The following is a 57,671-nucleotide window of genomic DNA, read 5'->3' as shown; positions in this document are numbered from 1 at the left end:
TTGCTTTTTCAATCTCACTCTCTAGATGCTTAGGTTGCACCCAGACATCAGTTGCGTTGCTGGTGTTTTGAAAGAGGCTTAATCTATTACCGTGAACCTCAATTTTTACAACGCTCTCAATTGGAATAGTTTTCTTGCTTGCTAGAGTAAACTGAAGCTTATTAGTTCGATTAATCAGTACATCGTTTCCAATAAGCTCAAAAAGTTCTCTGTTTCGATTCCTGAAGTGCAAGATAAAATAATTGGACGCTAATGCAATCAATAGAATTAAAGATAGATTTTGCATTAAAAAAGAGAGCGATTCTTCCATAATTTCCTCTAGTAGCTAACACTAAGCTATGGGGCGATAACACATGGGCTTAAATTATGAACGAAGAGACGCAGCCCATGTATTAGCGTCCCAGCGAGCAGCGCGAGCGCCTTTAGTGGCTTGTTATGCCCTTTACCCGTTGGGTATTTTAACCAGCAAATCCGTGACGCCTAAATCTACACTAAGTTGTGACAACAGTGTAGACACCTGTCCACGATGATGAGTTTGATGGTTAAAGAAATGCAGCAGTAGATGTGCGAAGCATTTTGAATACAAGACGCCCCTCATATTTTGATAGTTTAGGTTACTTGCTAAAATGCCCTCGGAAAGCTGATTAACAAAATTCAAGATTGTGTTGTCCAGACTTACTCTTTCTTGTTTAAGCAGGGCGAGCTCTGAGAACAGAAGTGAGTCTAGTTTTTCAGGCTTAGGCTTCGATGCTAACGAATCTAATGCAGTAAAAGTTTTAGAATGAGTGGCAAAACGTTTAAGCCAAATTATATCTGCCACCAAAATATGATTGAGTGTACCAATGATAGAATCAAAGAAAGCCCCTCTATCCTCGGCAAGTTCCTCTGAGCTTAAATTCGACGCAGCAGAATAAATAGATGCGTTCATCCATTTATTGTATTCAGCCATTAATATGAAATTGCTTTTCGTAGACATTCGTTTTCCAAGAGGGCATAATAACTTTTCAATAACGGGCGCAGGCACGTAGGGCATAATGGCGAAGCCGCCCCGCGTGTATGCGTCCCTGCGAACGAAGTGAGCGAGTTTATTGAGTTGTATGACGGTGCTAAAATAACCCAAGACCAATAACCGCGGCACTTTAATCGAGAATTTTCTTTTTAAAAAAAAGAGTATAGCTAACCGTTAGCCAGTCATAGTTTACAGAAACAAGTTCCCAGTCTTTATTACCCATATCACCGCAGAGTTCTTCTAATTCTGTGAGCTTTGTGGAGCGCAGCTTGAATACTCCACCTACAGTTTTTACTTCGTATTTAAAACTATCCATATTTGAAAGCGACTCTTGTCATACTTTCCAATAACGGACGCAGGCATGTGGGGCATAATGGCGCAGCCGCCCCGCGTGTATGCGTCCCAGCGAACGCAGTGAGTGTGTTGATTGGCTTGTTAGCTGACATTGTTAATCGAAGAGAGTGTCGCCTTTTTAAGTCCACTTTAGTCATGAGTCCTTTTCTCTAGGTTTATCAGTATCTGGGATTACGAATAGGTAAAAGATAAAAACCAACCACATTGCTCCAAACACACCAACAGTTGTTACAACTAAGCGGAGAAATACTTCCATGGCTGAGCCACTAACATCTCTGGTTAGTATTGCATATAAAACCAAAAGCATAATTATTAAAGAAGATATTACGGCGTACTTTAAAGCCCTTCTTGGCAAAGACTTTTGAGTCATGGTCTACCTACTGACAGCTAACGGCCCGCATAACGGGCAAAAATACGTAGGCTACAATACCAAGCGAAGCGCAGGGAGCCTACGTGTTACTGTCCCAGCGAGCAGCGCGAGCGCCTTTAGTGTTTTGTTATGTTTCGTCACTGATATAGCCAATAAAGACAAATTTTTCATAGCTAGAACTTTCTCCATAAGCACGGTTTACCTTGACCCGTGCCCCAATATTTATTCCGACATTTTTGGGAAGCCGAACTCTAACTGGAGCTTCTCTGTTCTCTAATTTTCAAACAGGTAAAGGGTATGACCTTCGTCATGTAGTGATGCGTGATGATGTGTTGACACACCGACTAATGTTTCGGTTTTATTGGGTTGATTTGATAAGTACCAACCTATGACCACTACCCAAAAGATAATAATGAAAGCAAAAGGTGCATACTTGAAAACCCACTCCTTAAGCTGTTCTCGTTCAAGAATTCCGTTTCGATTTATGTTCATTTTGATGGGTTGTCCAGAAACATAACTTTTAAATAAGGGGCGATAACGCGTAGGGCACAATAGCGAAGCGGCCCTGCGTGTTAGCGTCCCAGTGGGCTTTAGCCACGACTTAATTTTTTTGTTATACACAAACCGTATGTTAACTGCCAGCATGTTGAAGAAAATAGGGTAAAAGAACCGAACAAAATAACCACCGTTTTTAACTTTTACTTGCTACCAAGGAAGAGGGCTGCTTGAGTTGAAAAGCAGAGCTTTCAAGTTACCTTCGGTATTAACCAAAAACTAAAACGAACCCCCAAAGCTGTTGTAAAAAGGTGCTGAACTTTGGCTTGGTTTTAACTAAAAAATGGGTGGTGTATAACAATTTAATGTACAGAAAAAATCCTTTATGTAAGGTGGAAACTATCCGTATATCACTTATGAGCGTTTTGAAATTATTACCCTAAAACAACCCATTAAACAAAAAATAAACGCTTTTAAGCATAAAAGCCGGAAAACATCCTTTTTATTTTCTTCATTTGTAAAAAGCTACGTTGCTGGCCATAAAAACAGCGTTTATCTACACGTTATAAATAGGCATCTGGATGAATTTTATTAACCTTCCATTCACCGTCTTCTTTAATCAAGTCTAGGCTACGCAAGTCTTCAATTTTATCGTCGTTGTATGTTCCACTTAAAAATACGGTGATTGTCGATTTTTCTGCGAACTCGTTGCGGCCAACTCGGCCTGCACTTTGAGGCGTGATGGTGACGGTGTCATATTTAAGGTTTAAGAGGTGGCGCTGAACGTTACTGTTAGTGTGGTATCTCGTTAATATACGAGACAGTTTTTCGCTTGATAGTCGAATTGCTGTATCAAGGTTGTCATCTTCATAAACACTTTTGAGAAACGCTACGGTGGTGTACTCAGGGGTACTTTCATCAAGCATGCCGTACCGCCCGATGCCTTCTTCCTTTTTACCGCAAGCGGATAAAATCAACACTGTAAAAAGCCCGAATAGGGCGTACCACATACGCGTTTTCATTTGGATTACCTTAATGTAAAGAGGTCCGTTTCTTATTGATAGTTTTATATCTCAACGAAGTCAATGTGCTCGCCGCTTCGCTAATCTATGCTTTGATTATTCACAATATTGCGCACAAAAGCAAAGTAATAGAGCGTAAAACTCAGGTGTTTGTGTTCATGAAACTTCAGGAGAAACAGAAGAGAGTAGGCATAAAAAAACGAGGCACTAGGCCTCGTTTTTAAATGATTGAAACATTTTGGTGGTTATTGAACTTCTTCTTGTTCGTCGAACGCACCAGCAAACAAAGGGCTACTTAGGTAACGTTCTGTGCCGCTTGCTAGAAGCACTACAACCACTTTGTCTTTGTTTTCTGGGCGTTCAGCAAAACGCTTAGCGGCAACAACGGCTGCACCAGAAGAAATACCTGCAAGAATACCCTCGTCGGTCATTAGCTTGCGCGCCATGTCCATACATTCTTCGTTGGTAACTTGCTCAACTTCGTCAATTAGGTCTAGGTCTAGGTTACCTGGAATAAAACCTGCGCCAATACCTTGAATTTTGTGTGGACCAGGGGTTAATTCTTCGCCCGCAAGCGCTTGGGTAATTACTGGAGAGTCTGTTGGCTCAACGGCAATAGAAGTAATTGCTTTACCTTTCGTATTTTTAAGGTAGCGACTTACACCCGTGATTGTACCACCCGTACCTACACCAGCTACGAATGCATCTACTTTACCGTCTGTATCTTCCCAAATTTCAGGGCCAGTGGTTTTTTCGTGAATAGCTGGGTTAGCCGGATTGTCGAACTGCTGAAGCAATACGTATTTGTCTGGATCTGATGCCACAATTTCTTGTGCAGCGGCAACCGCACCTTTCATGCCCTTAGGCGCTTCAGTAAGAACAAGGTTTGCGCCCAAAGCTTTTAGAAGTTTGCGACGCTCAAGGCTCATGCTACTAGGCATGGTTAGCGTTAGCTTATAACCGCGAGACGCTGCAACAAACGCCAAAGCAATACCTGTGTTACCACTGGTCGGCTCTACAATTTCTTTACCTTCGGTAAGGACACCGCGCTTTTCAGCATCCCAAATCATGTTTGCGCCAATACGGCACTTAACGCTGAAGCTTGGGTTACGCGATTCAATTTTTGCGTATACATTACCTGATGTTACGCGATTTAGCTTAACTAGTGGCGTGCGGCCAATAGATAGGGAATTGTCGTCAAATACGTTCATTATAAATCCTTACCTCGTTCCTTATTTTATAGGAAACCCCGTCTGTCGTGATCTGTACGACCTTTTTAATAGTTAATAATTCAACGCGTGTGATAGTTAATAATTCACAGCCTGAATTAGGGGATTTCGTCATACCCCTATATCATTGGTCCCAATCAGTAAAATGCAAAGTGCTTTTTAGCTATATGTTATATCTATGGGCAATCATGAGAAGGCCTTGATATTATAGTTAAAATTGCAAAGACGAAAAATTATACGGAGTACAACAATAATGGCTTTTAGTGGCACGTCTAATTATATCGCAACCAAAGACTTACAGCTGGCGGTTAACGCAGCTATTACGCTAGAGCGTCCGCTTTTAATTAAAGGCGAACCGGGCACAGGTAAAACCATGCTTGCTGAAGAATTGGCCGAGAGTTTAGGCACCGAACTAATTCAGTGGCACATTAAATCCACCACTAAAGCACAGCAAGGTTTGTACGAATACGACGCAGTATCCCGACTTCGCGACTCTCAACTTGGTGATGATCGCGTTCACGATATAAGCAACTACATCGTAAAAGGTAAATTATGGGAAGCCTTTAGCGCAGAAAAGCGCCCGGTACTACTGATTGACGAAATCGACAAAGCAGACATTGAGTTTCCTAACGATTTATTACTAGAGCTCGATAAAATGGAGTTCTTCGTATACGAAACCCAAGAACGTGTAGTCGCGAAGCAGCGTCCTATTGTTATTATTACATCGAACAATGAAAAAGAGCTGCCAGACGCTTTCTTGCGCCGCTGTTTTTTCCACTACATTCAGTTCCCGAACCCAGATGAAATGCAAGAAATCGTTAACGTGCATTTCCCTGATCTAAAGAAAAAGTTGCTTGATGAAGCATTGAAAGCTTTCTTTGAAATTCGCGATGTACCAGGGCTTAAGAAAAAGCCTTCTACCTCTGAACTTATCGACTGGCTTAAGCTCTTGGTTGCCGAAGATATTCCACCAGAAGCGCTTCACTCAAAAGACGGAAAAGCTGCTATTCCACCACTTTACGGGGCACTACTTAAAAACGAACAAGACATACATTTGTTTGAAAAACTGGTCTTTATGGCGCGTCGCTAATGCTTATTCAGTTTTTTTATACACTGCGAAAATATCAGGTTAAAACCACGCTGCGCGAGTTGCTGGATTTGCTTAGTGCGCTTGAAAAGCACGTGGTGTATGCCGATATCGAAGCGTTCTACAGTTTGTCGCGTACTATTATGGTTAAGGACGAAACTCAGTACGATAAGTTCGACAGGGCGTTTGCTGAATATTTTGAAGGTGTCGAATCTGTCGATCTATTCGGTAAAGATATCCCTGAAGAATGGCTGCGTAAAGAAATTGAGAAAAATTTAAGCCCTGAAGAGCGTGAGGCACTGCGTAAAGCCGGTGGCCTTGAAGAACTGATGGAAACGTTGAAAAAACGCTTAGAAGAACAAGAGAAGCGTCACCAAGGTGGAAATAAATGGGTGGGCACCGGTGGAACATCGCCCTTTGGCGCTTATGGCGACAACCCGGAAGGCGTGAGAATAGGGCAAAAGGGAAACAGAAAGTTTTCGGCAGTAAAAGTATGGGATAAACGCGAGTTTAAAAACCTAAGCTCTGATGTAGAACTGGGTACGCGTAACATAAAAGTGGCTCTTAGGAAGCTACGCAAGTTTGCTCGCACCGGCGCAAGTGAGCAGCTAGATGTGCCAACAACCATAGGTGAGACAGCTAAAAAAGGCGGTTTGCTCGATATCCACATGGCACCAGAGCGTCACAATGCGGTAAAAGTGTTGATGTTTTTTGATGTGGGAGGCTCTATGGACCCACACGTAAAAAGTACTCAAGAGCTTTTCTCTGCGGTGCAAAGCGAGTTTAAATACTTAGAGTACTTTTATTTCCACAACTGCGTGTATGAGGAGGTGTGGAAAGATAACCTTCGTCGCAATAAAGAACGCATTCCTATTTGGGATATCATTCATCGCTACGGAAAAGACTACAAGGTTATTTTCGTAGGTGACGCTACCATGGGACCGTATGAAATAACGTATCCAGGTGGCAGTGTAGAGCATTGGAATGAAGAGCCGGGCAGTGTGTGGATGCAGCGTTTATTGAACCACTTTAACAACGCTGTGTGGCTTAATCCGCAAGCTGAGAATTATTGGCCGTATTATTCGTCTATCAAAATTATTCGTGAAATAATGGAAGACAGAATGTATGGGCTAACGCTTGAAGGGTTAACGGCTGCTATTAAAGGGCTTAGCAGAAGCCGCTAAGCCCTTTGACGTGTAACGTTTTATTTCTTTGATATAACGGATGTTGAATTGAAGTCGGAAAACTATGCCGTAGCTCTTGTGGTGTTGGCGGGCGGAAAGAGCGCTCGCTACAAGGGTAATAAGCTTTTATCGGAACACCCAATTTCTGCGCTTTCTCTTGTACAACACAGTGTGGGGGAGGTAGTTAGTGCGCGCAATGACTTAGCGTTAACCAGTGAATTACCCATTACCGTTGTTACGGGTAAATGGCATGATTCCGTAAATACGCAGCTAAAGCACTCTCTATGTAAGGTTTCTGAACTACCCATCAGTGTCGTTCACAACGCTAATTGGGATGAAGGCCTTGCATCAAGTATTCGCACTGGACTCACGCATCTTTTAAGCCTTTCATCACTGTCGAAATCAGTATCCCCGACAGCAAAGGGCTTGTGTACAAGACCTACTCACGTGCTATTCACGTTGGCCGATTTGCCGAGTCTTAATGCACAAGACTTCGTTCGCCTTATCAACTCTTCTTATGCGAACCCTAATCACATAGTATGCAGTGAATGGCAAAAGCAGGGAGAGAACAATAGTCGAGTAACCGTACCTGCTATCTTTCCTGAAGCGGTATTTAGTGAACTGCTAGCGCTAAGTGGCGATATGGGGGCTAAGCCGGTTATTAAGAAGTATGCGAAATTAGGTAGGGTAACGGCTGTGTCTATACCTAACGCACAATTTGATATAGACACGCCACAAGACTGGGACAAACTGAAAAGCAGGGGGTAACTGCTTTGGTTCAATTGAACATTTTAAACTCGCCCCTCGGGAAGGTCTGGCAAGCTTCTGAGTGGGCAATGATCTATGCGGATTGGTATTATGCATTCGCGATACGATGCACAGCACTGGGCCTTTGGATGTAAAGAAGGCGTGCACCTAGCATAACAGCTGCGGCACTCAATCCTACAATGAAGCCAATCCAAAACCCTGCTGCGGCCATTGGTTCTGCCGTTATCCAGTTTGTTCTACCTAAAATAACGCCTGTAGGTAGACCTATTAACCAGTAGGACACAAAGGTAATAATAAACATCGCTGTTGTGTCTTTATAGCCGCGTAATGCATTAGCCGAAATCACCTGAACCGCATCAGACAATTGGAATAACGCCGCATAAATCAATAACGCATTTGCCAAGGTATATACGGCTTCGTCGCTGGTGTACAGGCCAATGATGAATCCCTTTGCTAGCAGAGTGAAGCTAGCCGTACACGCAGCGGTGAAAAACCCGATCAAAATAGCGGTTCGAGCTGCAATTTTTGCCTGTCGTGGGTTATTTTGCCCTATGCGATAGCCAATGCGAATTGCTGCTGCCATACCAATGCTCATAGGAAACATGAACATCAGGGCCGAGAAGTTCAGTGCGACTTGGTGGGCCGCTACCGTTGTGGCACCAAAAGGGGCTAATAACAATGCAACCAGTGAAAACAGCGTCACTTCAAATAGGATAGTCATAGCAATGGGCAAGCCCATTTTGAAGGTGCGATTTATGGTTACCATGTTAGGTTTATACAATTGTCCGAACAAATTGTACTTTTGCAGGGCAGGGGCAAAACGAACATAGATAACGGTTGCTATAAGCATAGTGTAAATAACAATGGCCGTTGCAATACCACAACCCGCACCGCCCATAGCTGGTAATGGGCCTACACCATAGATAAACAGGTAGTTCCCTACAATGTTCGCCATCAGCCCGATAACCGTAATAATCATAGTGGGTTTGGTTTTACCCAAGCCTTCACAATAGTTTCTAAGCCATTGGTAAAGTGCAAATCCAGGCATAGCGAACAGCACATACAGTACGTAGTCTACGGTAATGCTAAATAGCTCGGGCGCCATAGGGAACAGCGCGACTATGCTTTCAGTAAATGGAATTAAGCCTGCTACCGCTAATCCCACAAAGAAAACCAGATAACCAGCTTGCTGACTTGCGTCGGCAATACCACTTAAATTTTTGTTTCCCTGCAGCCGTGAAATGATTGGGGGAAGTGCCAGCGCTATACCCTGTATAAAGCAAAGCAGTGGCACAGTGATGCTAAATCCAAGTGCTACCGCAGCCATGTCGGTTGCACTGTAACGCCCAGCCATAATAGTATCGCTAACGCCCATTAGCATTTGAGTAATCTGCGCAACCAACAATGGCCATGCTAGTTTTAAAATGTCTCTTCCTTCTAAAAGAAAGCGTTTTTTATTCACGGTAATGTGTCTCTATATGGGTCGCCTAGGGCGATAAAAATGCAGAAAATAAAAACGAGCTTAAAAGCCTTAACGAAGTAGCGTTTCAACAACGAACTTGTTAAAAATGTAGCGGTATAACCGGAACCGTATCGCCAACTTTTAACTCACTTATATCTTCATGTACTACCATTAGGCAGTTAGCAGAAGTGATTGAAGTCATAACGCCAGAGCTTTGTGACCTAAATGGTGTGACTTCCCATTCACCTTGATTATTTCTTACCATGGTTGCACGCTGAAAGTCTCGGCGGCCTGCACGTCGCTTAAGAGGTGTCGTAATGCTAGCGTTAACAAAGAACGGCTCGTGCGGTTGTACTTGTCCTTGCATTTTTTTGATAACAGGCACAACCAATAATTTTGCGGTAACAAATGAAGACACAGGGTTGCCAGGCAAACCGCAAAACAACGTGTTGTTTATTTTACCCAGAGCAAAGGGTTTACCCGGTTTAACTGCGACTTTCCAAAATTCGATAGTGCCCAATTCAGCGATGATATCTTTTACATAGTCGGCATCGCCCACAGATACACCACCGCTACTTACCATTACATCTACACGCTCGCTCGCCTCAATGAAGAGTTTACGCAAAGAAGCTTCGTCGTCTTCTACAATGCCGAAATCAACAAGCTCTACGTTTTCATTGCTTAAAATGCTGCTTACACCAACGCGATTAGACTCGAAAATTTGTGTCGATTTACAGGGTTCGCCAGGTGCAGCAAGTTCAGAACCAGTCGCGACTACACCAACGCGAAGTTTTCTGAATACTGCCACCTTACTGTTTCCTTGGGAGGACAGCAGCATAAGGTGTTCGGCGTGAAGGCGCGTGCCCTTGCTTATTAGTGTATCGCCACTGGCGATATCATTGGCCTTTTTACGTATATTCTCTTGCGCCGATGGAATTTTATTGATCAAAACCGCGCCATCATGACTTTCGGTATTCTCTACCATTACAACGGCGTTAGCATTGGCAGGCACCGGGGCCCCCGTCATTATTTTAAATGCTTTGCCTTTTTCAAGCGGCTCATCAGCACTCATGCCAGCTGTAATTACACCCTGTACTTCGAGTTTACCACTGTGTTTAAGATCTTCTGCATTTACGGCATAGCCATCCATTGCTGAATTATCCCATGGCGGGACATCAACGTGGGCAGTTACATCTTGGGCCAAGATGCGGTTGTTGGCGTCAAAAATGCTCACTTGCTCAACGTCGTTTATCGCTTTTGCAGCGTCTAATGCTTTAGTGAGGGCTTCTTCTAGTGAAAGCCATTTAGATGACATACCAACAACTCCATGAAATGATTTAACACGCGGATATTACAGAAAAAGCGGCCTTATACCAAAGGTTAAAGCGTGAAATAAAAGAAAGTATGCGTAAACGACGCAATTGAAGTTTCATCAACGGCTATGTCAGATGAATTAAGAAGCGAACGTTAATATCTCTTCAAAGTCGTCGAAAACCCAGTTAGGTTTATATTTTGCGATGTTCTCACCATAGTTATACCCGTAGGTAAGCCCTATACTTTTTATGTTCGCGGCTTTTGCGGCAACAATGTCATTTTTAGAATCTCCAACCATTACACACTGTGAGGGCGAAACACCAAGCTTTTCACAGGCGTGCAGAAGGGGAAGGGAAGAAGGCTTTTTTTCCGGTAAACTATCACCGCCAATGGTAAGCGAAAACAACGAGAATATTGAGAACGAAGAAAGAATAGGCTCAATAAATTCCGAAGGTTTATTAGTGATTAATGCTAGCGTGAACCCTTGTTCTTTTAGCGCGTGAAGTGTTGAGAACACGCCGTCGTACAGCACTGTACTCTTAGTATCTAGCGTTCGGTAATAGAAAAGAAATTTTTCTAAAGCGGCATCAATCTCGTTTGATGTGTAATGGTGTCTGATCTTTGCGTTGCCGCTCAATCCGCGTTCCACCAGAACACGAGCACCATTTCCAACCCAGTGTCTAATTGTCTGCTCGTTATAAGTTGGTAATTGGTAGTCGTTTAATGTTTGGTTTAACGCTGTTGCCAAATCAGGAACAGAATCTACCAAGGTTCCGTCTAAATCGAAAAAAAAGGTATTAATTTCTTGCATTACAAAATTTTGATTTGCTAACTCGTGTGACAAGCATAACACCGCAGTATCCTTACCGCGGTAGATTTATTGGTCGACTGGCGTTATAAGCTCAAAGATTTATTCAAAATCTTGGTTGCTGATCCAAAGTACTTGATAAGGCTTCATTTGTAAGAAACCACTAGAAAGGGCTATCTCGTCACGGGTGATGAGATCAATCCAATTATCTGTGCCAATAAGGTTTATGTCAGACAACAAAATTGTTTGTTCTTCGTCTGAAATATTACTAATACAGAAAATACTTTGCTTTCTATCGAGACTTTGTCGCCAGTAGCCAAATAATTGATTACCAAGCTGCAATGTAAACTGCGTTGCATTGGGGTGAAATGCGGGCTGCGCTTTACGTATGCGTATAAGCTGCGAGATTCGAGTGAGTACTTTATGATGCTGTGAAAAGGGCGAGTCTAACAGAGCCTCTAACTCGTTAAAGTCCCAACGTTTTCTGTTGATTGAACGATTTTGTCCTGTATTAGCGACTTTTTCGTAATCGTTGGATGTGCCGAGTAAACTGTGAATGTAAATTCCTGGTATACCTTCCATACCTAACATTATGGCGTGAGCACAAATAAATCGGTCCACTTGATACTTATCAGGGCCCTTGGTGGTTCCTTGCAGCGCGTCGAATAGGGTGATGTTTATCTCGTAAGGCTTTTGCTGACCGTGATCAGAAGCGCGCCACGACACCTTGCCGCCAAAGTGCTGCATTGTATGCACAAGCTCTGAAATTTCTTCATCTGACAGTAGGCCTTCCGCCGGACGCAAGCCAATACCATCGTGCGAAGCGATAAAGTTAAAGTAGGCTGTGCCGTTTTGCGCCGGTGGCATACTCATCATCCAGCTTTTCAAATACGTACAATCACCCGTTACTAATGTATTTACAAGTAACGGCGGAAGCGAAAAGTTGTAGATAGCATGGGCTTCGTTAGCATTACCAAAATAGGTTAGGTTTTCCCTGTTAGGAATATTAGTTTCGGTAATGATTATGATTGATGGATCAACATGTTCAATCAGCGTTCGGATCAAACGTATGACTTCGTGGGTTTGGAATAGATTAATGCAGTTTGTACCTACAATTTTCCAAAGAAATGCTACTGCGTCTAAGCGAAAGATTTTAGCGCCTTTATCAATATACAGCTTGATGATATCGATAAACGCTAACAACACCTTGGGGTTTCTAAAGTCAAAGTCAACTTGGTCGTGACTAAACGTGCACCATACATGCTTTGTACCGTTGGCGGTTTCCGTTTCTCGCAGCAAAGGCGACACACGAGGGCGAGTTACCGTGGAGAGGTCATCGGATGGATCTGCTGTGAAGAAAAAGTCAGATCCTGGTCCTTCACCCTTCACAAAGTTATCAAACCACACGCTTCTTGCAGAGCAGTGATTGATAACTAGGTCGGTCATCAAGCCATAATCCTCAGCAATGACTTCAATATCGTCCCATGACCCTAGTGCTTCATTCACCGTAGAGTAGTCGATAACCGAAAACCCATCGTCTGAGCTGTACGGAAAGAAGGGCAGGATGTGAACATTATTAACGGTGTTCTTGCAGTAGCGGTGCAAAAACTTATTTAACGTAACCAGCGGACGCTCCCCTTCGTCAATGACACTATCACCGTAGGTAATCATGATAATGTCATCTTCATCCCAATAATTGTGATGAGACTGAGGTGAAGCAATATCCGTTTGCTGCTGAATGCCTATAGTGTTCATTAACTCAGTCGCTAGCGTCTCATACGAGACGTCCAGCGATACATCGGCATAAATGCTTTCTAAATGGTGTTTTACTTTGTCATGGAGATGGTCCCATGCCATATTACTTACTCCATATATTCTGCAGTATCGGCTTCAACCGCTTCTAATAGTCGCTCTAAAATATCGGGTACCGCGCTGGTCACGCGGTTCCAGCTTGGTATAAACGGCGTTTCCATAGGGTTTTCTAAAAAGTTTTGCCCCGCTTTCATGATGTTACTGGCAAACATTTCTACTGCTTTCTCTTCGCTGTGAATGTCTAAGTTCAAGCCATTCATTACCGCGTCATTGTGGTAGGTTTCTATAAAGTCTAGCGCAATACGGAAATAGGTGGCTTTAATTGAGCGGAACATTTCGTTGCTAAACGTATAGCCTTGCGTAGCAAGTTTTCTGAAAATGGCTTTGGTAATGTCGATAGACATTTTAGACAAACCACCTTGGTCGTTATTAAGCGATAAATCCTGATGTTTATGGTCGTAAATATCACATATATCTGCCTGACACAGGCGGTTGTGCGAATAGTTGCGGTGCATTTCAGACAGCACACCAATTTCTAAGCCCCAGTCACTTGGAATGCGAATATCGTTTAGTACGTCGCGTCTAAACGAAAACTCACCCGCTAATGGATAGCGGAAGCTGTCCATAAACTCCAAGTATTCGTTGTCTCCCATAATGCGTTTTAATGCACGAAGTAATGGCGTAACAAGAAGTCGAGAAACACGGCCATTAATTTTGCCGTTAGCCACACGCGCATAGTAACCTTTACAAAACTCGTAGTTAAACATTGGGTTGGCTACAGGGTAGATAAGCTTTGCGAGCAAATCTTTGTTATAGGTAACAATATCGCAATCGTGTAGTGCAACAGATTCTGCTCGATTCGATGCTAGTACGTAGCCCATGCAGTACCAAACATTTCGACCTTTACCTAACTCCTTTGGCGCCAAGCCTTGAGCCTGAAGCTCTTCATCAAGTGCTTTAAGGCGAGGACCGTCGTTCCATAGCACTCTGTGATGCTGAGGAAGTTTGCCGAAGAATTTTAGTGCGTGTTTGTACTGCTCTTCATTGGCTCGGTCCAGACCGATGACAATTTCTGATAAGTAGGGCACGTCTGTTAATTCGTTGACGATATGTGGAAGTGCGTCGCCTTCTAATTCAGAAAAGAGCGACGGTAAAATAAGTGCCATAGGGCGCTTTTGTGAAAACTGTAGAAGCTCTGCTTCAAGCTCTTCGGTAGGACGACGAGCTAAGTTATGTAACGTAGTAACCACACCATTTTGATAAAAATCAGCCATGTGTCCTCCTGATCATAGGGATAGTAATTGAGTAAGCATTTCGTTCCAGCCTTCAGGGCCGGTTAGGGTGCTGGTATAAACCTCTTCTTTTTTTACTGCTGGTGGAGGATTTACCGGGGATAAAATGCGAATGGGGACGTGCGCAGCTTCAAGCATTGCAACGTCGTTCTTACCATCGCCAAGGGCAATAGTGTTAACTTTGGTGGTATGTTGCTTTTGATATTCATTGGCCAGCCACTTGAGGGCCTGGCCTTTATCGCAATTACCTGAAATATGAATGAAGCGGCCGCCTTCCAGAGGGAAAGCACCGCGATCTTTTACTACCTTTAAAAAGCGTTGTTTTTCTTCGTCAGTGCCAAGCCACAAAACCGGTTCGCCAAACTGGCGTTTGGCAGCGAGTGACGCTGATCTTTCGTCAAGCCCAGTACACTCCTGAATTTCTTGAATCGACATTTTTGAGAATTGTTTATACTTGCCGTCAAACTCGCTACCTATTTTTTCGAGTAGCTTAATCCAGTAATTTTTGTTTGAGATAAACGCCTTACACCAGTAGCCATCTATCCAAACCGTACCGCTGGGTTTTTGTTTGAAAAAGCCATGAGGGATGAAAATAGCGGCGCCATTTTCAATAATAAACGGCCCGTCTAAACCAATACTCTCGCGAAGCGGTTGTAATTCAGCAAAGGTTTTGCTGGTAGTGGGAATAACGGGAATGTCCTTTTTTTCTAATGCCGTTAAAGCCGGTTTCGCCGCCTCGAAAGAGTAGGTATGGTGGTCTAACAGCGTGCCGTCCATATCGGTGAAAACAAGCGTTTTCGTCATCGTTTTACGTCCTGTTTAGTTATCGTTCTTGTTTCATCTAGATAAAACACGGTGTCGCACTTTTCAGGCAAGTGACTTAATGCGTGTTCAGTGATGCGTTGGTAGTGTTGCACAAAGTTTGCCACTTCTTCATCAGACATCACTCCATCGCTATCTTTTAACGCTTTTTGGGCGAGTTTATGTTCTTGTTCTAACCGCCATTGATACACACAGTCGAAACTCGGTGCTTTCAGCATAATGCGGTAGTCTATTTTGTCGAACAACGTTTGATAATCGCCCGCTAGTTCAGTGTTTACAAAAGAGCGCCAAATGCCCAATGGGTCCTCTACTTCTTCAAGGTGGTTTACTGGCCGTTTAAGTTCGCTAGATGTTTGCGCAATAGCGCCCACACACCATCCTTCAAGTATGATGAAATCGGGTGAAGATTCGATTACAGGCCACTGTTCTTTGGGGAACGGGTTATCTGTGGCTTTGTTAAAGCGGGGCAGCGATGTACGCGTGCCTTTTTCTAAACTGCGAAACGTATTTAACGCTAGAGGAATGTCATGAGTACCCGGTACACCACGAGTTGCTAGAAGCGGGTGAACTTTTATTGCTAGCGCATTTCGCTGCGACTGGTCGTAGTAAAAATCGTCAATTGAGAGTGATACCACTTTTTTGTTGTGGACCGAGGTAAGGAAGGACTCGATAAAACTGGTCAGAGTTGATTTACCTGAACCCTGACTGCCATTTATGCCCACGATAAATGGTTGTGTTGCACCGTCTTGGTGCTTAAGCAGTTGCTCACATAATGGGGTGAACCATTTTTGTGCAGTTTCTGCATAGGTACTTGGCAATTGATGCGTCGTTAGAAAGCCATGTATATCCATGTTGTCACCTTAATCAATGCAGAATTCGCACGTTCTTCTTGATTAAGATAACAACATTTGTGCCAATAGGGTAACAGAGACGTGGTCTTACGACTTACTTCTTGTTAGCGACAATAACGGCCCTTTGTGGTGCAGGGTAACCTTCGATAGTGCGAGTAATATCTTCCGGATCGAGAAAATCTTTCAAAGATTGCGTTTCCATCCAAGGCGTTGCGCGCTGCTCATCTAGGGTTGTGTGGTTGATATCTACAACGCGAATATTTTCAAAGCCTAAGCGGCCTAACCAAACAGATAGGGCTGCAGTGCTCGGTAAGAACCACACATTTCGCATTTGTGCATAGCGTTCACCCGCCATCAATACTGTATTTTCATCACCATCCACAACAAGGGTTTCAAGAACCAGTTCGCCACCTTTTCTTAGCTGGTCTTTAAGTTGCTGCAGAAACGCCATTGGGTCTTTACGGTGGTAAAGTACACCCATAGAAAACACAGTGTCGAAAGCTCTCAGTGGTTGCATGTCTTCAATGCCCATCGGTAGAAAATGGATATTCTCGGAAGGCGCACTACTTTTACTAATAAATTGTTTAATGGCGTGAAACTGAATAAGAAACAGCTGGGTAGGATCTATACCTATTACGTTATTGGCACCTTCACCCAGCATGCGCCACATGTGATAACCACTACCACAACCTACGTCTAAAACGTTTCGGTCTTTCAGCGAACTAATATGAGGTGCTACGCGGTCCCATTTCCAGTCCGAACGCCACTCTGTATCAATATGAATTCCATGAAGATTAAATGGCCCTTTTCTCCAGGGCATAAACTGCTTTAGTAATCCTTCAATTTGTTTTTGGACATACTCATCTACGTCATTTTCGGTGCCAATGGAAACGCTTGAGGCTAAATCAACACAACTCGGCGACGTAGTCGGCAGCTTCGAAAGTAAACGGCACCATTTATCAAACTCACCGTGTTTAGCAGTTTGCTGCCAGGTTTCCATTTGTGCCGGCAGCGTTTGAAGCCAATGTGATAGCGGGCTGTCTATTAACGATTTGTAGCAATCGGTAAACCAAGTTTGTTCTAATTTGCTCATACTGTTCTTAATATGTGTTGGCGTTGCGGAAAGACGGACGTAGCGAGATTTGTTTAGCCTTTAATGGCAACCATAGACGTGAAGTTATAACATTTGTACCACATCACAACATCGGTAAACCCGACTTTTCTCAAGCGAGTATCATGCTCGTTAAATGTATCGGTTAGCATAACTTTTTCTAACGCGGCGCGCTTTTGGCTCACTTCTAGTTCACTATAACCGTTGTCGCGCTTAAATTGATGATGTAAATCTACCAGCAGTTCATTGCCAGTAAGGGTAGGGTGGCGTATTTTTTCTGATAGCACCAACATACCGCCGGGGTTAAGCCCGTCGTAAATGCGCTTTAATAACGCTTCGCGGTCAGCGGGTGGGATAAATTGCAAAGTGAAATTCATCACAACCAAAGAGGCATTCTTAATTTCTACACTTTGTGCAAACCCATGCTGAATAACAATTGGGTTTGGCAGTGTGAAGGTCTGTACGACGCGTTTGCAGCGTTCTACCATTGCTTCTGAAGCATCCACACCAATAATTTCACATGTATCGTAAGGTACAGCTCTTGCCACAGATAAACTTGCAGCACCTAAGCTACAACCAAGATCATAAACGACGGTATTGAGCGTAACGGCAATTTTAGCCAATTCGCCTATGGTGTGAACAATGGTTTCGTATCCAGGCACTGAGCGCTGAATCATATCGGGAAACACATCAACGACAGACTCGTCAAATTTAAAGTCATCTACTTTATTGAGTGCCTTTGCGTATATATTGTCGTGTTTCTTCACAGTGGGTCTTCAATTAACTAATTTGGGGCGCAATTTTACCGTTTGATACGTAAATGCCAATGGAAAACACCAAATTTATTATATTTTGCGTGATTTTTCTGGTTTAGGGCTTTTCGTTAATGATCTAAAGTATTAATCTATACTCATAATACAATAAAGAAGCAGTAACGCTAATGACAAGAATTCTAGTAGCAGACGATCACCCATTGTTTCGCGAAGCTTTGAGCGGCGCGTTGGAACCTTACTTTGAAAACGCACAGATAATTCAAGCAGGAAGCTTGGATGATGCGATGGCGAAGCTAAACGAATTCGACGGTGTTGAGCTGATCCTTCTTGACCTTAATATGCCTGGCGGTGAATATTTTAACGGCCTTATCACGCTGCGTGAACAATACCCGAATATCCCTATTGGTGTTGTTTCGGGCAGCGATACTGTTGAGGTTGTCGCTCAAGTAATGAGCCTAGGTGCTCAGGGCTTTATCCCCAAAGTGTCGCAAACACGAGAAATTGCTCAGGCTATTGTAGACATTATTGGTGGCAAAAAGTGGCTTCCAGAAGGTATGGAAGAAGAACTAGAGAAAGTTGACGATGAGCTTAAAGTTCTACTTCAGCGCTTCCGTGAACTTACACCTAAACAGATTCAAGTGCTTTCTTACTTACGCGCAGGCTTAATGAACAAGCAAATCGCTCACGAGATGAACGTTACGGAAGCCACAATCAAAGCACACATTAGTGCCATTCTTCGCAAGCTAGAGATCAACACGCGTACGCAAGCCGTATTGTTGATGGATAAACTCCAACTTAGCTAAACTAAGTATTTATCTAGCGCTAATAAAAAACCGGATTATTCATCCGGTTTTTTTGGCTGTAAAATAATTTCACCACTTTCCGTGACGATCCCAAGACCTTTATCAGGGACATGGTCAAACTTCTTTTGACGTTTTATTAGAAGCGTAGTTGTTGTGTCATCCTTTAAGTCATTGTTAGACGTTTCTGTGTCAATCAGTTTGGTCAAGTATATAGCCCAGTATTCAACGTGAGGCGTTGAGTAATCTTTGTAAAAGGCAATACCAATTTGATCTTGTTCTTGATAAAAAGGTAACTCTGCTAACAAGTGTTGACGGTGTGAAGTCGATGTTTTAAGTGCGTACCACACGTCATCAGCTGTTATATAACCACCAGCAAGGGCCTCCACTTGATTGCTCATCGCATCGCCATAATATTCTGGTAATGTTAAACCAGCATTGCGAATGCGAGTGTTCGGACTGCCGCCTAAAAAGTGAGACACCAAGCCTCTTTCAGCCATGTCTTTGGCTTTTGTTTCAGCCAGCATAACAAGCGTAGGATTACATTTTAGTACCGAACGTTGTTGACCTTTGTCGTTAGCAATTAATAAAGAGAGTTCTCTCGCCTGTTCGGTATTTCCGCAGGTTGTTTGGTCGGCCAAGCAAAGGCTAGAAAATACGTAGGTGAGTGATGTTAATAGAATGAATCGTTGACGAAAAAGGCCGCGAGAGCGGCCCTTTTGTTTGGGTATGAAATTAAGCAGCTTTGCCACCTCGTTTCTTAGCAGTGGTGTTGGAATTAACCTTCGCTACTAATTCATCGTGGTCGAAATCATCGACGTTGATAGTGCGAAGTCTTCCAGCTTCAGTCTTACGAAGTAGATTCGCTTCTTCTTCGTTAATAATTCCTTCTGCTAGCGCTTCGTCAGCAAGCACATCTAAACGGGTAAACGGTAGTTTAGCTTTTTTGTGCTTACAAATACGTTCGAAGATAGGCTCACTTGCTAGTACATCATCAAGAGTTTGCTCAAGATCGCCAAACAAGCTTCCTTCCTCACGGGTGAGGTACTGACCATAACCTAAACGGCTACGTGCAGTTGAAGGCGTTTGAAGCATTTGTGCAATAGCATGTTCTGTCTTGTCTGAAGGCTTACCAATACGTCGGCCAAACGGAATCACCATAACGCGAAGCGCTGCAGCGATTGCGCGGTTAGGGAAGTTAGCCAAGAAGTCATCAATTGCTGTCTCGATATCGTGCAATGTAGTTTGCATTGCCCAATGTAAAAGCGGTAAATCTTCTTTTAGACGACCTTCTTCGTCGAAGCGTTTAAGCGTTGTACTACCCATGTAAAGGCCACTTAGGATGTCACCTAAACGCGCTGATAAACGCTCGCGACGCTTAAGATCACCACCAAGCACACCCATAGAGACATCGGTTAGTAGTGCTAAGTTTGCACTGTAGCCTTGAAGTAGCTTGTAGTAACGCGCCGTTTCGTCAGTGAACGGTGCGCTGCTGAATGCGCCATTGGTTAACGAGAACCAAATACTGCGAACAGTATTAGCTACCGCAAAGCCAATATGACCGAATACCGCTTTATCAAACGCTTTCAACGCTTCTTTCTTGTCTTCGATAGACGCAGCTTCTATTTCCTTAAGCACGTAAGGGTGACAACGCATTGCACCTTGACCAAAGATCATCATGTTACGGGTTAGAATGTTTGCGCCTTCAACCGTAATTGATACTGGTACACCTTGATAGCCGCGACCAAGGTAATTGTTTGGCCCAAGCATAACGCCTTTACCGCCGTGAACATCCATCGAATCATTAATGATTTGACGCATCTTCTCGGTCAAGTGGTACTTACAGATAGCCGAGATAACAGAAGGTTTCTCACCAAGGTCTACACCCACCGTTGAGAAGCGTGTTACGCCATCCATCAAATATGCATTACCACCAATGCGCGCAAGCATTTCTTCAACACCTTCCATATGACCTACAGGCATACGGAACTGGCGACGAATACGTGCATATGCACCCGTTGCAAGAGATACTGATTTAGCACCACCAGCAGCAGATGAAGGAAGGGTAATACAGCGACCTACCGACAAACATTCAACCAGCATGCGCCAGCCGCGACCTGCCATTTTCGGACCACCAATGATGTAATCGATTGGAACGAAAATATCTTCACCCTTAATAGGGCCATTTTGGAATGGCGTATTGAGTGGGAAGTGACGGCGACCAATCTCTAAACCTTTAGTGTCGCGAGGAATAAGGGCACATGTTATGCCCGGCTCTTTGTTATCACCTAGAAGACCTTCAGGATCTTGAAGTTTAAAGGCAAGACCAATAACCGTAGCAACAGGCGCAAGGGTGATGTAGCGTTTGTTAAACGTTAGGCGCATACCCAACACTTCTTCACCATTCCACTCGCCTTTACATACAACGCCAACATCAGGGATCGCACCTGCATCAGAGCCAGCTTCTGGGCCGGTTAATGCAAAACAAGGGATCTCTTCACCGGCAGCAAGACGGGGAAGATAATGATCTTGTTGCTCTTTTGTACCATAGTGCTGAAGTAATTCGCCCGGGCCCAATGAGTTTGGTACACCGACTGTGCTTGATAGCACCGCGCTAACGCCTGCAAGTTTTTGAAGAACGCGAGACTGGGCAAATGCCGAAAACTCTAGACCGCCATACTCTTTCTTGATGATCATCGCGAAGAATTTGTGTTCCTTAAGGAACTGCCAAATTTCGGGTGAAAGATCAGCATCTTTATGGTTTATTTGCCATTCATCGACCATTGAGCACACTTTATCACAAGGACCGTCTAAGAATGCTTGCTCTTCAGCAGTGAGTCGACCTTTCGGAATGCGGTGTAATTTATCCCAGTCTGGCTTGCCGCTGAAAATATCACCGTCCCACCATACCGTACCTGCGTCGATAGCTTCTTGCTCAGTGCTCGACATTTCAGGCATAACTTTGCGGTAGAAGGCTAGCAGCTTCTTAGAGATGTGCTGCTGTCTGATATTTGCAAGCGTGAACGGCAGTGTTAAAGCAAGGAACACTACCCAACCAAGCAGGCCGATGTCACCGAAAAGGGTGCCTAAAATCATAACACCTGCGCCCATGGCAACCGCTGTTACCAAGCTGGTTCGCTGATAACTAGCTACCGCTAGTGTCAGAACGACCAGTAAAAACCATATAAAATCTGCCATACTTCACTCCTGAAAGGCGTTAAACGTTACGCTAGTCTTAACTCGAGCATAGTGAGTTGCTTTATGAAAAGCAGTCACAGATCGAGGTCAGACCAGCATGCTGTAAACCTATTATTTAATAGGGCAAAGATCAAGATTTTTACATGAATATTCTATTAACAACGACATAAATAATAGGGTAGTGCGTTATCCGCTCTATAAGTATAGTCGTTGCTTATAAATACTGATTTAGAATGTGAATTGTTTTGAGAAACTAGAAGAGGTTACGTGAGGATAAGACAGCAACAGTGTAAATAAAAAAGCACGTCTGAATGCTAGTTCATAACGTGCTTTATTCAACAATTGTGAAAAAGTTGTTGAGACAAAAAGCGGTTTATCTTTACGGTTTACTGCGTCTCAAACGATTTCAGTTTGATATCGCCCTGTTCATCGCCTTCTTTGAACTGTTGCAGACGAACTAACGTGTAGTTAAGTGATGGCGCAAACCAGGCAAACGTCTCACGCTTATTTGAGTCGCGAATAAGCTTAACTTTTACAGTTTCAATTTTACCGAAAGGTAAAGATAATACCTCTTCATCCACTACTTGAACGCCGTAGTGACGAAGTTCGCCACGATAATTCACGAAGTGGTATTCTAGCGATGTCTTACCTTCCGCTAACTGCTTTGCAAGGTCAATACGATAAATTTGGTTATCAAATTCACCGTTCCAATCAAATGTTTCGCCATTCTCGACTGCAATTTTGCCTTGTCCCTGATGACTAAACGTTACCTTAAGCTCTTTATCAGGCCCTGTGCCAGAACGATTATAGTAGTACTCAGAGGGTACGACGGTATTATCATTAACAGTAAAAATAGAATGTTCACTGCGTTTGTCAGACAAGAAAAACTTAGACACTTTTGACGTGTAAATTAGAGAATACTGTTGATCACCTAATTTCGAGAGCTCAATATTCGCTTCGCCTACGTCGTCACCCCATTTGTATGCGGTATAGGTTGCCTTGTAGGGCTGAAGCGGTAGCTCTGCACTATCCGTATTTTCTGTACTAGGGTTTGCTTGCGCGGCCACTGAAAGCGATGCTGCTAACAGTGCGCCTAAAGCAAAAGGCTTAGTCGCTTGCATAACCAGATTCTGGTAATTCTTGCTCATCTAAAACTGCCTTATTGTTTCGCATCGATAATCGGCCTGCACTAAACCAAGATAGCACAAGCGGATAGATACGACGTTCTTGTTCTTGAACACGCTCGGCCAGGTCGCTTGCTGTGTCGTCTTCAAACACAGGTACGCGGCTTTGAATGATAACAGGGCCGCCGTCGAGCTCAGGTGTAACAAAGTGCACGCTAACGCCGTGCTCCTTGTCTCCATTGTCGATAGCTCGCTGATGCGTATTCAAACCTTTGTACTTCGGCAACAAAGATGGATGAATGTTCACTAATTTTCCAGCAAAGCTGTCGACGAACTCCGGTGTTAAGATACGCATAAAGCCCGCAAGAACAACACAGTCTGCGCCAAAAGCCTCAATTTGTGCTTTGAGCGCCCCGTCATAAGACTCTCGTGAATCGAAGCCTGTATGATCTAAGCAAACCGCATTGATCCCGGCTTCTTTAGCGCGTTCCAGACCATAAGCAGTAGGGCGATTACTGATCACGCCGCTGATTTCCGCATTCAGACGGCCTGCTTTTATTTCATCGATAATGGCTTGTAAATTGCTGCCATTACCTGAAATAAGTACGCATAGTTTGGTTACATTGTTACTCACGCGTTGATCTCTACTTGCTCTTCGCCATCTTTTGCTGCGATATCACCAATAACCCAAGCATTTTCACCGTGTTGTTTAAGAATATTCAGTGCAGCATCGGTATCGCTTTCGTCAACAACGATTACAAGGCCAACACCACAGTTAAACGTACGGTACATTTCGTGGCGAGTCACGTTACCGTTTTCTTGTAACCAAGAGAAGATTGCAGGCCATTCCCAGGTGCTTTCATCAATAACCACTTTCGCATCTTCAGGTAGCACGCGAGGGATGTTCTCCCAAAAACCACCGCCCGTGATGTGAGAAATAGCGCTTACTTGCACTTCTTCAAGCAATGCCAATACCGATTTAACATAGATGCGAGTAGGCTCGAGAAGTTGGTCGATGATAGGCTTGCCGTTTAAGTCGGCGTTTACATCTGCACCACTAACTTCAATAATCTTCCTAACTAATGAGTAACCGTTTGAGTGAGGGCCCGATGAACCAAGTGCAATTAGTTTTTGACCTGGTTTAACGTTAGTGCCGTCAATAACCTTGTCAGCTTCAACCACGCCTACGCAGAAGCCTGCAATATCGTAGTCACCATCGTGATACATTCCAGGCATTTCGGCTGTTTCACCACCAATTAAAGCACAACCTGCTTGTTCACAGCCGGCGCCGATGCCGGTAACAACCGACGCGGCTACATCAACGTCAAGCTTGCCAGTTGCGTAGTAATCTAGAAAGAACAGGGGCTCAGCACCTTGAACAATAAGGTCGTTTACGCACATTGCTACTAAGTCGATACCAACACCGTCATGACGGTTAGCATCCATTGCAACTCTTAGTTTTGTACCCACGCCGTCAGTACCTGAAACAAGTAGCGGCTTTTTATATTTAGTAGGCAGTTCACAAAGTGCACCAAAACCACCCAGATTACCTTTTACTTCTGGTCTATGGGTTTTCTTGGTAACAGATTTAATGCGTTCAACAAGTTGATTACCTGCATCGATATCTACGCCTGCATCTTTGTAACTTAAAGAGGTTTTATTTTCGCTCACGGTTGGGCCCTGAAACTAAGAGGTAGAAAACCGCGGATTCTACCAGCAAGTCGTCACAAGTCCAATTTGTGAAGGCTATTTTATGCGCTTTTTGATCTTTTTTATTTTAGGGGTGAAATTAAACCCAATATAAAAGACAATAGAAGGCTATCTTTTGGTGAACATCTTGCTTGATAAAATGTCTCGCTCTAAAAAGTAGAGTGAATTGCGCGCAGGTTAGTCCAAGTTTACCGTATATAGGTAAACGAGATTAACTGACGATTCGATAGGTAAGGAATTGATTTTAAGAGAGTATGGAGTGTCAATGTTAACGGCAGTAAAGCGTAACACCAATGGAACTAATTTAACGAGAGTTAGCTTGAAAGGCATTCTGGGCATTTCATTTCTTGCTGCGCTGACTTACGCCCCCTTTATAAATGCGGCTCAACGCGTTGTGGTCAACGAAGCGCAGATTCAAGTTGAAGATCAAACTCAGCGTACCCAACAAAACGCGCTTAAAAAAGCATTAAGGCAGGTTTTTGTGAAGATGTCGGGCAGCACAAGCGTGCTCGATAATGCCGGTGTTAGAGCAGCGTTATCGTCGCCTCAATCGCTGCTTCGTTCCTATCGATTTGCTTTTGACAAAGGTAGAACGTATTACGTTGCGAAGTTCGATCAAGCAAAACTCAATGAACTTCTTCAGCGTGAAATGCTTCCGCTCTGGGGTGATAGACGCCCTGAAACGATAGTGTGGCTTGCGCAGGAAGACGAAAACGAAACTCGCATCATCTTAGACGAATCTCTCAATACAGAATTACAACATACGCTCAAACAAACGGCGAAAGAACGAGGCGTTCCATTAAGCTTGCCTCTAATGGACCTTACCGACAATGTAAATATTTCTACCTATGATGTGTGGGGACGATTTGTTGAGCCTTTGCGCAAAGCATCTACACGCTATAGCGTCGACAACATTATTGGTGCCAGAGTTTATCGTAATGACGCGAGTGCAATTCCTGATTTGCCGGAAAATGTTGTGCCTTCTGGCACAGTAGAATCTCTTGATAGCGTGCTAGATGAAGAAGCACAGTTTAGAGCACAAACTGATGAACAAAGTTTCGATGAGCGAAATCCGCGTGTAGATAATACGGACGCACAGCGCATTTTTTCAGATAACGTTGAGTCTGGTGCGATGAATAACGGTGTTGATGCTCAGTTAAACGACGGTTATGACGAAACAAACCAAAACTTGAATAATACTGATGGTACCTCAGCGAAGGAGCTGGCGCAGGAAGAGAGCACAACGATGCCGTTTACCATGAACGAGTTTGCCAACTATGCGAAGCGTGCCGATGAAGGTGACTATGCACTAGACTGGGTGTTCGTTGGTGGCGGTAAGGTTAGCTATGGCAGCATATACGGTGATTCGCCCGAAGTTCTTGGCAATCAGTTAATCGATGCCTACTCAAATTATTTATCGTCGCTTTATGCAATCGTAGGAATCGAAGCGTCTGAGCGAGAAGTTATCAAGGTATCGATTGCCAATATTGGCTCGGTAAAAAGTTACGCCAGCGCTACTGACTATTTAAATAGTTTAAGTGTGATTGAAAACGCTACACTAGTAGAGCAATCTGGTTCTGTTGCCACGTACTCACTTACATTAATTGGAACGGTGGACGATTTACTTAACAGTATTAAACTAGAAAGCAAATTACGTCCCGTAACCGATTCGTACGGACAATCCGTGAAAGGACACAGTTTCTATTGGAGCAATTAATTTAGCATGCAGCTGCCTTTGCCTGTCACGCTACCTGTTGACGAAAACTTCGATAGTTTTGTCAATACGGGTAACGAAGAAGTAGTTTCAGTCCTTGAGCAGATTGCAGATGCGCTGCCACACTGGCGCGAGGCTCCTGAATTGGGGCCTTTAGCATCGCTTCAGCTGCCTTTGCTTACTTTACTAGGCAGTACCGCTATCGGCAAAAGCCACTTATTGTTTGCCACTTGTCATCAACTAGCCGAAAAATCGGTTAGTCACCTTTATTTAAATCTTAATAATTATGAAGCGTGGTCGCTCGATATTTTTGAAGGCCTTGAGAATCTTTCGTTAATCGCATTAGACAACATTCACGCGATAGCCGGCGATTTACGTTGGGAAGAAGCGTTATTCGATTTGTTAAACCGAGTGATTGAGACTAAACAAACCATGGTACTTTGTTCTAGTCACCTAGGCCCATCTAACCCGGCTTTTGTTTTACCTGACTTGCGTTCTCGCTTGGCGTGGGGGGTTATTTATCACGTAAACCAACTGGATGACAATGGTCGTGAAGAAGCCGTGCGCTTACGTGCAGCGGAACGTGGATTAAAGCTATCAAACCAAGCACTACAGTTTCTTTTGCACCACAGTGAACGAGACCTAAAAAGCCTCATGTCACTATTAGCCCGTTTAGACACACGCTCACTCCAAGAACAAAAACGCCTATCGGTGGGCATGGTTAAGCGCGAGCTTAACCTAAGTTAGCCAAAGCGCGAGCTTAACTTAAGTTAGCCAAAGCGCGAGCTTAACCTAAATTAGTCAAAGCGCGAGCTCAACCTAAGTTAGCCAAAGCGCGAGTTTAACCTAAGTTAGCCAAAGCGCGAGTTTAACCTGCGTTAGTCAAAGCGCTGCTGTGTTGCCGTTTATTGTTCTTTTCTTAAACTATGAGCGCTTGATGTGGTGCTAAATTCTTCTGCTACCGTCATTAGAGTTCCATCGGAAGTAACCGAATTGTTTCCGCCGTTCTGTAGCATTAACTTATCGCTCGCAGACTGTACGTTTGGATTTGTACTAGACGCAGAGTCCCGCCAGGTAATATCGTTCGGAAGCAGATAAGGGCTTGGAAGTAACGCTTGAATAGCAGGTACATCGAGTTCGGGTAAAATTCTACTTAATACGTAATCTACGCGCATAGTAACGTTATCATCATTAACACGGTTTCTCTGAGCCCAAGTGGGAATGAAACTGCCGTCTTCCAGTGTCTCTCTTGTAAATACGCCTACATCCGCTTCTGCCTCAAGCCGGTAAAGCATCATGAAGCGCTCGAATAACATGGCGAGATCTTCTCGTTCCGTAAAGTAAGAGTAGAAAGCAACCGCACCATCATCCTCAAACCAATTTGCCACTTGTAGCGCGGTATAATTTCGCTGCGCGCTTGAAGCGGTTGCGCCGCCGTATCGAACTTCGGCCAAAGCATGGAGTTGTGACGACGTAAGAGGCAATGAAGTTGTTAGCCCCGTAGAAATGGGAGAGCTGTCATCATAAGACGACAGTGGGCTCGCGCTATTGCTGAGTTGTTGCCATTCGGTGTAGTCGAAAAAGTCATTGGCGTGAGCTAGCTCGTGGTATAGCAAATAGCTTAATGCTGCTTCTACGTCGCTCACGTCACGTGGAAGTCTATCTGCTACGTTCGCTGTGCTGATATTAGGAAAATCATAGGCCCCGTTTTTCACGTAGCGCCATGACGTCGTAAAATCGAGCTCACTACCAAAACCACTTCTATAATCTGGGCGAGTATTTAGCGTGTCTCGCTCTTGCGGTGTGCGCCAAAAGTTGTTGGCATCTAAGTAAATGGCACCAGTGGCAACCCAATAAAATGACGGGCGGATATCGTAAGAAATCACAATCGCGTTAGTTGCGCGTAGTAACTTAAGCATGTCATCACGGGTTGCTGAAGTTTCTAAATACGTTCTAAATGCATCGCCCATCCACGGATGCGAGACGTATGTTCTATCTAAAATATCATCGATAGTGGGGCTTTCGGTAACTTGGCCAATCAGTGGTAGCTGAGAGAACGTACAGCTGTTTGAAACCTGATTGTTATAAACACAATCAACAAGTGCCGACGCGTAAGGGCTGTCGGCTCTATAGGGCTGCATATGCGCGCTTACCGTTTCGGGAATACTTGTCTCGTCATCTACAAAAAAGCCGCTATTGTTAATGTCGATGTTTTTCACTAGAACTTGCGCGCTATCGGTTAACACCTCGCCATTTGAGAGTGTAACGGTACTTTCTATTTCAATGATTGTGTCGTTGCTAACTCGAGGCGCTTGAAAATATATCGAATGAGAATAATCGCCATCATCAAAGTTGAAGTCATTGACGATTGGTCCAGACGTTTGTTGCCACGTGATATTTGAGATTGTTAACCCTTGCGAGTTAACGGTGTCAACGCGAAGAGAAACTCTGCCGCCTTCGGATGCCTCATGACCCAATCGTAATGCGGCAATCGGCGCGGTACTTTCGTTCGTTTGTAACGTTATGGTGTCTGTAAGCGTTGTGCCATTTTCTAAGCTAACGTTTACGGCGATATCGAAGCTACCTGAAGAGGTAACATCAAAGCCTATAGCCTGCGTGTGAGCACTGAGAGGCTGCTGTGATATGCCTGAGACTTGCCAATTGATGTCTACAATAGCGTGGCCAGTAGGCGAGGCGACAGCAAAGTCGACCGCATCGCCTACAACGGCGTTTGTAGGGCCTGAAATGCTAATGGTTGGAGGAATGGAAGGAGTGCTTGGGGCTGAACTATCGCCTGAACCAGAGCCTCCACATGCTGCAAGTAACGATAATGATGCGATTACTAATGTAAGTTCAGGCAAATGGCGTGTCATATTAACCCCTTGGCAGCATGTGTTTTCGCTGTGTATTACATGATCATTGTTGACCTTGCTCAAAGCGTGCTTTTTCTTCTTGCATCTCTTCTTTAAGCTTTTTAAGGCCCAAACCCAATTCACGACCACGTTTTCTAGCAAACGCACTACAGCCGACAAACATACCCGTGCATAGAATAATCTCTACCACTGCATACCAACGTTCATCAGGTACAGCGTATGCCACAGTGCATCCGTGAATGAGGTAAAACAAAACGACAAAATTGGCCCATGCGTGAGTATATGGCTTGCCTTTTAATATACCCCAGTAAGGTAACAATAAAGGTAAAATATAAAACAAGGCAATAAACAATGGAGAGTAAGTATGCTCTTTAGTAAAAGTAAATTGCCACAGTGTTATCCATACGATTAACCCGGTGTGGCTTATAAGTGCGAGATAGCGATAAAAACGCGTATCTGGTGCCATGGTAATGTCTCCGAAACAATTTGTTTTTAATATTCTTTATATGGTCTACGTTTTATGCGTCAAATAACGTAACTGTTAGGCGTTGTCTGCTAGTTTTTTAGCGAACATTGCAAGTCGCTTACCCTGAGCAATGCATAGCGCTTTTTCATCTGCACTCAATTGCTCTGGTGCACTCAAACTGTGATGAGCGACGTGTGTTACACCGTAAGGGCTGCCACCCATTGTGGTGTTGTGTAGCGCAGGCTCACTGTAAGGTAGCCCGCAAATCACCATGCCGTGATGGATAAGCGGAACCATCATGGAAAGTAATGTGGATTCCTGGCCGCCGTGCATGGAAGAAGAAGATGTAAATACACACGCAGGCTTGTCAATCAACGCGCCTTTTAACCATTGACTGCTTGTAGAATCCAAAAAGTGTTTTACTGGCGCTGCCATATTGCCGAAACGCGTAGGACTACCTAACGCCAGGGCACTGCACTGTTCGAGTTCCTGAAGGGAAACCTCGGGTACAGCACTAGATGCCGCGTCATTAGCTGCATCGCTGATACTCTTGACTGTACGTACTATCACAGGAACATCTAATGACGATACACCTTGGGCGATGGCATCAGCTAATCGCTTTGTGCTGCCGTTGCGGCTGTAATAAAGTACGAGAACAGGTTGCACTATACAATTTCCAAAACAGATTCTGGTGGACGACCAATTCTGGCTTTCTCGCCATTAATAACAATTGGACGCTCTATCAACTTGGGCGTGTGAGCCATAGCTTCAAAAAGCGCATTATCAGACAGTGCGCTGTCACCTAAGTTAGCATCTTTATATTCTGCTTCTTTAGTACGCATCATATCTCTAACCGATCCAAGGTTAAGTTTTTTAAATATCTCTTTCAGTTCTTTTGCGTCTAGAGGGTGCTTTAGGTACTCAACAATAACAGGCGCTACACCTTGCTCTTCAAGTAATGCTAGGGTTTGTCTGCTCTTTGAACAGCGAGGATTGTGAATAATGGTAATGTCTGTCATAAATACTCTTGTTCATGATTATATGAATTGGCGCGAACTATTGCGTTTTTGCCATAGAATATCAAGCAGTTTACCGATAACGGGTAATAAATTCGTACTATTCTTTGTTTACAGCATCGTTTCTGGAAAACGGTGTTTAAAAAGCGTGGTTGAATTTATGTTAGTGCGCGAAGTAAGAATCTGGCACTATGAAAAAATAGTCAAAATTAGAAGGTTATATGTTGTTGTCACAGCCAAAAAGCAATGCAGGAAAAATAAAGCCTATACTCTTTCTAGTGCTGTTAGCGCTTGTTGCGTTTGCCGGTGCATATACGTATCAGCGTCTTCAACATGACTTTGAAACATTAGATGGAACTGCTTACCTTTGGCAAGATCTTGAGGGGAAGTGGGTTGTGGTAAATTACTTTGCGCCATGGTGTGCACCATGTCTACGAGAAATGCCTGAGCTCGTCACATTTAATCATTCGCTACCTGACGATACCCGTCTTTTTGCTATTAACTACGACCTTAAAACGAAGCCTGAACTCAAAGCCATGGCTGAGAAGTTTGATATTGAATTGCCTGTTATTGTAAGTTCGCCAGACACTAAACTGCCCATGCAAAAACCCCCTTATTTGCCAGCGACCTTTATTCTTGGACCTGATGGGAAAATAAAAGATACGATAATGGGAGAAATTACGGCAGCGCATCTGCGTCAGCGCCTAGCTGAATTGAAAGGCGCTGACGAATAGAAGAAAAGTGCGATGGTCTAGAGTCGTTGTAAACGCTCTTCTTGGTCGCGAAATTGTTTTATTCTCGCTCTGATTCTTTGTTTTTCAAGGTGATCATCGCCTGCGAAATTATACGCATATTGAAGTTCGTCAACCGCGCGGTTATAAGCACCATACAATGCATATACTTCCGCTTTGCTCTGATGCATTTGCGAGAAACGTTTCGACTTTTGATACGCCTCACTCATCAACTGATGTGCCAGTTGATAATCTTTTTTAACCAGCAGGAAATCCTTAAGTAGAGACACCGCTTCTTCATATTTGTTTGCGCTTATGTAAGCATTGGCCTGGTTTAGTGCCAATACTTGATTTCTAGGGTTATGCGTAACGTGAGGTCTTAGCATTTCAACGGCTTTTAAAGGCTCACCTTGCGAAATATAGATATCTGTCATAGCGTCGAGATAAAAGAGGTTTCCTCTATCTTTTGCTATTAACTCATCCATAATGTCTTTGGCTTTTTCGATTTTTTCGGCGCGCATATAAGCAAGCGCTAAACCATATAATGACGCTTCTTTACTGCGCTGTACGTCTTGAGCCACGGCCGCTTCGAAATATTCTACAGCGTAATCAGCTTTAAACGAGTAGCGTGCCTTTATACGTGCTTTAGCCAACTCGAATTGCTTGTTAATGGGTAAGTAGCGTCTAGGGTAGTCACCAGCGCGATTTCTCGCATCAGCAATACGGGTTTCGGTTAAAGGGTGAGTAAGCAGCCTTGCGGGTGGACGAGAAACCATGCGGTACTCTTCCGCCATGGTAGAAAAGAATGAAGCAGCCGCACTCGGATCGAAGCCCGCACGAGCAAGCATTGCGATACCAATTCTATCGGCTTCTTGTTCATTTGAACGGGTATAGTCGATTTGCAATTGTGCAGAGGCTGCGGTTCCCGCCTGCATGGCCGCAATACCCGCTTCTGGGTTGGCCATAGCAATTAGCACCCCGCCGATAAGTGACGCCAAGGCTAGGGGAGATGAGCGCTGCTGCGCCTGCATACGTCGTGCTATGTGGCGTTGAGTTACGTGAGAAATTTCGTGCGCTAGCACAGAAGCCAGTTCACTTTCATTTTCAGCACGACGCATTAAACCCGTGTGAACACCAATGTGACCGCCAAAAAACGCAAATGCGTTAATGGCATCATTATTTACCCAGAAAAATTCAAAAGGAAATTTGGCGTTGTCAGCATGTACAACCAATCGGTTGCCTACATCCTGTAAATATTCATCCAGCACCGGATCTGAGATTACAGGACTTTGACCGCGCATTTGCCGCATTACGGCATCGCCTACAATCATCTCTTTATCAAGCGATATGGCGTCTGACGCAACAACACCTATTTCAGGTAACGCATTTTTATTGCTGTAATTGGCATCTTGTGCAACAGCCGTGAGGCTCGATGTGAGCACGAAGGAAAGGGCAACCAAAGATGCTGAAAACTTTTTTCTCATGAACCTACAATCATTGTATACGGTTAATACTGCTTAATCCTTAGAGCGCTAAGTTGCTAAACAGTTTCAAATTTTATTTTTTTCTTATATGCATCATTTTCGAAGACACAAGGCAATATCGCCTATGCCATCTCGTTTATGACACGTCAGTTATACCAATGCGACACAAACGCATCTAGTTTATTCTTTTACTGTTGTAACAACCACTCTACACATTAATGCTTATACTGTAAAAACATCATACCAGTTTGATTTTGAAAGATTCTTAAGTGCTACTTATTGCTAAGTGCTAGCGCTATCAACTATGATGCGTGTCCTATTCTTAGTAATTTCTAGGCGTTTATATGATTAGCGTTTTTGGTCGTTGGTACCGACGCAAATTTTCTGATCCTGATGCAGCAATGTTGCTTATCTTGATCCTTTTGACCACGGCAGTGTTGCTATTGTGGGGCGGGCTAATTATGCCTGTGTTGGTTGCAGCAGTGATTGCGTATTTACTCGATTGGCCAGTCTGTCGCTTGGTAAATGTCGGCGTAAGTAGAACGCTCGCCTGCGTCGTTGTAATGCTCGGCTTTATCACTATAACCATATTGACCTTAATTGGCCTTGTTCCAATTATATCCAAGCAAAGCGTTAACTTGATTCAAGAAACGCCGCTAATATGGCAGAAAGCACAAGAATGGATATTAACGCTTCCGGACAAATATCCAGATTACGTTCAGGTATATCAAATCCATCAAATGATGGAAGGTTTAAATGACAAATTGGTTGAGGTGGGCGAAACCCTTATTTCTGCTTCGTTTAGTAATATCGCCAACTTAGCTGCGTTGCTCGTTTACGTTATCCTCGTACCGCTTATGGTGTTTTTCATGCTAAAAGATAAGCTTTTCTTTTTAGACAGCATATCTCGCTTGCTGCCTAAGGAGCGACGCTTAATTACGCAAGTTGGTCACGAAATGAACTCTCAAATTGCCAACTATATTCGCGGCAAAGTGATCGAGATTATAATTGTGGGCGCGGTGAGCTGCGTAACGTTTGTATTGATGGACTTACGTTATGCTATTTTGCTTGGCGTATTGGTGGGATTTTCAGTACTTATTCCGTACATTGGTGCAGCAGTGGTTACTATACCCGTGGCCGTTGTCGCTATGTTTCAGTGGGGTATTTCACCAGAATTTTGGTATTTAATGATAGCGTACGGCATTATTCAGGCGTTAGACGGTAACTTGTTGGTACCGCTGCTATTCTCGGAGGCGGTTAGCTTGCATCCGCTTTATATAATCGTTGCAGTATTAGTGTTTGGAGGTCTTTGGGGTTTCTGGGGCGTATTTTTCGCTATTCCTCTCGCTACCCTCGTGAAGGCGGTAATTACAGCGTGGTCTAGTAACCCCGTTATTGTACCGGAAGAGGCGAAGTAGTTATTCCCATTTGGCGAACCAGTCAGCGCCATCCAGTACGAGATTCAAAACGAGTACTGATTCAAATAGGCGTTATAGGTAAACACTGATACGAATTGAGTAAGTATAAAAAAGCCCCGAAAACATAATGTTATCGGGGCTTTTTAAATTCTATACCGGTTTAGCTGTTTAGATAATCAAGTACTACGGTGTGGTGTTCTTTTGTTTTGAACTTGTTGAAAACGTGCTCAATAACACCGTTTTCATCCACGAGGAATGTTTGGCGATGAATGCCATCATACTCTTTACCCATAAACTTTTTAGGTCCCCACACACCAAAAACGTCGGCAACGGCGTGGTCTTCATCAGAAAGCAACGTAAAGTTTAGGTTTTCTTTTTCGATGAATTTAGGCAGGCGTTTAACTGCATCTGGGCTAATTCCTAGCACAACCACATTTTTCGCCGTTAGTTCTTCGTTTACGTCGCGTAAGCCCTGGGCTTGTACTGTGCAACCAGGCGTCATCGCTTTAGGGTAAAAATAAACCAGTACTTTTTTACCTGCGAAATCAGCTAAAGATACGGTTTCATCATTTTGGTTCTGCAATGAGAATTGTGGGGCTTTATCACCAGCTTGTAACGTTTTCATTGGGATCCTTTTTTTGTTTGTCTACAACTTTGCCTGTCACATTTAACGAAGTGAACAGGGACATTAGATCAGATTCTAGTGCGTCTACATTTTCATTAGAGGGAAGAGAAACAACAAATTTGCAGCGCATGTTGTCTTTACCCGATGTTTTGTCTTTAAATGTGCGTTGTCTAAATGCGCTTATCATTGCGTGACGCTCGGCAAAAAAGCCGGTCACCGCTTTAATCAAGCCAGCTGCATCTTCGCCACTAAACTCGACATTAAAAAGATGGGCAAGGTTTTGCTTTTCGTGATGGCTAGTGCGCTTCATCATAGAAAGCAGGTCAAGACGCTGAAATAGCGAAGGTAAAATACATTCAGCTTTTGTGATAGCGCTTTGCGTTCCTTCTATGATCATTGTCAACGAGAACTCTTTGCCGTAAATGGCTTGCCTGCTATCTAGAATATTGCACTGAGCTTCTGATACCGTCGTTGCAATTTCGCTTAAAATGCCACTTTTGTCTGTCCCCAAGATGGTGACGATAAGTTGGTGTTTCGACATCTACTTCACTTCAATGTTAATAATGTCGGGATGTTAGCACAGAGTTTTTTTATAAGTCAGCGCCTTTTTCTTGCCTTTGAATAAGATATTGTCAAATTCTTGTCATTTTACTTGCGCTATTACTTGTGTTTAAGCACCGACATATTTACCATGTGCGCTCACATTTTTCGGAGAGATTATGTTTACTGGTAGTTACGTAGCACTCGTCACGCCGATGTTCGAAAACGGCGATATTGATTACAAGTCTTTAGAGAAACTTGTGAAGTTTCATGTAGAGCAGGGCACCCACGGTATAGTGTCGGTTGGAACTACTGGTGAGTCAGCAACGCTACCTTTTGATGAACACATCAATGTGGTTAAAGAAACCGTTGCTATGGCATCGGGAGCAATTCCGGTTATTGCCGGCAGTGGCGCAAACTCTACGGCAGAGGCTATTTTTCTTACAGAGCAATTAGGCTCTACAGGTATAGACGGTTTCCTAAGCGTAGTACCTTATTACAATAAGCCTCAACAGGCGGGTATGGTCGCGCACTTTAATGCAATTGCAGACGCTAGTGACTTACCTGTTATTCTTTACAATGTGCCAGGCCGCACCGTAGCCGACATGCTGCCTGAAACGGTAGCAAAACTAGCAACCCACAAAAATATCGTTGGTCTTAAAGACGCAACCGGTAATATCGCACGCCTTAAGGCTACTCAGCCTTTGGTTCCCGATGACTTTGTTTTACTTAGCGGCGACGACGGTTCAAGCTGCGAGTTTATGTGTGAAGGCGGCCACGGCGTTATCTCCGTAACGGCTAACATAGTGCCTAAAGCAATCGCACAAATGTGTGAGGCTGCGCTAGAAAATAATTTTGATAAATGTCGCGATATCGATGAAACCATTAAGTTGCTTCATAGCGAGCTATTTATTGAACCAAATCCAGTAATGCCGAAGTGGGCATTGTATAAAATGGGCATGATGGAAAGCGCAGTTATGCGATTACCTATGGTTTTACCGGAACTATCAAGCCAAAAACGTATCGAAGAACTACTAAAAAAATACGCATTGATTTCTGGTTAATAAGGAACACAGATGAAAAGAACGCTGGCTATAGCAAGTTCAGTAGCGATGGTTGCACTTGCAGGTTGTTCAAGCCAAATAGATAGAAAGACCGCGTCTGGCAGCTACGAATACTTAAAAACTAAAGAACAAGAATCGCTAAAAGTACCTTCTGACTTAGATGCACCTGCTTTTTCTCGTGATTTTGTATTACCTGAGTTAGGTCAAGAGGCCGATTCAAATTTGGTGGGCAAGTCGTTGATGGTTCGCTCGCCAGCATTAGTTTTACCTTTAGTTACGGGTTCTCACATTGAGGAAGGTAAGAGTTCAGCAACCATTTGGTTTGACCAGGTTGACGATAGTCAGCCGCTAAGCCAAGCAATTTGGAACTCGCTTTTAAGTTTCTTAGATGAACAAGGTATTGGTGTAGATAGCTTTAGTCCAGAAGAGAAAGTGCTGGTTACTGACTGGATGGTGATAACTAGAGAAGTCGAAGGTCCTTGGTATAGCTTTATAGATGAAGAAAGCGAAATCGGTCGACGTTTTGAATTCAGCTTAGACGTTAAACCTCACGGCCGTAGTGCTGCGCTTACTGTTGAATTAAAGGACTATATGCAAACATTGGGCAACGACGTGGTTGCAGAAGTCTCTTCAATGGAAGAACGTCGCGAAGAAGTTGAGGTGTTGAACCAAGTTGTTGGTCACTATGAGTACCAAATTCAGCTAGCAGAGACACGAAGAATTGCTCGTATCCGTCAGGGTATCAATACCGAGATGGGCTTTAATGCCGATGGTGACGCGGCGTATATCGTAGAAGCTAAGTATGATGTAGCGTGGCCAAGAATGCTGTTAGTACTGCGTAAGCTTGGTTTTGACGTTAAAGATTTAGATAAATCAAACGGCCTATTATTTGTCACTTACAATGGTGATCAAGGTAGTTGGTGGGATGGTTTATTCTCAAGCGATAAAGAGTTGCTAAAGAAAGGTGACTATCGTTTGAAAGTTGCAAGAGCGGGTGCGGATCGCACGTCAGTTACCTTCATGAATAATGAAAGTGTACCGTTTGAAGCAAATCAGGTTTCCGACCTTTACAGTGCATTTGCTGAGGTCATGTCAGAAGATAACCTTGATATATAACTGAGACTGAGAATGGAAAAACGCGACGAGCTTTACCGCGGTAAAGCAAAAACTGTTTATTACACTGATGATAGCGATAAACTTATTCTTCACTTTAGAAACGACACTTCGGCGTTTGATGGTGAGAAGATTGAACAGCTAGAACGCAAAGGTGAAGTAAACAACAAGTTTAATCACTTTATTATGACAAAGCTTGAAGAAGCAGGCATTGCAACGCAAGTTGAGGCGCTGGTTTCTGACACTGAGTCTTTGGTTAAGAAGCTCGACATGATCCCTGTTGAGTGTGTGGTGAGAAACTTGTCTGCTGGCTCTTTAGTTCGCAGACTGGGTGTGGAAGAGGGCAAAGAGCTTAACCCACCTATTTTCGAGTTTTTCTTAAAGAATGATGCACTTCACGACCCAATGGTAAATGACTACCATATTTTATCATTTGGTTGGGCAACCGAAGCGCAAATTGCTGAAATGAAAGCATTGACCTTCAAGGTTAACAGTGTTTTGAAAGCACTCTTTGATGACGCGGGTATGTTGCTTGTAGACTATAAACTAGAGTTTGGTGTCGACAAAGATGGCAATATCGTACTAGGTGATGAGTTCACACCAGATGGCTGTCGCTTGTGGGATAAAGAAACCCGTAAAAAGATGGACAAAGACCGCTTTAGACAAGGTTTGGGCTCTGTAGTCGAGACCTATATTGAAGTGGCTGAGCGCTTAGGCTTATCGCTTTAAAACTCTCATCAAGTAATAACTAATTTAAAGAGGACCTTTCGGTCCTCTTTTTCGTTTTAGGCAGTTTGACCTGTCTACGTCGTTGTAAAATATTGTCTCTTGCGTTTAAGCATTTACTTTTCGATGCATTACGGGATAAGTTAGTGTACTGCTAAGCATTTTTGCGTTTAAAACTAGGGAGATTCGGTTTGTTGAAAACCTTTGTATTGGTCGCTATTGCCATGATTGCATTTGCTGCTAATTCGCTACTTTGCCGCATGGCTCTTGCTAACACCGATATAGACCCTGCTAGTTTTACTATCTTACGCTTAGCGAGCGGGGCGATAGCGTTGTTACTTTTGTCTTCTTATTTCCTACGTCGCAAAAGTGAGAGCGTGCCTTCTCAAGGCCTTTTTCATGGCCTAAAAACCAACGCCAGCGTACTCGGTGGCATTTCGTTGTTCGTTTACGCTATCTGCTTTTCATATGCCTATATTTCAATGTCCACGGGAACGGGGGCACTTTTATTATTTGGTGCCGTGCAACTCACTATGATTTCCGTAGGGTTGTTCAATGGCGAGCGATTTAAAAAATGGCAGTGGTTGGGGTTTGTGTTGGCATTTTTAGGCCTTGTTATCTTACTGTTGCCTAGCGCGGCAGCACCGCCTCTTTTAGCTGGCGCGGTTATGGTTTTGGCGGGTATGGCTTGGGGCGTCTATTCGCTTTTGGGTAAAAAAAGTAGCTCAGCCCTTTTATCTACATCGGGTAATTTTGTCTATGCCGCGTTTTTCTGTGTTCCTTTGGTTGGTGTGGTTTGCTTCGTGGGCGCAGATAATTTTGTCTTAGATAGCGAGGGTGTTTATTACGCGCTTGCATCAGGGGTGTTTGCATCGGGTTGCGGATACGCTATTTGGTACAGCGCGCTTCCCCTTATCAAATCAACCACCGCCGCGACAGTGCAACTGAGCGTGCCTGTCATAGCATCGCTGATGGGGTGGATAGCGCTTGGTGAGCCACTCACAATGCAGATCCTGGTTGCTTCAATAGCTACGTTGGGTGGCATCTACTTGGTTATAAAAAAATAGCGTTTTATACGCTACGTTTAAAACAGAAAAAGCGTTATTTTCCGCCGTGGCGAAATAGTTCTATAAAGTTTAATGGGGGAGCGTTAACGCATATTTCTAGACTAAAGAGCAATATTTGAATTTTCCAACAGTGCTAACGTAGTAGATCACTAAATAATGGGAACGCAGTTATGAACGCAGAAGATCCAATAACGATAAGAAATCCAGGCAGATTGTTAACGCTAACTTATGTTATTTCGCTTTCAGTGATTGCGGTACTGTCTCTGGTTGTTCACTTCATGTTAGATGAAGTCATTTCAGAGCAGAACAATACTGGCAAAATTGTTAACGTAAGTGGTCAGCAACGCATGCTTTCGCAAAGAGCCAGTATGTTTGCGGTCGATTACTTGCAAACTGGCGCTCAAAAATCAAAAAGACTCTCTATAGCTGCGATTGAGAAAATGAAGCAAAACCATCAGTTTCTGCTAGCACCACATTTTGAAGCATTATCAAAAGGTCAACCCAGCCCACTTTCTGAAGAACTGTATAACCTCTATTTTATGCCTCCCTCTGATGTAGATAAGAAAATAAAGTTATTTGAAGGCGAGATAAGGGCCGCACTTTCAGAAAATGGTAATGTTGGCGCTGTCCAGTTTTCTAACGGAAGTTTGATGTTTTTACAACTCGCAGAAAGCGACCTGCTAACACCGTTACACAACATTGTTGGGCAATATGAAAAAGAGAGTTTGGAAAAAGTAAACGACCTTAGAAATGCACAAAACGTAGTGTTGGGCATCATTATTCTCACCATATTAGTTGAAGCGTTTTTCATATTTCGTCCAATGGTGGCAAAGGTAAGTCGTTTTGCCACTAAGCTCCAGCGAGACGCTAATTTTGATTACCTATCTGGTTTACTAAATCGACGGGCATTTCAGATTGTTTCCCAACAAGCAATAGCGGCTAGTCACCGCTACAAGCGATCGCTGTCAGTGGTGATGATCGATATCGATTTTTTTAAACGTATCAACGACACTCACGGCCACGACATGGGTGATAAAGCGATTAAACACGTAGCAAAAATTTTAAAAATGTCTTCGCGTAATGCAGATTGCGTAGCGCGCATTGGCGGTGAGGAATTCGTACTTTTATTGCCTGATACCGACCGCGCAGGCGCCTTCAAGTTAGCTGAAAAGTTAAGAGATCGAATAAGTAAAAACCCTCTAGATGTGAATGGGAAGTTTATTGATATCACTGTTAGTGCGGGTGTATCTTATGTAAAAGAACATCATGACACTATTGAGTCAGCACTATCGGAAGCCGATGACGCATTATATAAAGCCAAAGAGAGCGGCAGAAATAATGTCCAACTGGCTTAACCACGCTATTGAAAGCGTGTTGCACAATGTGCGCAATTCGACCGTGTTGGATTTAGGAGTGAGTTGTGCGCACACCCCCGACTATTGTAAATGAACATGAGAGGCTAGCCGCACTCAACAAACTGAGAGTGCTCGATACCCCACCAGAAGAGCGCTTTGACCGTATTACTCGACTAGCAAGTAGCATTTTTGATTGTAGATTCGCATCCATCACATTTGTCGATGACAGTAGGCAGTGGTTTAAGTCGGCTATTAATCTCGATATGACTGAAACAGAAAGGGATGTCGCCTTTTGTGCCCATGCTATAGCGCAGGACAAAACCTTAGTCGTTCCAGATACTCAAGAGGACCCTCGCTTCAAAAGCAATCCTTTTGTGGTTGGTCATCCTCACATTCGTTTTTACGCGGGTGTTAGGCTGATGATAGAAGGGTTTGCGGTGGGAACGCTATGTGTGTCGGATAATAATCCAAAAATATTCAATTGCGTTCAAATACAGCAATTAGAGCAGCTTGCAAAACTTGTAGAGTCGGAACTACAGCGACAAGAATTCAATGATCTCTCAACTCAGTTGGAAGAGTACCAATTTAAGCTAGCTCAAACACAAAAAATCACCCGTGTGAGGAGCGCTATTTTAGAGAAAGTGGTAAATGCAGAGTCATTGCATACCGTACTCCACGACATTGTGAATGCTATAGAGGCCGAATACACAGATCAAGTTTGCAGTATCCTGCTATTAGAAGATGGCAAGCTGAAAAAGGGTGCTGCGCCTTCTTTACCCGACTTTTATAACGACGCTATCGATGGCGTTGAGTTTGGTGTAGGCAGGGGATCATGTGGAAATACAGCCGCGACGAACTTACCGACTATTGTTGAAGATATCAGTACGCACCCGTTTTGGACCGATTGGAAAGATTTAGCATTGCGCGCTGGTGTATGCTCTTGTTGGTCACAGCCAATACAAGGAGCTAATGGTGACGCTATTGGTACTTTTGCAATTTATCATAGAGAAAGAGCAGTACCGACAGCGGACGAAATGCGCTTAATCGAACAGTTCGCGCATATCGCTAGCATCGCTATTGAAAGAGAGCTGGCGAATCAACTTATATGGAAGCAAGCTAACTTTGATTCTTTGACAGGACTTCCTAACCGAAACCTTATGTTGGATCACTTACAGTTAGCCATTAAGGCTGCCGATAGAGAGAGCGATAAGGTAGCGGTGATATTCTTGGACCTTGATAATTTCAAAGATATTAATGACACGCTTGGTCACGATATAGGTGATAAGCTTTTAATTGAGTGCGCCAGAAGAATAAAGCAGTGTTTGCGTTCAGATGACACCGTTTCCCGATTAGGCGGTGACGAATTTGTCATTATCCTAAACGGCATTAAAGGCCTAAGTTCTATAGAACTGGTCGTACAAAAGCTACTTGGCGAGATCGTAAAACCTTATAGTTTAGAGCTGGAACGTGTGCATACTAGCGCGAGCCTAGGTGTCACCTTATATCCGGACGACGCAAAAGATGTCAAAGGCCTGTTAAAGAATGCCGACCAAGCGATGTACGGTGCTAAAGATCTCGGTAAAAACAACTATCAGTATTATACCCACGACATGCAAACTGCAGCAATAAAGAGAATGACCTTGTTGAATGATTTGCGTTATGCAGTTAAGAACAAAGAATTGTTTATTGAGTACCAGCCAATTGCATGTTTCAGTAGCCAGAAAGTGATGAAAGCTGAAGCGTTACTTCGATGGCAGCATCCCACGAAGGGGAGAATTACACCAGATGAATTTATTCCACTTGCTGAAGAATCTGGACTCATCATTGATATCAGTAATTGGGTATTTAATGAAGTCTGTGCCAATATCAAACAATGGAAAGCCCAAAACCGTCAAGAGCTGCAGGTGAGTATTAATACGTCACCTAGCCACTACTTCAATTTAGAATCTAATATAACTCAATGGTTAAACCTGCTTTTAGACCAGAAGATCTCTGCGCGTTCTATACTTCTTGAAGTCACGGAAAACTTATTAATGGAAGCCAATGAGATGGTGTCCAAGAAGCTTTTCCAGTTTAGGCAAGCAGGCGTTGATATCGCGTTGGATGATTTTGGTACAGGTTACAGCTCTATTTCTTATTTAAAGCGCTTTCCTACAGACTTTATCAAGATTGACAGGAGCTTTGTGAAGTCGATGACTGACGTTAGCAATGATAAGGTGCTGTGCGAAGCTATTATTGTGATGGCGAATAAACTCGGAATAAAGGTAGTAGCGGAAGGTGTCGAGACACAAGAACAATACGATATTCTAAAAAGCATGGGCTGTGATTATGCGCAGGGTTATTTCATTGCAAAACCGCTCAGCAAATCAGACTTTGAGTCCTTTTGGGAGAGGCACTAGCGCAACTTTGCCGCGCTAGTGCTTAATTTAATCGGGCTTAAGACAGCGTTGCTAACGCTTTACCAGAGTATTGCTCTAGTTCGTTGGTGCGGTTTTCTTTTATTTTGTTTGCCCAGTTCGGATCTTGTAGTAGCGCTCTTCCTACAGCAACCAGATCAAATTCGCCAGCGTCTAAACGTTCAAGTAAATCATCGACTGAGCGAGTGCTGGAATCTTGCCCTTTGAATGCGCCGAAGAAGTCGTCATTGAGCCCAACTGACCCTACCGTTATGGTGGGCTTGCCAGTTAATTTTTTCGTCCAGCCTGCAAGGTTTAAATCACTGCCTTCAAATTCGTTTTCCCAATAGCGGCGCTGAGAACAATGAAAAACATCTACTCCAGCTTCACTTAGCGGAAGAAGAAACTGTTCTAGTTCTTGGGGCGTGTGCGCTAAACGAGCGGTGTAATCTTGTTGTTTCCACTGCGAATAGCGCAGTACGATCGGAAAATCGGGACCGGTTGCATCACGTATGGCTTTAATTATTTCAACCGCAAATCGTCCACGATTTTCCATGTTACCGCCCCAACTGTCAGTTCGCTGGTTTGTGCCTTCCCAGAAGAACTGGTCGATTAGATAACCATGAGCACCGTGAATCTCAATTCCATCCATACCGATAGTTTTGGCATCTGCTGCTGCTTGTGCAAAGGCAGTAATCACGGATTCAATGTGTTCAACGGTCATAGGTTCAGCGCCCTGTTTTCCTGGTTTGAATAAACCTGAAGGCCCTGCACTTGGAAGTTCAGGATAAGGCGCTTTTTCCGCTACCCTCGCCATACCCACGTGCCATAGTTGAGGCATAATTTTCCCACCGACACTGTGAACTTCATCTACCACATTTTTCCAACCGGCTAGCGCTTCATCGCCATGGAATTGAGGGATATTTGCATCCATCGTAGCGACTTTATCGTTTACTGTAGTGCCCTCGGTGATAATCAAACCTGTGCCACCTTGAGCTCGGCGTTTATAGTAACCAGCTACATCGTTGGTAGGTACGCCGTTAGGCGAAAATTGACGAGTCATGGGGGCCATAACAATTCGGTTGGTTAACGATAAGTTGCCCTTTGAGTAAGGCTTAAACAGTGCGTTAGCTGCCATTTTTTGTTCCTGATTTCTTTATTGCAATTGGGGCCGTTTGTACTTTCATCATAGAAAATGAAACGCCGCCATTATTATAGAAGTGTTAAACAAGTCATTAAGTTGGGGATTGTTGAGTCTTGATGTACAACAAAGAATAACTGGCTCTAGTATATCCTGCGTGATGTGTTGCAGGAGTAACATGATGGCTACCCAACTAAAAAACTATGGTTGATTCCAGATACTACTGTCGAGTGAGGGCAAGTCAATTTTCAAATGTTGATAGTAAGCCATAAGTAAAAGTGAGCTAAGAGCTCCATATCAGAAGCTCTCTTTCAGATATGAGCAGGCTTAATCTAAAATCTCTACAATTTCCCTTGTGGCTTGAATAAGGCGTACCACTTTGTTTTCAATGCGAACTGTTACTAACCCGTCTCCTCCCAAAGGCACAATGATGCGGGCATGGTTGTAAATATCACGATCTAAACGATTTCCAACGGCTAGCTTTTTTTCCCAACCCGGCGGTAATTCACCTGTTCGTTCATACTTCTTCTCTATACCCGGAGGGAGTGATTTATCTTTATGAGGGTTAGGGTTGGCGCAAGCAGGTAAACTATTTGCTGCTAGTACGGTTGTTATTCCGATAATAGGTAGAACTTTCATTGTTAACCTCGCAAATTACGTGAAAGCGATGCCCCATTTTGATGTAATTATCTACGCAAACTATTGCGATAGTGCTTTGAACAAAAGGGCATGTAGACTCTGCATTAAAATAACTGTTTTTAGACAATCAGCAATTAAAAATAGAGAAGTCTACAAGGTGTATACGAAAATCATACCAGGCCGAGTCTACATGCTAAAAAAATCTAAAATTAGGCGTGCGGTGTGTTAACGTTAAAACGTTTATAATTGCTAACGAGCAAGAAAAACGATAGTTGAGTCTAAAACAAAGAACGTGACATTTTATAAGTGACGAATGAAGGATGACAATGAGCGATATTGCATTTACCCGTGAGGAAAAAGACGCGCTAGTCGCTAAACTGCAACGATATTTTGATGATGAATTAAGCGTGGAACTTGGTCAATTTGACGGAGAATTTCTTCTGGACTTCATTAGTAAAGAAATGGGCGCATCGTTTTATAATAAAGGCGTAAACGACGCGAGAGCCGTTGTAGCATCTCGCTTACAGGTCATTGATGAAGAATTGTATGCCATCGAAAAAGTACTTTAAATTGAGAAATAAATTAAGCCTGCATTTGCAGGCTTAATCATTAGATGGCCAATCAATACCATTACGTTAGAAATGAGCTGTATTAGAGTTCCTGACGGGTAGGTCTGATGATCATTTCGTTTATGTCTACGTCGCCAGGCTGCTCTATGGCAAACGTTACTGCACGTGCAATAGCATCTGCATCGATAGCATCGTCATACATATCATCTGCCATTTGCTTTGAGTCTTTGTGAGAAATGTGGTCAGTAAGTTCTGTCGCCACTGCACCAGGTGAGATGTTGGTAGAGCGAATTTCACCATTTGACTCCCTGCGAATGCCTTCACTTATTGCTTTAACAGCGAATTTAGTTGCGCAATAAACCGTTGCTACAGGGAACACAACATGACCTGCCACAGAGGAAAGATTGATAATATGCCCGCTTTTTTGCTCTCGCATTTGTCCTAATACAGCTGCTACTCCATACATAACGCCTTTTATGTTTACATCTATCATCTGATCCCACTCGTCAACTTTCATCTCGTCAAGCGGAGCGAGTGGCATAAGACCAGCATTGTTGACGAGCACGTCAATACGCCCATAGGCATCTATGGCCGCTTTCGCAAGCGCCTTGACGTCATCCTTTTTCGTGACATCTACCGTTTGATAAGTAGCTTGGCCACCTGAAGATTCAATTTCATCTACAAGTTTTTTAAGACGGTCTTCACGGCGGGCGCCCAACACTAATTTAGCACCTTTATCCGTAAGCATTTTCGCCGTTGCTTCTCCAAGCCCGCTACTTGCACCTGTAATGATGACAACTTTTCCAGAAACTTCGCTCATAACATTATCCTTACGTTTGATTAGTGTTAAGTTGCTACGTAAAACTATTGAAGTGGATTACTCTAACGCGCAGAAACACTGTGAGAGTGATAGTGAGAGCGATGAATGAAAATTTTACAGCGGTACTTTTATTTTTAGCGGGCATTTAGCCACGCAACAACAAGGAAGAATTTCATCGTCGTCAATGAAGGCGAGGGGATCTGTGGTGTACTCAACTTCGCCTTCAATTAGCTTTGTGCGGCATGCACCACAAAAGCCTTCACGACAATGGTAGTGAATATGAACGTCCGCTGCTTCAAGGGCGTTTAAGATAGTGGAATCAGAAGGGGAAATAATCGCCCCCACATCGACAACGTCGATGCGGAGTGATTTATCGTTGCTGCTCATTAAGCTGTAGTTTTACAGCTCAAAATCAGCAAAGTCGTCTTCGCTCACGGCAGAGTCGATTTGACCAACAAGATAAGAGCTGATTTCAGACTCTTGAGGTGCCACTTGCACGTTGTCTGAATTCAAATAGTTATTCATCCATGGAAGTGGATTACTGCTTATCTCAAACGGGGTGTCTAGACCAATAGCAGACATACGTTGATTCGCAATGTACTCAACGTACTGGCAAAGAATTTCTTTATTCAAACCAATCATTGAGCCGTTTTGGAACAAGTAGTCAGCCCACTGCTTTTCTTGCTCGACAGCGTTCATGAAGATAGCACGCGCTTCTTCTTTACATTCTTCTGCAATTTGCGCCATTTCAGGGTCATCTTTACCCTTAGCCCACAAATTAAGGATATGCTGTGTTGAAGATAAGTGTAGATTCTCGTCACGGGCAATCAAACGAATAATCTTAGAATTACCTTCCATCAGCTTCCGTTCAGCGAAAGCGAATGTGCAGGCAAAAGACACGTAGAAACGGATTGCTTCCAGTGCGTTCACCGAGTTCATGCATAGGTAAAGCTTCTTCTTAAGCTCATACATGTTGATAGTGTGTGCAACACCATTCACTGTATGTACGCCTTCACCCTGTGTCTGCCAAAGCTGAGTGGCGAAAATGAGATCATCGTAATATTTAGAAATATCAGCAGCACGTCGCTTAATTTCGTCATTCACTACGATATCTTCGAATATTTCGCTTGGGTCTGAGAACAAGTTTCTCAAAATATGGGTATACGAACGTGAGTGAATAGTCTCGAAGAAAGACCATGTTTCATATTCCGACAAGCAAAAACATACCATAAGTGCATATTTGAGCTCTTAACAGAAGTAATTCGCTTATTTAGTTTCTTTTACAATATTTTTTAATCGCGTTCAGAATAATTATTCTGACATGTGATAATATCCCATAAATAGGCTGTATTATATTTGAGTGTTGTAATACAAAAGAAAAGGTATTGTTTATGAAGCTTGTACCAAGTAATCCGTATTATCACGTACATTGGTGTGAAGAGACTACAGAATTTGGACGTGAAAGACCATTCCCACTGGTTTATATGAATAATGGAGAACTGTGCTATTCATTGCTGGCTTACTTAAAACATCTCTATTCAGTTGGGGCTGGTAAACATACTTCTTCATTGTATGATCTCTTTAGATGTATATCTGAAATTACAATATTTTATGAAAGGTCATCTAAAGAACATACTCGCTGGAAACAAGAACCCCGTACTTTAATTATTGATTACTTTGAAAAGTCGCTTCATGGAACAATACATCGTGGAAATTGCAATCTAGGTTTATGGTGGGAAGGTAGTTCTGTAAAAAATATAAAGAGAAAGCTACGAGTATTTTCTAAATACGAGGAGTTTTGTGCGGAGTACCTTAGTACAGACTCATTGAGATCAACAGAGATATTGTGCCAGTCAACGATAGAATATAATGTTTATAGAAAACGGCAAGACTATAGTTTATTAAAACACCTAAAAGGAGTTAACACTGATTCTAAAAAGCAAAGTGTTATTTTTTCTCATGGCCAAGAGCCCGAAACGAGAGTTGAAAATAGTACTCCGAATTTTTTCCCTCCCGAATTGGTTACAAAGTTCATTGAGTCGGCTTTAGATGATAATCAAAGAGCTATTTACTTACTATGTGCGTTTACTGGATTGAGAGCATCAGAGGCAATGCATGTTCTAATTAGTGATGTTGTAGTAAACAAGAAAACTGCGGAATTCGAATTAATTGTTTCTCATCCGGTTTCTGGGAGCAGTTGGTGTCATGAAACTCGTCGCCTGAAACGTCGCAAAGAAATACTAGGGTCCTACAATAACGCACAGTATTTTGATCCTTCACTGAGTTCAAAGGAGCTACAATTTGTAAGATACCCAATTGCTCGGGTTAATGTCCCAAAGCCATTGCATTTAGGATGGAAAGGGGTCTTATTAGAGCCGCAACACTCTACCTTTGGATATGTCGTACAATGGACTGAAGACGCAGCAAAGCTTAAGTTTTTTGAAATTGTCCAACGATATTTGCTTTCGCAAAAACGATGTAATCACCCATACCTGTTTTGTTCTAAGAATGGCGCACCTCTCAGTATCTCAACTTATTCCAAGCGTTTCGAACGAGAATCTTTGAGATTAACAGGCGAAAAGTATAACCCTCATAGTTTGAGACACTTTACTGGTTTTTACATTTGTAACTACCTTGATGTTAGTATCGATATCGCTCAAAAGGTACTTAGACACCATCATAGTTCTTCAACCCAACGGTATTTTAACATGAGTGCAGAGAAGTTTTCAGAGACCCTGAAAAAGGCTAAGGGAATCGAAATAAATGAAAAAAATAAATGGAAACAGATTCCATTTAGGGAAGAGTTATTAAAATTAATATGAAAGAATTGCTTTTAGAATGGTCGAATAACAATCTGGCAAGGCATGTAGTTGTTAGTGAAAGAATAGGTTTATTGCGTTCTTACAAAGGATATAGAAGTAATATTGAGAATGTTTTTAATATTACCTTGGACCAGATAATCATTAATCCGTCACATAAAAAGTTAGAGACAAATACTCTTTCTAAAATATTAAATGATTATAAGCCAGAATATTCCAAGTCTTATTGCGAACAAAAGGTTCAGTCAGAGTTGATAGGTAGTCTTCCAAAAAGAAGAGACCGAACATTCATACCACCATTTACTGCAAATACTTTCAAAGAAGTTCTCGATTCTGATAATCCAAAATCATTAAAAATAGAGAAAATCTCTGAACAAGTCCATCGCTTTTTTGAAGGTAAAGGCGGCTTTCAATTTACTAGTTTGACACCGAATAAATTGAAACAATGCTTCGACTATGTTGTTGATTGGAATGAAACCTTCGGAGACCTGTCATCTGTAGAGATAGTTCAATGGCTAGTAGCCATAAAGATGGGAACTTTCTTTAATCTACCTACAGATTTCAGAGGGTTAAAAAATAATAATTGGGCATATACACAGGATAAATTAAAGAAACATCCTTTGTTTAAGCTCCTCGTTCGACTTCGCTTCATTGAAGGAGTAAACGCTCCAAACTTCTCATTGTTGGTAGATGAATATACAAATGCGTTATTAAATGGCACAGATAAAACTAGATCCCCATTTTGTTTTATCATTCAATCACTTGAGAAAGCAATCGCGAGTTTATTGCAAGCTCTTGCACAAGACGGGGTAATATATCTGCCGTATTCAATACCGTCTTTAGCACTAGATTTACGGTTGATGAATACTCAACTACCGTGGCATACCCCGTTGGGAGAGGTGTGCGCGAGCCTTATAGAGGATGGGAATAAACATAAAAATGAGATAGTTCTGTTTTTAAGAAATGTGTCAAGAAGCTCTAATTTAGAAACTTGTGACGATATACCACTTGTATACCCTAGTGATCTCACGTCTATTCTAAAAAATTATCAAAATAGTAAGGGGTACAGTACAGCTACAGGCTTTCCTTTCATAGCATTGAAGCAGATCATAGATAGGTATGAATTGAATTTTCCTGAAGGGGAACGATTCAACCGCGCTTTTCTAGAAAATATAACTGCTAGACGTATGAAGTCCTCAGACCAAAGGCGCTCATCTTTTGAACTTAACCATGCAACCGATGTGATCGGTGATAACTTACTTATGGTGATGAGGGATTTTCTAACTAAAGAGGGAACCAAACATAAGCTAAACTCTATAAATGTCTTCATTGATTGGTTACGAGAAATAAGCAGTAGTGACTTCAAATATGACGATATTAATGAGTTTGTTAATACCATGTTTTACGATCCAATGGGTAAGCAGGTTGTTAAATTAACTCTTCGACAGTTTATTCTTGATAAAGGCAATTCTGAGAATCAAAATTACACTCAATGGAGTGGAGTTAACAGCTTTTTTGACTTTTGGGTTTCATCTCTTTCGTTGAACACGGGTAAAAATATAAATAATCCGGTCTCGAAACCTGATGTCGTCTTTCCTATTCTTAACACACATCGTGGGATAACAGTCAGAGAAGCAATGCCTTCAATACTGCACGAAAAGTGTGTCGAAGTCTTGACTGAAAATAATTATGAAATATGTGCAGAGACTCTTGTATCGCAATGTCAAATAGAAGTTACAAATTTTCAGACTGGTAATAAAGAAGTTATAAATAACAACACAGTGGCTCGGTGTTTACATTTGCTCTTGTTACTTCCGGTCAGAGGAAAACAAGCTCGCTGGCTAGATGAAGGATTATTAGATGATCGCATTTGGGATCTGAATAGACAGTGTTTTGTTAAAAATACACATCCTCTTGCTGAATTTAAGTATCCCAATGGTAAGTCTCATTGTCGACTTCATGGTAAAACAGGCGTTTTTAATAATAATCAGAATAGCGGAAATGACTCTTTAAAACTTCATATAAGTACCAACAAAACACAGTCTTATCGTTTATTAGAACAGGGTAAATTAGGATATGACATTCCTTGGCCGTATGGAACAGGTATTGCTCAGATTGATGATGTTTGGTCGATTCTTAGTGAGCAGAAATGTTTCAACGACATTTATATGAATAGAGATATTCAACCAATTCGGTTGGATGATGAGGAGCCTGACCTTTACAAACAACATATTAGGGAAAAATTGCCTTACTTTGTACCCTTATTTAGAGAGATAGAGCCACAAGTTTCGCGAGCTGATCCTAGAAATAGATTCAATCTAGCCTACCCAATCTCTAGAGATAACATTACAAAGCTTTTTAAAGCTGTACTGCTAAGAGCTGAGCATCGTTACAAAGAGGAATATCCTCAATTTAAAGAGCAAAGTATCGTAAGAACTGAGGATGGGGAGTGGATGTATGATGTTCATTCACTTCGAGTGTATGGTGTAACAGAGTTAATAGAAAAAGGTATGCCTGTAGAGGTGGTTCAAATGATTGTCGGCCATGCTACATCAATAATGACGGGTTATTATTACAAACTTAGCTTAGAAAAATTGAAAAGCCTTTTAATAAAAGCAAAAAAAATGCAAGGGATTTCTATTGAACATCAAAAGGAAATGTATAGCGATTCAAATGATCAACTGCTTATTGCCATGTTTGATTTAATGGAGGAAACGTCAGAATTAACCTCTGATAAATCTAGAGCAAAGGTTGCTCCAAACTTTTCTGGCGGGGGTATAGATAAAAACGTCAAAGGTGGAATCTGCAGCTCTTTCGATTGCGATAGTGGCGGAATAAAAATCATTGTGCATAAAAATGGCACAGCAGCGGAGGTTACGTCAACGCTTGGAGGGAAATTCAGGTGCGGAAATTGCCGGTATTGGCGTTCAGGACCTAGATTTATATTAGAGCAAATTTACGAGATTAATATTGTTGCCGAAGAGATTCGTGAATTGCGTGATGAGCGGAATGCTCTCATTGAAAAATCACATGCTGTTAGGGATGATAATTCGATAGAAAATCGAAATATTATTGCCGAACAATTTGACAGAAAAGTTGACCAAAAAGGTGAGGTTCTTGCTTGTAGGGTAATTGAGTTAGGTAGACGTCAGAGTATGCTTGAAGCTAGTTTACAAAAGGCAAACGTAAGTGGTTTTAGTGGCAATAAGATGGTTCTTAAAGAGTTGGCAAGACAAAATATAGAATGCAGTCCACCAAAATGGGAGAAAGTCTCTAAATTTAACGCATGCAGAGAGCTACAAAGCCAAGCAGCCGTTTTGGGACTGCCAATAGAAGACAATGAAGTTTCAATGAGAAAAATTGAAAAATTTGTATCCCAAGCCTTATCTGTGGCAGGTGAAAGTCAAAATCCGTTTATATTTATGCCAGATAATGAAGTTAAAAGAGTTGCGCTACTTTATGCGATAGCAAATAGTTGTGAAAAGTTGGGTAGAGATTTTAGCGATGAGGAATTTGAGAATCCCAGATTGTTAATAGAAACTTTAGGGCTTAAAGATATGAAGGCTTTAGTTGCGGGGCCTCTATCACTGGGGTCTGTAAATGATTTGCTGGAAAATTAACTATGAAAGATACAGTTGTTGCCGATGCTTTAGTTCAGCGAAGCTTTGAACAAAGCAAAGATAAGAGAGTCAAAGAGTCGATACAGAATATTCAAAAGGCTTGCAAACTTTTTATTAAGGAAGGTAAAAAAATAACACATACCGGCATAGGACGATATTGTGAAGATTTCTTAGGCAGGCCTTCAGGACGTACAATACATAATGACAGCAAAGGGATCTATAAAGCTATTATTTACGAGTATTCCAAGTTAAATGCAGAACAAAGTCCTATTACTAAACAAAGTGCCCAGGATGGTTTGCCATTAAGTGCAAGCATTAGAATTAATAACTTAGAAACTCAAGTCACTACATATAAAAATATAATTGAAACACATTTTCAACAGAAATCCGAAACATCGATAACTTCGCTATCAGATACTTTAAAAGCTGGCGCAAATAATAGAGATGGAGCAAGTCTGGTTGAATCAAATAAATTGACACGTTTGCAAGAACAAGTTGTGAAGAAGTTGCTTGATGGCCTAATTGACGTTGGCGAAATAAGTAAAGTTGAAAGCCTGGCTGGGGCTTATTATATTTATCAAGACACAAGGGGGATTTTTTTAAATGAGTCTGAGGTGAATGCTCTAGAAAAACTGATAGGTGATAAAAGGTAATTATGGCAAATGGAAAAGAATTGGCCCGTCGTAACCTTGAAGCATTTGAAGTTTGGCAAACAACTCAAACTGATGAAGACTTTAAACAAATAATATTCAAAGGCAAACTCAACCGGATTGAGGTTGCAAAAGGCGTGGGGTGCGGCAGGTCTGCGCTAAACCAAAATCCAGCGCTTAGAAAGGCGCTAAAAGCGCTAGAGGATAAATTGCGCGGTAAAGGTTTGCTTCCACCACTGAGCGCATCAGCAAAGAAAGATATCGAAAAACCAAAACAATACGACAACACCGCTAGTCGTAAGATGCTCGACTCTAAACGAATATCCGCATTAGAAGCTGAAAACATAGAGTTAAAGGCGAAAGTTCAAGAGTTAAAAAGCAAGCTAGAACGTTTCGGTGAACTGAATGAAACCCTATGTGAGATGGGATTCATGCCACGATGATTGATCAAGCTATTGGCGATTTACATCAAGACCAAATGCGCGTCACCAGTATCCCTTACACCTCAACCAATATGGTGATATTTAGCGGTGTACCACTGGCAAATAATTCATACAAGACGAATAGTGGTAAGTATTACGTCACCATTAAAGTCAACCCAGATGAAATCCCCATACAGCCTCTTCTTGGTCAGCATTGGTCGGTGAGAGGTGCCCGCATAATAGAAGAGGTAGAGACGGGGGATTTTGTAATGCAGCAGCATAGCTATACATCACCATTGCATATTGAATGCATCTTGCCCGAAACAGGTGAGCAACTTATTCGTTTTATTGCAAGGGAAACTGACTTCAAAGGCATTGGAGAAAGTAAAGCTAGAGCGTTATGGAAGCTGCTAGGTAAGAATTTCCACTCAACCGTTAGAAATGACACTCCAGAATCGAGATATCTACTTAGAAGCGTCATTAGTGACGAGTCGATTGATGTGTTGTTTAAAGGTTACGCGAAGTATAAGAACCTGGCCTACTGCAATTGGATGAGCGAGCTCAAAATACCATCAAGTGTGCAGCAGCGATTGTTAAAATATCACGGTAACGATTCGATTGAGGCCATCAAACAAAATCCGTATGTTCTTATATGCTTTGGGATGTCGTTTACTGATGTTGATAAAATCGCTGATCTCGACCAGTTTAAGATCATCGACTGTGATCATCGCAGATTAAGTGCAGCGCTTGAAACTGCTATCCGAAAAGAGATTGAGAAAGGCCACACCTATACAACACAGGCATCTTTACGACCTCATCTAACCAAACTTATTAAAGATAAAGAGTTGATTACAGAGGCGTTGAAAGCGGGTTATAACAAAGCACAACATATTTTAAACCCTGGTACTGGAACCTATCATCCAACAGCACAGCTATTGATGGAAAACGTAGTTGTCAAACGACTTAAGGCATTAGCCAGTCAAAATAACCTTTATGACAACGTTGCGAATTCTGCATACTGCTTAGCTGTTGGTGAGTTGCCTTATGACCTAACCAAGAGGCAAATAGAAGCAGTATTAAATTGTTTAGATAATGCAGTGAGTTGTATAACTGGTGGTGCAGGTACAGGTAAAACGACAGTGCTAAGAACTGCACTCAGGGCCTATCACCAAATGGGATTTAAAATACATGGGGTCGCGCTTAGTGGTAGAGCCGCGATGCGCTTACACGAGTCGATAGGTTTTATTACGTCAACTATCGCTAAGTTATTGCATCAGGAGCCTGTAATGCCTACCTCAGAACAACAAAAGCATCTTCTGGTAATTGACGAAGCCAGTATGATTGACTTGCCAACCATGTATCGCTTAGTCAACCACATTCATCCATCAGTTCGCATTATCCTTACTGGAGATCCTGACCAATTACCGCCAATAGGTTGTGGCAAAGTACTTGCTGATATCGTTTTGTCTAAAGCTATTGCGAACACTAGGCTTGATATCGTTAAGCGTCAGGAAGGCTCAACGGGTATTCCCGAATATGCTAAGTTAATTAATCAAGGGATCGTGCCTGAGGAACTAAGTACAGGTGCTATTTATTTCCATGAAACGCCAAAGAGCGAAATAGCGCATGTATGCTGTGACTTGTATCAGCAATCACCTGAAATCAGTCGTGTTATGGCACCGACTAAAGCGTTAGTTGCTGAAATAAATCAGCTAACTCAAAAAGTCGTCAACTCGGATGGAAATAGACTTGAGTTCGACATGCACGGTGAGAGATTTTATCAGAACCTCAAATTGAATGATGCAATACTATTTACGCAAAACCACTATGACATAGGTATTCAAAATGGTTCTCTAGGCACTCTTACCAAAGTTGAATCATCAGATGATACTTATGGTGAGGTAACACTGGACACAGGGAATAAAATTGAAGTCACGCAAACTTTACTCGACTGCATGGAACTGGGTTATGCAATAACCTTACACAAAGCACAGGGGTCTCAATTTCCCCGGGTTATCATTGCACTTCAAAAAGGCAAGATCGTTGATAGAGCATGGCTGTATACAGCAATCACAAGGGCAGAGATTGAAATCCATATAGTGGGAAGCTCTGAGGATCTGAAGCTCATTACAGAATCACAAAGTATTTCTCACAAGCGTAATAGCTACCTTTTTGAGATTTTAAAGCAATAAAAAGAAGATAATTGTTGTATTAAGGGTGACTACTTTGGGCAAGCAGTGGAAACTTGCGTATAAACTCATTTAGTTCTTTACATCTTAAGCGCTACGATACTGTAACTTATATAGTTGTCGTTGGCACATTGGCAAATTTTTTAAATAATGAGGATGATTGCACATTTTATATTTACCATAATAGACAAAATATAATGTCGGTGAATATGCGTCGACGTTGTGCTCTGGCAATGTTAACTTGAGGGGAATAGAGTGTCTTGATATAAAAGACAACGACTTAGCGACGTTTTTGCATAACCTTAATCTCTGTATTCAAATAAAACTACTTACTGAAAACTCTCCGAATCAGGATTTTAACCAAGAGTGAAAAAACATGACTCATTTGGAGGTGGCTGGGTGACAGAAGGTGGACCTTCTGAAAACCTGAATTAAAGTCAGAATTTTTTAACATTAACAGTCGGGGTCTTTCGACGCATTTACTATTGAGCGAGTTATTGATCCACTTAATCCGGAGAATCAACCTTTTACTAAACAATTAGTATGCTCGTCAATTTTAAATTGGTAGTAAAAGCATAAAAGTTGTCTATGTGGTAGCAGAAAACGGGGAAAGCGCGCTATATTAAAAAGCTAATTTAACTTAGAGAGAAAGAACTATGGATTGGATATTGTGGATGTCTTTGGCGGCTCTGTTTATTGGTATCTGGCACGAGATAAATAGATTTCCAGCTACAAACAGTTCTATCTTAAAACTTGAGGAAAATTTTGAGGAACTTGCGGCTGAAAATGAAGAGCTCCGAGAACGCATAGTTAACTTAGATAATGAGCTATTTGTTTTATCTAATGAAATGGAAAAAATTAAAGACCCTGAATATTACCAAGCGATTGAAGATGGTGATGGACTAACCCTTTACGAAATGGATAAAGCTCGCGGAAATATTTGAAATTCAGTGTAGAAAAGTCGAGTTCTACCGATATTAAATACACGAATAAATTGTTTGGTTTTTGCGCTTTTGTGCCACCAATTGATGACTTTCAGTTGTATGGGTGATCAAAAATCCAGCAAAAACTCAACATATCAATTGGATACACGCCGGTTTTTGCTGCGTTATATTTCGTAAGTATCGGAGTAATGAATGCTAGACTTGGACAGATTCATCGTAGAAATAGATAGGGTTACTAAGGCTATATATTTCTATGATGAAATCTTCGGTAAGAAAGAAACGATAAAAATCTTTAACCAACTCCTTAACTCCCCCAATTTTTTATTACTTGAACGAGGCAAGGTGACTTTACTTAGGAATATTTATGTTTCGCTTCTGGGGCCCTACAGGGCTCGCTAATGACTCTTGATTCTCGTGATATATATGTCCGCCGCCCATATCAACTTTGCTTCGACAGTGAGCTATGGGGCCACATGACGCATAAGATTGTAAAGGCTCTTAGAGACGATAATATTAATATGAGTGAAAGTGCTTTTAGGAAGCAAGATTTACGTGGAAATATCCTTGTAGACTTACTATCGCTTAATTGAGGGTATATAACTGGCGAAACGTTCGCCGTTTATCGCCATTACGCATTTATGTATATACTTAAACCTTCTGCTACGACTAAATGCA

52 protein-coding genes and 1 pseudogene (1 of these 53 running past the window's edge) are annotated in these 57,671 nt (G+C 42.5%); 21 read left to right on the top strand and 32 right to left on the bottom strand.

What is annotated here, in order from left to right; genetic code table 11:
* The 6 genes from MHN09_RS12710 to cysK all read right to left on the bottom strand — a co-directional run.
* Positions 1-310, bottom strand: the 5' portion of a protein-coding gene (locus tag MHN09_RS12710; RefSeq protein WP_239241000.1) for a hypothetical protein. The gene continues 44 nt to the left of window position 1, outside the view; the window shows 310 of its 354 coding nt (coding positions 1-310); it begins with the start codon at positions 308-310; the stop codon falls past the left edge of the window.
* A gap of 132 nt (positions 311-442) precedes the next feature.
* Positions 443-976, bottom strand: a complete 534-nt coding sequence (locus MHN09_RS12705; protein WP_239240997.1) for a DinB family protein — start codon at positions 974-976, stop codon at positions 443-445.
* Positions 977-1,139: 163 nt separating this feature from the next.
* On the bottom strand, positions 1,140-1,325 hold the full coding sequence (locus MHN09_RS12700) for a hypothetical protein (protein WP_239240994.1): 186 nt from the start codon (positions 1,323-1,325) through the stop codon (positions 1,140-1,142).
* Positions 1,326-2,006: 681 nt separating this feature from the next.
* Positions 2,007-2,225 carry a hypothetical protein gene (locus tag MHN09_RS12695; protein ID WP_239240991.1) on the bottom strand — a complete coding sequence of 73 codons (219 nt, stop codon included), beginning with the start codon at positions 2,223-2,225 and terminating at the stop codon, positions 2,007-2,009.
* A 566-nt stretch (positions 2,226-2,791) separates the two neighbouring features.
* Positions 2,792-3,250 (bottom strand): hypothetical protein, encoded by a 459-nt coding sequence (locus MHN09_RS12690; protein WP_014949692.1) that lies wholly within the window; start codon positions 3,248-3,250, stop codon positions 2,792-2,794.
* A 245-nt stretch (positions 3,251-3,495) separates the two neighbouring features.
* On the bottom strand, positions 3,496-4,461 hold the full coding sequence (gene cysK, locus MHN09_RS12685) for a cysteine synthase A (RefSeq protein ID WP_014949690.1): 966 nt from the start codon (positions 4,459-4,461) through the stop codon (positions 3,496-3,498).
* A 271-nt stretch (positions 4,462-4,732) separates the two neighbouring features.
* Here cysK and MHN09_RS12680 point away from each other — a divergent pair, with 271 nt between their 5' ends.
* From MHN09_RS12680 to MHN09_RS12670, 3 genes are read left to right on the top strand one after another with little or no spacing between them, the layout of a single operon-like run.
* Complete coding sequence (locus MHN09_RS12680; RefSeq protein ID WP_012518654.1) at positions 4,733-5,569, top strand: MoxR family ATPase; 837 nt, start codon at positions 4,733-4,735, stop codon at positions 5,567-5,569.
* A complete protein-coding gene (locus tag MHN09_RS12675) occupies positions 5,569-6,750 on the top strand; it encodes a VWA domain-containing protein (protein ID WP_014949688.1) in 1,182 nt (393 codons plus the stop codon). Before MHN09_RS12680 ends, MHN09_RS12675 begins: the two co-directional genes overlap by 1 nt.
* Before the next feature lie 48 nt (positions 6,751-6,798).
* A complete protein-coding gene (locus MHN09_RS12670) occupies positions 6,799-7,518 on the top strand; it encodes a nucleotidyltransferase family protein (protein ID WP_239240988.1) in 720 nt (239 codons plus the stop codon).
* An 88-nt stretch (positions 7,519-7,606) separates the two neighbouring features.
* On the opposite strand, the gene MHN09_RS12665 is transcribed toward MHN09_RS12670, so the two are convergent.
* The 9 genes from MHN09_RS12665 to cmoA all read right to left on the bottom strand — a co-directional run bounded on the left by MHN09_RS12665 (position 7,607) and on the right by cmoA (position 17,757).
* On the bottom strand, positions 7,607-8,980 hold the full coding sequence (locus MHN09_RS12665; protein ID WP_061485958.1) for an MATE family efflux transporter: 1,374 nt from the start codon (positions 8,978-8,980) through the stop codon (positions 7,607-7,609).
* A 100-nt stretch (positions 8,981-9,080) separates the two neighbouring features.
* Complete coding sequence (gene glp / locus MHN09_RS12660; RefSeq protein ID WP_239240985.1) at positions 9,081-10,295, bottom strand: gephyrin-like molybdotransferase Glp; 1,215 nt, start codon at positions 10,293-10,295, stop codon at positions 9,081-9,083.
* A gap of 138 nt (positions 10,296-10,433) precedes the next feature.
* Positions 10,434-11,105 (bottom strand): phosphoglycolate phosphatase, encoded by a 672-nt coding sequence (locus MHN09_RS12655; RefSeq protein ID WP_170826507.1) that lies wholly within the window; start codon positions 11,103-11,105, stop codon positions 10,434-10,436.
* A gap of 99 nt (positions 11,106-11,204) precedes the next feature.
* Entirely contained in the window at positions 11,205-12,959 is a 1,755-nt protein-coding gene (locus MHN09_RS12650) for a sugar phosphorylase (protein WP_239240982.1), read from the bottom strand.
* Positions 12,960-12,964: 5 nt separating this feature from the next.
* Entirely contained in the window at positions 12,965-14,188 is a 1,224-nt protein-coding gene (locus MHN09_RS12645) for a glycosyl transferase (protein ID WP_014949682.1), read from the bottom strand.
* A 12-nt stretch (positions 14,189-14,200) separates the two neighbouring features.
* Positions 14,201-15,010 carry an HAD-IIB family hydrolase gene (locus MHN09_RS12640; protein ID WP_014949681.1) on the bottom strand — a complete coding sequence of 270 codons (810 nt, stop codon included), beginning with the start codon at positions 15,008-15,010 and terminating at the stop codon, positions 14,201-14,203.
* A complete protein-coding gene (locus MHN09_RS12635; RefSeq protein WP_014976694.1) occupies positions 15,007-15,879 on the bottom strand; it encodes a kinase in 873 nt (290 codons plus the stop codon). The genes MHN09_RS12640 and MHN09_RS12635 overlap by 4 nt, the downstream gene beginning before the upstream one ends.
* Positions 15,880-15,973: 94 nt before the next feature.
* Positions 15,974-16,972: a tRNA 5-methoxyuridine(34)/uridine 5-oxyacetic acid(34) synthase CmoB gene (gene cmoB, locus MHN09_RS12630; RefSeq protein WP_049588873.1), complete on the bottom strand. Its 999-nt coding sequence runs from the start codon at positions 16,970-16,972 to the stop codon at positions 15,974-15,976.
* 53 nt (positions 16,973-17,025) lie between these two features.
* The gene (gene cmoA / locus MHN09_RS12625; RefSeq protein ID WP_239240979.1) at positions 17,026-17,757 is read right to left on the bottom strand and encodes a carboxy-S-adenosyl-L-methionine synthase CmoA; all 732 of its coding nucleotides are present in this window, start codon (positions 17,755-17,757) and stop codon (positions 17,026-17,028) included.
* Positions 17,758-17,930: 173 nt separating this feature from the next.
* Here cmoA and MHN09_RS12620 point away from each other — a divergent pair, with 173 nt between their 5' ends.
* Entirely contained in the window at positions 17,931-18,566 is a 636-nt protein-coding gene (locus tag MHN09_RS12620; RefSeq protein WP_014976692.1) for a response regulator transcription factor, read from the top strand.
* A gap of 35 nt (positions 18,567-18,601) precedes the next feature.
* Here the strand turns inward: MHN09_RS12620 and MHN09_RS12615 are convergent, their stop codons facing one another.
* The 5 genes from MHN09_RS12615 to purM form a co-directional block, all read right to left on the bottom strand.
* Positions 18,602-19,315, bottom strand: a complete 714-nt coding sequence (locus MHN09_RS12615) for a CAP domain-containing protein (RefSeq protein ID WP_039227628.1) — start codon at positions 19,313-19,315, stop codon at positions 18,602-18,604.
* Entirely contained in the window at positions 19,299-21,761 is a 2,463-nt protein-coding gene (gene fadE, locus MHN09_RS12610; protein ID WP_239240976.1) for an acyl-CoA dehydrogenase FadE, read from the bottom strand. The genes MHN09_RS12615 and fadE overlap by 17 nt, the downstream gene beginning before the upstream one ends.
* Before the next feature lie 386 nt (positions 21,762-22,147).
* Complete coding sequence (locus MHN09_RS12605; RefSeq protein WP_231506486.1) at positions 22,148-22,909, bottom strand: DUF3108 domain-containing protein; 762 nt, start codon at positions 22,907-22,909, stop codon at positions 22,148-22,150.
* Complete coding sequence (gene purN / locus MHN09_RS12600; RefSeq protein WP_239240973.1) at positions 22,869-23,519, bottom strand: phosphoribosylglycinamide formyltransferase; 651 nt, start codon at positions 23,517-23,519, stop codon at positions 22,869-22,871. The genes MHN09_RS12605 and purN overlap by 41 nt, the downstream gene beginning before the upstream one ends.
* Positions 23,516-24,556, bottom strand: a complete 1,041-nt coding sequence (purM, locus tag MHN09_RS12595; protein ID WP_014976688.1) for a phosphoribosylformylglycinamidine cyclo-ligase — start codon at positions 24,554-24,556, stop codon at positions 23,516-23,518. Before purM ends, purN begins: the two co-directional genes overlap by 4 nt.
* Positions 24,557-24,860: 304 nt before the next feature.
* Here purM and MHN09_RS12590 point away from each other — a divergent pair, with 304 nt between their 5' ends.
* Together MHN09_RS12590 and hda are read left to right on the top strand one after the other, a co-directional pair.
* Positions 24,861-26,312, top strand: a complete 1,452-nt coding sequence (locus tag MHN09_RS12590; protein ID WP_239240970.1) for a DUF2066 domain-containing protein — start codon at positions 24,861-24,863, stop codon at positions 26,310-26,312.
* 6 nt (positions 26,313-26,318) lie between these two features.
* Positions 26,319-27,056: a DnaA regulatory inactivator Hda gene (hda, locus tag MHN09_RS12585; protein WP_061095203.1), complete on the top strand. Its 738-nt coding sequence runs from the start codon at positions 26,319-26,321 to the stop codon at positions 27,054-27,056.
* 158 nt (positions 27,057-27,214) lie between these two features.
* Here hda and MHN09_RS12580 read toward each other — a convergent pair whose 3' ends face one another.
* The 4 genes from MHN09_RS12580 to arsC form a co-directional block, all read right to left on the bottom strand.
* The gene (locus MHN09_RS12580; protein WP_239240967.1) at positions 27,215-29,182 is read right to left on the bottom strand and encodes a hypothetical protein; all 1,968 of its coding nucleotides are present in this window, start codon (positions 29,180-29,182) and stop codon (positions 27,215-27,217) included.
* A gap of 43 nt (positions 29,183-29,225) precedes the next feature.
* Positions 29,226-29,648: a DUF2069 domain-containing protein gene (locus MHN09_RS12575; RefSeq protein ID WP_039220793.1), complete on the bottom strand. Its 423-nt coding sequence runs from the start codon at positions 29,646-29,648 to the stop codon at positions 29,226-29,228.
* Between the two features lie 75 nt (positions 29,649-29,723).
* Entirely contained in the window at positions 29,724-30,314 is a 591-nt protein-coding gene (wrbA, locus tag MHN09_RS12570; protein ID WP_039234602.1) for an NAD(P)H:quinone oxidoreductase, read from the bottom strand.
* Positions 30,314-30,667: an arsenate reductase (glutaredoxin) gene (arsC, locus tag MHN09_RS12565; protein ID WP_014949666.1), complete on the bottom strand. Its 354-nt coding sequence runs from the start codon at positions 30,665-30,667 to the stop codon at positions 30,314-30,316. The genes wrbA and arsC overlap by 1 nt, the downstream gene beginning before the upstream one ends.
* A 218-nt stretch (positions 30,668-30,885) precedes the next feature.
* On the opposite strand from arsC, the gene MHN09_RS12560 reads away from it, so the two are divergent.
* On the top strand, positions 30,886-31,398 hold the full coding sequence (locus MHN09_RS12560) for a TlpA disulfide reductase family protein (RefSeq protein WP_061095200.1): 513 nt from the start codon (positions 30,886-30,888) through the stop codon (positions 31,396-31,398).
* 17 nt (positions 31,399-31,415) lie between these two features.
* On the opposite strand, the gene MHN09_RS12555 is transcribed toward MHN09_RS12560, so the two are convergent.
* Positions 31,416-32,879, bottom strand: coding sequence for a M48 family metalloprotease (locus tag MHN09_RS12555; RefSeq protein WP_014949664.1), 1,464 nt, complete (start codon positions 32,877-32,879; stop codon positions 31,416-31,418).
* A gap of 344 nt (positions 32,880-33,223) precedes the next feature.
* On the opposite strand from MHN09_RS12555, the gene MHN09_RS12550 reads away from it, so the two are divergent.
* Positions 33,224-34,297 (top strand): AI-2E family transporter, encoded by a 1,074-nt coding sequence (locus tag MHN09_RS12550; protein WP_014949663.1) that lies wholly within the window; start codon positions 33,224-33,226, stop codon positions 34,295-34,297.
* 160 nt (positions 34,298-34,457) lie between these two features.
* Here MHN09_RS12550 and bcp read toward each other — a convergent pair whose 3' ends face one another.
* Together bcp and MHN09_RS12540 are read right to left on the bottom strand one after the other, a co-directional pair.
* A complete protein-coding gene (gene bcp, locus MHN09_RS12545; protein ID WP_239240964.1) occupies positions 34,458-34,922 on the bottom strand; it encodes a thioredoxin-dependent thiol peroxidase in 465 nt (154 codons plus the stop codon).
* A complete protein-coding gene (locus tag MHN09_RS12540) occupies positions 34,900-35,463 on the bottom strand; it encodes a glycine cleavage system transcriptional repressor (protein WP_014976680.1) in 564 nt (187 codons plus the stop codon). Before MHN09_RS12540 ends, bcp begins: the two co-directional genes overlap by 23 nt.
* Positions 35,464-35,641: 178 nt before the next feature.
* On the opposite strand from MHN09_RS12540, the gene dapA reads away from it, so the two are divergent.
* The 6 genes from dapA to MHN09_RS12510 all read left to right on the top strand — a co-directional run bounded on the left by dapA (position 35,642) and on the right by MHN09_RS12510 (position 43,186).
* Positions 35,642-36,526 (top strand): 4-hydroxy-tetrahydrodipicolinate synthase, encoded by an 885-nt coding sequence (gene dapA, locus MHN09_RS12535; protein ID WP_014949660.1) that lies wholly within the window; start codon positions 35,642-35,644, stop codon positions 36,524-36,526.
* 12 nt (positions 36,527-36,538) lie between these two features.
* Complete coding sequence (gene bamC, locus MHN09_RS12530; protein ID WP_049588660.1) at positions 36,539-37,642, top strand: outer membrane protein assembly factor BamC; 1,104 nt, start codon at positions 36,539-36,541, stop codon at positions 37,640-37,642.
* 12 nt (positions 37,643-37,654) lie between these two features.
* On the top strand, positions 37,655-38,368 hold the full coding sequence (gene purC, locus MHN09_RS12525) for a phosphoribosylaminoimidazolesuccinocarboxamide synthase (RefSeq protein ID WP_014949658.1): 714 nt from the start codon (positions 37,655-37,657) through the stop codon (positions 38,366-38,368).
* A 188-nt stretch (positions 38,369-38,556) separates the two neighbouring features.
* Positions 38,557-39,432 carry a DMT family transporter gene (locus MHN09_RS12520; protein WP_039227637.1) on the top strand — a complete coding sequence of 292 codons (876 nt, stop codon included), beginning with the start codon at positions 38,557-38,559 and terminating at the stop codon, positions 39,430-39,432.
* Positions 39,433-39,602: 170 nt separating this feature from the next.
* Positions 39,603-40,787, top strand: a complete 1,185-nt coding sequence (locus tag MHN09_RS12515; RefSeq protein ID WP_014949656.1) for a diguanylate cyclase — start codon at positions 39,603-39,605, stop codon at positions 40,785-40,787.
* 65 nt (positions 40,788-40,852) lie between these two features.
* Positions 40,853-43,186 carry an EAL domain-containing protein gene (locus MHN09_RS12510; RefSeq protein ID WP_156078412.1) on the top strand — a complete coding sequence of 778 codons (2,334 nt, stop codon included), beginning with the start codon at positions 40,853-40,855 and terminating at the stop codon, positions 43,184-43,186.
* 37 nt (positions 43,187-43,223) lie between these two features.
* Here the strand turns inward: MHN09_RS12510 and MHN09_RS12505 are convergent, their stop codons facing one another.
* Together MHN09_RS12505 and MHN09_RS12500 are read right to left on the bottom strand one after the other, a co-directional pair.
* Positions 43,224-44,321: an NADH:flavin oxidoreductase gene (locus MHN09_RS12505; RefSeq protein WP_014949654.1), complete on the bottom strand. Its 1,098-nt coding sequence runs from the start codon at positions 44,319-44,321 to the stop codon at positions 43,224-43,226.
* Positions 44,322-44,651: 330 nt separating this feature from the next.
* A complete protein-coding gene (locus tag MHN09_RS12500) occupies positions 44,652-44,963 on the bottom strand; it encodes a hypothetical protein (protein WP_014949653.1) in 312 nt (103 codons plus the stop codon).
* Positions 44,964-45,289: 326 nt separating this feature from the next.
* Here MHN09_RS12500 and MHN09_RS12495 point away from each other — a divergent pair, with 326 nt between their 5' ends.
* The gene (locus MHN09_RS12495; RefSeq protein ID WP_014949652.1) at positions 45,290-45,532 is read left to right on the top strand and encodes a DUF2164 domain-containing protein; all 243 of its coding nucleotides are present in this window, start codon (positions 45,290-45,292) and stop codon (positions 45,530-45,532) included.
* An 82-nt stretch (positions 45,533-45,614) separates the two neighbouring features.
* Here MHN09_RS12495 and MHN09_RS12490 read toward each other — a convergent pair whose 3' ends face one another.
* The 3 genes and pseudogenes from MHN09_RS12490 to nrdB all read right to left on the bottom strand — a co-directional run.
* Positions 45,615-46,352 carry an SDR family oxidoreductase gene (locus MHN09_RS12490; RefSeq protein ID WP_239240961.1) on the bottom strand — a complete coding sequence of 246 codons (738 nt, stop codon included), beginning with the start codon at positions 46,350-46,352 and terminating at the stop codon, positions 45,615-45,617.
* Between the two features lie 114 nt (positions 46,353-46,466).
* Positions 46,467-46,739: a class I ribonucleotide reductase maintenance protein YfaE gene (gene yfaE / locus MHN09_RS12485; RefSeq protein ID WP_014949650.1), complete on the bottom strand. Its 273-nt coding sequence runs from the start codon at positions 46,737-46,739 to the stop codon at positions 46,467-46,469.
* Positions 46,740-46,751: 12 nt separating this feature from the next.
* Positions 46,752-47,555 (bottom strand): annotated as a pseudogene (nrdB, locus tag MHN09_RS12480) (class Ia ribonucleoside-diphosphate reductase subunit beta); the annotation flags it as partial.
* A 188-nt stretch (positions 47,556-47,743) separates the two neighbouring features.
* Between nrdB and MHN09_RS12475 the strand changes: the two are divergent.
* The 6 genes from MHN09_RS12475 (at position 47,744) to MHN09_RS12450 (ending at position 56,996) form a co-directional block, all read left to right on the top strand.
* Positions 47,744-49,174, top strand: coding sequence for a tyrosine-type recombinase/integrase (locus MHN09_RS12475; RefSeq protein WP_061095189.1), 1,431 nt, complete (start codon positions 47,744-47,746; stop codon positions 49,172-49,174).
* Positions 49,171-52,791: a VPA1269 family protein gene (locus MHN09_RS12470; protein WP_239240958.1), complete on the top strand. Its 3,621-nt coding sequence runs from the start codon at positions 49,171-49,173 to the stop codon at positions 52,789-52,791. Before MHN09_RS12475 ends, MHN09_RS12470 begins: the two co-directional genes overlap by 4 nt.
* A gap of 2 nt (positions 52,792-52,793) precedes the next feature.
* Positions 52,794-53,444 carry a hypothetical protein gene (locus MHN09_RS12465; RefSeq protein ID WP_061095019.1) on the top strand — a complete coding sequence of 217 codons (651 nt, stop codon included), beginning with the start codon at positions 52,794-52,796 and terminating at the stop codon, positions 53,442-53,444.
* A 2-nt stretch (positions 53,445-53,446) separates the two neighbouring features.
* The gene (locus MHN09_RS12460; RefSeq protein ID WP_061095018.1) at positions 53,447-53,884 is read left to right on the top strand and encodes a VPA1267 family protein; all 438 of its coding nucleotides are present in this window, start codon (positions 53,447-53,449) and stop codon (positions 53,882-53,884) included.
* Positions 53,881-56,055, top strand: a complete 2,175-nt coding sequence (locus MHN09_RS12455) for an AAA family ATPase (protein ID WP_239240955.1) — start codon at positions 53,881-53,883, stop codon at positions 56,053-56,055. The genes MHN09_RS12460 and MHN09_RS12455 overlap by 4 nt, the downstream gene beginning before the upstream one ends.
* Positions 56,056-56,708: 653 nt before the next feature.
* Positions 56,709-56,996, top strand: coding sequence for a hypothetical protein (locus MHN09_RS12450; RefSeq protein ID WP_155661521.1), 288 nt, complete (start codon positions 56,709-56,711; stop codon positions 56,994-56,996).
* Positions 56,997-57,671: the final 675 nt, after the last annotated feature.

This window comes from Alteromonas sp. MmMcT2-5, from assembly GCF_022348315.1.
Classification (GTDB): domain Bacteria; phylum Pseudomonadota; class Gammaproteobacteria; order Enterobacterales; family Alteromonadaceae; genus Alteromonas; species Alteromonas macleodii.
Note: the sequence above shows the minus strand (reverse complement) of the source record. Positions and strands in the feature narration are given on the sequence as shown.

Bases quoted from the DNA above. Each gene is read 5' to 3' on its own strand.
- MHN09_RS12705 (WP_239240997.1), bottom strand. From the start codon at position 976: ATGTCTACGAAAAGCAATTTCATATTAATGGCTGAATACAATAAATGG.
- MHN09_RS12700 (WP_239240994.1), bottom strand. From the start codon at position 1,325: ATGGATAGTTTTAAATACGAAGTAAAAACTGTAGGTGGAGTATTCAAG.
- MHN09_RS12695 (WP_239240991.1), bottom strand. From the start codon at position 2,225: ATGAACATAAATCGAAACGGAATTCTTGAACGAGAACAGCTTAAGGAG.
- MHN09_RS12690 (WP_014949692.1), bottom strand. From the start codon at position 3,250: ATGAAAACGCGTATGTGGTACGCCCTATTCGGGCTTTTTACAGTGTTG.
- cysK (WP_014949690.1), bottom strand. From the start codon at position 4,461: ATGAACGTATTTGACGACAATTCCCTATCTATTGGCCGCACGCCACTA.
- MHN09_RS12680 (WP_012518654.1), top strand. From the start codon at position 4,733: ATGGCTTTTAGTGGCACGTCTAATTATATCGCAACCAAAGACTTACAG.
- MHN09_RS12675 (WP_014949688.1), top strand. From the start codon at position 5,569: ATGCTTATTCAGTTTTTTTATACACTGCGAAAATATCAGGTTAAAACC.
- glp (WP_239240985.1), bottom strand. From the start codon at position 10,295: ATGTCATCTAAATGGCTTTCACTAGAAGAAGCCCTCACTAAAGCATTA.
- MHN09_RS12655 (WP_170826507.1), bottom strand. From the start codon at position 11,105: ATGCAAGAAATTAATACCTTTTTTTTCGATTTAGACGGAACCTTGGTA.
- MHN09_RS12650 (WP_239240982.1), bottom strand. From the start codon at position 12,959: ATGGCATGGGACCATCTCCATGACAAAGTAAAACACCATTTAGAAAGC.
- MHN09_RS12645 (WP_014949682.1), bottom strand. From the start codon at position 14,188: ATGGCTGATTTTTATCAAAATGGTGTGGTTACTACGTTACATAACTTA.
- MHN09_RS12640 (WP_014949681.1), bottom strand. From the start codon at position 15,010: ATGACGAAAACGCTTGTTTTCACCGATATGGACGGCACGCTGTTAGAC.
- MHN09_RS12635 (WP_014976694.1), bottom strand. From the start codon at position 15,879: ATGGATATACATGGCTTTCTAACGACGCATCAATTGCCAAGTACCTAT.
- cmoB (WP_049588873.1), bottom strand. From the start codon at position 16,972: ATGAGCAAATTAGAACAAACTTGGTTTACCGATTGCTACAAATCGTTA.
- MHN09_RS12620 (WP_014976692.1), top strand. From the start codon at position 17,931: ATGACAAGAATTCTAGTAGCAGACGATCACCCATTGTTTCGCGAAGCT.
- fadE (WP_239240976.1), bottom strand. From the start codon at position 21,761: ATGGCAGATTTTATATGGTTTTTACTGGTCGTTCTGACACTAGCGGTA.
- MHN09_RS12605 (WP_231506486.1), bottom strand. From the start codon at position 22,909: ATGAGCAAGAATTACCAGAATCTGGTTATGCAAGCGACTAAGCCTTTT.
- MHN09_RS12590 (WP_239240970.1), top strand. From the start codon at position 24,861: ATGTTAACGGCAGTAAAGCGTAACACCAATGGAACTAATTTAACGAGA.
- hda (WP_061095203.1), top strand. From the start codon at position 26,319: ATGCAGCTGCCTTTGCCTGTCACGCTACCTGTTGACGAAAACTTCGAT.
- MHN09_RS12580 (WP_239240967.1), bottom strand. From the start codon at position 29,182: ATGACACGCCATTTGCCTGAACTTACATTAGTAATCGCATCATTATCG.
- MHN09_RS12575 (WP_039220793.1), bottom strand. From the start codon at position 29,648: ATGGCACCAGATACGCGTTTTTATCGCTATCTCGCACTTATAAGCCAC.
- arsC (WP_014949666.1), bottom strand. From the start codon at position 30,667: ATGACAGACATTACCATTATTCACAATCCTCGCTGTTCAAAGAGCAGA.
- MHN09_RS12560 (WP_061095200.1), top strand. From the start codon at position 30,886: ATGTTGTTGTCACAGCCAAAAAGCAATGCAGGAAAAATAAAGCCTATA.
- MHN09_RS12555 (WP_014949664.1), bottom strand. From the start codon at position 32,879: ATGAGAAAAAAGTTTTCAGCATCTTTGGTTGCCCTTTCCTTCGTGCTC.
- MHN09_RS12550 (WP_014949663.1), top strand. From the start codon at position 33,224: ATGATTAGCGTTTTTGGTCGTTGGTACCGACGCAAATTTTCTGATCCT.
- bcp (WP_239240964.1), bottom strand. From the start codon at position 34,922: ATGAAAACGTTACAAGCTGGTGATAAAGCCCCACAATTCTCATTGCAG.
- MHN09_RS12540 (WP_014976680.1), bottom strand. From the start codon at position 35,463: ATGTCGAAACACCAACTTATCGTCACCATCTTGGGGACAGACAAAAGT.
- dapA (WP_014949660.1), top strand. From the start codon at position 35,642: ATGTTTACTGGTAGTTACGTAGCACTCGTCACGCCGATGTTCGAAAAC.
- bamC (WP_049588660.1), top strand. From the start codon at position 36,539: ATGAAAAGAACGCTGGCTATAGCAAGTTCAGTAGCGATGGTTGCACTT.
- purC (WP_014949658.1), top strand. From the start codon at position 37,655: ATGGAAAAACGCGACGAGCTTTACCGCGGTAAAGCAAAAACTGTTTAT.
- MHN09_RS12515 (WP_014949656.1), top strand. From the start codon at position 39,603: ATGAACGCAGAAGATCCAATAACGATAAGAAATCCAGGCAGATTGTTA.
- MHN09_RS12505 (WP_014949654.1), bottom strand. From the start codon at position 44,321: ATGGCAGCTAACGCACTGTTTAAGCCTTACTCAAAGGGCAACTTATCG.
- MHN09_RS12500 (WP_014949653.1), bottom strand. From the start codon at position 44,963: ATGAAAGTTCTACCTATTATCGGAATAACAACCGTACTAGCAGCAAAT.
- MHN09_RS12495 (WP_014949652.1), top strand. From the start codon at position 45,290: ATGAGCGATATTGCATTTACCCGTGAGGAAAAAGACGCGCTAGTCGCT.
- MHN09_RS12490 (WP_239240961.1), bottom strand. From the start codon at position 46,352: ATGAGCGAAGTTTCTGGAAAAGTTGTCATCATTACAGGTGCAAGTAGC.
- yfaE (WP_014949650.1), bottom strand. From the start codon at position 46,739: ATGAGCAGCAACGATAAATCACTCCGCATCGACGTTGTCGATGTGGGG.
- MHN09_RS12475 (WP_061095189.1), top strand. From the start codon at position 47,744: ATGAAGCTTGTACCAAGTAATCCGTATTATCACGTACATTGGTGTGAA.
- MHN09_RS12470 (WP_239240958.1), top strand. From the start codon at position 49,171: ATGAAAGAATTGCTTTTAGAATGGTCGAATAACAATCTGGCAAGGCAT.
- MHN09_RS12465 (WP_061095019.1), top strand. From the start codon at position 52,794: ATGAAAGATACAGTTGTTGCCGATGCTTTAGTTCAGCGAAGCTTTGAA.
- MHN09_RS12460 (WP_061095018.1), top strand. From the start codon at position 53,447: ATGGCAAATGGAAAAGAATTGGCCCGTCGTAACCTTGAAGCATTTGAA.
- MHN09_RS12455 (WP_239240955.1), top strand. From the start codon at position 53,881: ATGATTGATCAAGCTATTGGCGATTTACATCAAGACCAAATGCGCGTC.
- MHN09_RS12450 (WP_155661521.1), top strand. From the start codon at position 56,709: ATGGATTGGATATTGTGGATGTCTTTGGCGGCTCTGTTTATTGGTATC.